Annotated in this window: 34 protein-coding genes; 17 read left to right on the forward strand and 17 right to left on the reverse strand. The window is 61.0% G+C overall.

Annotated features, from left to right (window positions below):
* On the forward strand, positions 1-657 hold a 657-nt coding region (locus ACTFPK_RS01100; protein WP_274778575.1), incomplete at its 5' end, for a hypothetical protein.
* A gap of 855 nt (positions 658-1,512) precedes the next feature.
* Here ACTFPK_RS01100 and ACTFPK_RS01105 read toward each other — a convergent pair.
* The gene (locus tag ACTFPK_RS01105) at positions 1,513-3,876 is read right to left on the reverse strand and encodes a glycogen/starch/alpha-glucan phosphorylase (RefSeq protein WP_274734137.1); all 2,364 of its coding nucleotides are present in this window, start codon (positions 3,874-3,876) and stop codon (positions 1,513-1,515) included.
* Between the two features lie 233 nt (positions 3,877-4,109).
* Between ACTFPK_RS01105 and ACTFPK_RS01110 the strand changes: the two genes are divergently transcribed.
* The 4 genes from ACTFPK_RS01110 (at position 4,110) to ACTFPK_RS01125 (ending at position 8,694) form a co-directional block, all read left to right on the forward strand.
* The gene (locus tag ACTFPK_RS01110) at positions 4,110-5,393 is read left to right on the forward strand and encodes an adenylosuccinate synthase (protein ID WP_274734136.1); all 1,284 of its coding nucleotides are present in this window, start codon (positions 4,110-4,112) and stop codon (positions 5,391-5,393) included.
* A 257-nt stretch (positions 5,394-5,650) separates the two neighbouring features.
* Positions 5,651-6,601, forward strand: a complete 951-nt coding sequence (locus ACTFPK_RS01115; RefSeq protein ID WP_274734134.1) for a phosphoribosylaminoimidazolesuccinocarboxamide synthase — start codon at positions 5,651-5,653, stop codon at positions 6,599-6,601.
* A 189-nt stretch (positions 6,602-6,790) separates the two neighbouring features.
* Entirely contained in the window at positions 6,791-8,140 is a 1,350-nt protein-coding gene (gdhA, locus tag ACTFPK_RS01120) for an NADP-specific glutamate dehydrogenase (RefSeq protein WP_274734133.1), read from the forward strand.
* Between the two features lie 179 nt (positions 8,141-8,319).
* The gene (locus ACTFPK_RS01125) at positions 8,320-8,694 is read left to right on the forward strand and encodes a sterol carrier family protein (protein WP_274734132.1); all 375 of its coding nucleotides are present in this window, start codon (positions 8,320-8,322) and stop codon (positions 8,692-8,694) included.
* A 637-nt stretch (positions 8,695-9,331) separates the two neighbouring features.
* On the opposite strand, the gene ACTFPK_RS01130 is transcribed toward ACTFPK_RS01125, so the two are convergent.
* The 4 genes from ACTFPK_RS01130 to ACTFPK_RS01145 all read right to left on the reverse strand — a co-directional run bounded on the left by ACTFPK_RS01130 (position 9,332) and on the right by ACTFPK_RS01145 (position 12,556).
* Positions 9,332-9,607: a DUF3073 domain-containing protein gene (locus ACTFPK_RS01130; protein ID WP_375712906.1), complete on the reverse strand. Its 276-nt coding sequence runs from the start codon at positions 9,605-9,607 to the stop codon at positions 9,332-9,334.
* 157 nt (positions 9,608-9,764) lie between these two features.
* On the reverse strand, positions 9,765-10,481 hold the full coding sequence (locus ACTFPK_RS01135; protein ID WP_274734131.1) for a DUF3618 domain-containing protein: 717 nt from the start codon (positions 10,479-10,481) through the stop codon (positions 9,765-9,767).
* A complete protein-coding gene (locus ACTFPK_RS01140) occupies positions 10,478-10,978 on the reverse strand; it encodes a phage holin family protein (RefSeq protein ID WP_274734129.1) in 501 nt (166 codons plus the stop codon). The genes ACTFPK_RS01135 and ACTFPK_RS01140 overlap by 4 nt, the downstream gene beginning before the upstream one ends.
* Positions 10,979-11,122: 144 nt before the next feature.
* Positions 11,123-12,556, reverse strand: a complete 1,434-nt coding sequence (locus ACTFPK_RS01145) for a sodium/glutamate symporter (RefSeq protein WP_274734128.1) — start codon at positions 12,554-12,556, stop codon at positions 11,123-11,125.
* Between the two features lie 330 nt (positions 12,557-12,886).
* Between ACTFPK_RS01145 and ACTFPK_RS01150 the strand changes: the two genes are divergently transcribed.
* Positions 12,887-13,825, forward strand: coding sequence for a sugar kinase (locus tag ACTFPK_RS01150; protein WP_274734127.1), 939 nt, complete (start codon positions 12,887-12,889; stop codon positions 13,823-13,825).
* Here the strand turns inward: ACTFPK_RS01150 and ACTFPK_RS01155 are convergent, their stop codons facing one another.
* The 8 genes from ACTFPK_RS01155 to ACTFPK_RS01190 form a co-directional block, all read right to left on the reverse strand.
* Positions 13,826-16,042 carry a hypothetical protein gene (locus tag ACTFPK_RS01155; protein ID WP_439910908.1) on the reverse strand — a complete coding sequence of 739 codons (2,217 nt, stop codon included), beginning with the start codon at positions 16,040-16,042 and terminating at the stop codon, positions 13,826-13,828.
* Positions 15,975-16,640, reverse strand: a complete 666-nt coding sequence (locus ACTFPK_RS01160; protein ID WP_274734123.1) for an ATP-binding cassette domain-containing protein — start codon at positions 16,638-16,640, stop codon at positions 15,975-15,977. Before ACTFPK_RS01160 ends, ACTFPK_RS01155 begins: the two co-directional genes overlap by 68 nt.
* A gap of 727 nt (positions 16,641-17,367) precedes the next feature.
* Positions 17,368-19,602, reverse strand: coding sequence for a CAP domain-containing protein (locus ACTFPK_RS01165; protein ID WP_274734122.1), 2,235 nt, complete (start codon positions 19,600-19,602; stop codon positions 17,368-17,370).
* Between the two features lie 265 nt (positions 19,603-19,867).
* Positions 19,868-21,058, reverse strand: coding sequence for an NAD-dependent formate dehydrogenase (locus ACTFPK_RS01170; protein WP_126135954.1), 1,191 nt, complete (start codon positions 21,056-21,058; stop codon positions 19,868-19,870).
* A 471-nt stretch (positions 21,059-21,529) separates the two neighbouring features.
* Entirely contained in the window at positions 21,530-22,633 is a 1,104-nt protein-coding gene (locus ACTFPK_RS01175; RefSeq protein ID WP_439910909.1) for a DNA cytosine methyltransferase, read from the reverse strand.
* Complete coding sequence (locus tag ACTFPK_RS01180; protein WP_439910910.1) at positions 22,626-22,994, reverse strand: DNA-methyltransferase; 369 nt, start codon at positions 22,992-22,994, stop codon at positions 22,626-22,628. The genes ACTFPK_RS01175 and ACTFPK_RS01180 overlap by 8 nt, the downstream gene beginning before the upstream one ends.
* A gap of 15 nt (positions 22,995-23,009) precedes the next feature.
* Positions 23,010-23,534, reverse strand: a complete 525-nt coding sequence (locus tag ACTFPK_RS01185; protein ID WP_439910926.1) for a DNA methyltransferase — start codon at positions 23,532-23,534, stop codon at positions 23,010-23,012.
* Between the two features lie 22 nt (positions 23,535-23,556).
* Positions 23,557-24,084, reverse strand: a complete 528-nt coding sequence (locus tag ACTFPK_RS01190; protein WP_439910911.1) for a hypothetical protein — start codon at positions 24,082-24,084, stop codon at positions 23,557-23,559.
* Positions 24,085-24,126: 42 nt separating this feature from the next.
* Between ACTFPK_RS01190 and ACTFPK_RS01195 the strand changes: the two genes are divergently transcribed.
* A complete protein-coding gene (locus ACTFPK_RS01195; RefSeq protein WP_439910912.1) occupies positions 24,127-24,537 on the forward strand; it encodes a hypothetical protein in 411 nt (136 codons plus the stop codon).
* Here the strand turns inward: ACTFPK_RS01195 and ACTFPK_RS01200 are convergent.
* From ACTFPK_RS01200 to ACTFPK_RS01210, 3 genes are all read right to left on the reverse strand, one after another.
* Positions 24,534-25,100: a hypothetical protein gene (locus ACTFPK_RS01200; protein ID WP_439910914.1), complete on the reverse strand. Its 567-nt coding sequence runs from the start codon at positions 25,098-25,100 to the stop codon at positions 24,534-24,536. The genes ACTFPK_RS01195 and ACTFPK_RS01200 overlap by 4 nt on opposite strands.
* 158 nt (positions 25,101-25,258) lie before the next feature.
* On the reverse strand, positions 25,259-27,100 hold the full coding sequence (locus ACTFPK_RS01205; RefSeq protein ID WP_439910916.1) for a hypothetical protein: 1,842 nt from the start codon (positions 27,098-27,100) through the stop codon (positions 25,259-25,261).
* 4 nt (positions 27,101-27,104) lie between these two features.
* The gene (locus ACTFPK_RS01210; protein WP_439910918.1) at positions 27,105-27,944 is read right to left on the reverse strand and encodes a Sir2 family NAD-dependent protein deacetylase; all 840 of its coding nucleotides are present in this window, start codon (positions 27,942-27,944) and stop codon (positions 27,105-27,107) included.
* Between the two features lie 246 nt (positions 27,945-28,190).
* Here ACTFPK_RS01210 and fbaA point away from each other — a divergent pair, with 246 nt between their 5' ends.
* Complete coding sequence (gene fbaA, locus ACTFPK_RS01215; protein WP_269208114.1) at positions 28,191-29,219, forward strand: class II fructose-bisphosphate aldolase; 1,029 nt, start codon at positions 28,191-28,193, stop codon at positions 29,217-29,219.
* A 618-nt stretch (positions 29,220-29,837) separates the two neighbouring features.
* On the opposite strand, the gene ACTFPK_RS01220 is transcribed toward fbaA, so the two are convergent.
* On the reverse strand, positions 29,838-30,023 hold the full coding sequence (locus tag ACTFPK_RS01220) for a hypothetical protein (RefSeq protein ID WP_439910919.1): 186 nt from the start codon (positions 30,021-30,023) through the stop codon (positions 29,838-29,840).
* Between the two features lie 174 nt (positions 30,024-30,197).
* Between ACTFPK_RS01220 and ACTFPK_RS01225 the strand changes: the two genes are divergently transcribed.
* From ACTFPK_RS01225 to ACTFPK_RS01265, 9 genes are all read left to right on the forward strand, one after another.
* Positions 30,198-31,415, forward strand: a complete 1,218-nt coding sequence (locus ACTFPK_RS01225; RefSeq protein WP_320753143.1) for a hypothetical protein — start codon at positions 30,198-30,200, stop codon at positions 31,413-31,415.
* 27 nt (positions 31,416-31,442) lie between these two features.
* On the forward strand, positions 31,443-34,619 hold the full coding sequence (locus ACTFPK_RS01230; RefSeq protein ID WP_439910920.1) for an SdrD B-like domain-containing protein: 3,177 nt from the start codon (positions 31,443-31,445) through the stop codon (positions 34,617-34,619).
* Between the two features lie 269 nt (positions 34,620-34,888).
* Positions 34,889-35,371, forward strand: a complete 483-nt coding sequence (locus ACTFPK_RS01235; RefSeq protein ID WP_016442182.1) for a tetratricopeptide repeat protein — start codon at positions 34,889-34,891, stop codon at positions 35,369-35,371.
* A 21-nt stretch (positions 35,372-35,392) separates the two neighbouring features.
* Complete coding sequence (locus tag ACTFPK_RS01240) at positions 35,393-36,571, forward strand: hypothetical protein (protein ID WP_439910921.1); 1,179 nt, start codon at positions 35,393-35,395, stop codon at positions 36,569-36,571.
* Positions 36,572-36,665: 94 nt separating this feature from the next.
* Entirely contained in the window at positions 36,666-38,459 is a 1,794-nt protein-coding gene (locus ACTFPK_RS01245; RefSeq protein WP_439910923.1) for a glycoside hydrolase family 13 protein, read from the forward strand.
* A complete protein-coding gene (locus ACTFPK_RS01250; protein ID WP_320753082.1) occupies positions 38,459-38,593 on the forward strand; it encodes a hypothetical protein in 135 nt (44 codons plus the stop codon). The genes ACTFPK_RS01245 and ACTFPK_RS01250 overlap by 1 nt, the downstream gene beginning before the upstream one ends.
* Before the next feature lie 124 nt (positions 38,594-38,717).
* On the forward strand, positions 38,718-40,067 hold the full coding sequence (locus tag ACTFPK_RS01255) for an ABC transporter substrate-binding protein (RefSeq protein ID WP_274736490.1): 1,350 nt from the start codon (positions 38,718-38,720) through the stop codon (positions 40,065-40,067).
* 194 nt (positions 40,068-40,261) lie between these two features.
* A complete protein-coding gene (locus tag ACTFPK_RS01260; RefSeq protein ID WP_126135161.1) occupies positions 40,262-41,104 on the forward strand; it encodes a carbohydrate ABC transporter permease in 843 nt (280 codons plus the stop codon).
* 146 nt (positions 41,105-41,250) lie between these two features.
* Positions 41,251-42,081, forward strand: coding sequence for a carbohydrate ABC transporter permease (locus ACTFPK_RS01265; protein WP_241227368.1), 831 nt, complete (start codon positions 41,251-41,253; stop codon positions 42,079-42,081).
* Positions 42,082-42,326: the final 245 nt, after the last annotated feature.

Here is a 42,326-nt window from a genome sequence, read left to right on the forward strand (position 1 = left end):
ATGCGCCGGATATTCGATCCTGATTCGCCCTTCCAGCGCGGACTTTCCGATGCCGTCATCCTGGTGGAGCTTAATATCATGACGCTGCTCGGGTTGCTCCCGGTGGTGAGCGGGGGAGCCAGCCTGGTGGCCTCCGCGCGAGTGAGCGCCCAGCTGCTCCGCGGCGAGGCACCCCGCCCGTGGCGCCTCTGGTGGCAGCACGTGCGCGCGGCTTTCCTGCCGTCGCTGGCCTGGTGGCTGCCCACGCTCGGCCTGCTCGGATTGGCTTGGTGGGAAAACCGCGGGCTCTCTGGCCTGGCCGGCCCGACTCTCGCCGCGGATCCGCGCTTGGCCGGCATCCTCTCCGGCCTCATTATCGTGGCGCTGCTGCTCGTGCTTGCCGTGCTGGTCTGGCTGGTGACGCTCCAGGCATTCTTCTCCAACGCCTTCCTGGAGCACCTAGGTAACGCGGTGCTCCTCGCCATCACCCGGCCGCTACGCACGGCCGCGTGCGTAGCGGCCGCGGTGGCGCTCCCGCTGGCCTGGCTTTATGCGCCGGTTTCGCGCCTGGCCATCTTCTGGGCATTGGCGCTGGCCGGGCTGAGTGTGCCGCTCTACCTCACGGCCTGGCTGCAACGCCCTGTACTCGATGATCTCCTCACCGAAGCCGAAGGCTAATCCAAACGAAAGCCTCAGGCCGCCGCCCATCATCACGCCGGGCCAGCTCACAAAGTGGTACTGGAGCTACAATCAATACCCGGTTTCCTGTTGTGTGGTACCACTTTGCGCAGCCTGGTGTTCTCCAGTACCACTTTACGCAGCCTGGTGTTCTCCAGTACCACTTTACGCAGCCTGGTGTTCTCCAGTACCACTTTGTGTGGGCCGGGGTTCCCCGATACCACTCTGCGCAGTTCATACACGTGAACGCCGCTCGCAGCTCTCCGGTACCACTCCGATGCCCACCTGCTGAGCCTTACTCGCAGCTCCGGTGGGGAGGGGCAGGGGGTAGGGGGTAGAGGGTACTTTTTCTGGGGTGTACTTCGCATGTATGACAGATGCAGTACAGCTCTGAAAACACATACTGCCCCGGCGGGGGCTCGTGTGAATGTCGAGTTTCATGCGGCTATTGAAATTTGTGAGGTCCGTGAGGTCTGGGGAGCCTCGCGAGCCGGCAGCGTGCCACCCATCATCACGTAGTGCAAGTTGAGGCACGGTTGCGGCGGTTTTTCTGTTCTGGGCTTGCACTATGCACCCTAGGGGCGGGAAAGAGGCACGGCGTCGTCGTTCTTAAACATAAGAAGTCTCCCGCGTATGAACATTGATAGCGGGCATCCTGATGTGCCCGAAGTAGATAAGTACCTACATAGGTGCGTATACACATGCGGGCGGCGGGTGTGCCAGAATCAGCACACCCGCCGCCCGTATGGGTTGCGTAGCCATTCGCGGTTCGCGCAGCGCTTGCGTACAGTCCACGCAGCCGTGCGATTCACGTGCAGCTCACGTAACCGCGCCGCAGCTCACGCAGCGCCCGCGCTACTTAATCGGCGTCGCCTCCACGTCCCAGATATCGCGGCCGTAATCCGCGATGGTGCGGTCGGAGGAGAAGCGGCCCGAGCGGCAGATATTGATCCACGCCTTGCGGCCCCACTCTTCCTGGTTGGCGTAATCCGCGGCCATCCGATCACGCGTGGCTCGGTAATCAGCGAAATCGCCAAGGACGTAGTACACGTCCGGAGTCTCCCACGAAGAACCGTCCAGCAAAGACCCGAGGAGGTCGTGGAATTCGCCGGTCCCGCCGTCGCTCACGGTGCCGTCCACCAGGGCGTCAAGCACCCGCTTGAGGCCGGGCACGGTTTCGTACTGTTCACGCGGGTTGTAGCGCGCCCGCAATTCCGGCAGCTCCTCTTCGCGAGCCCCGAAAATATAGGCGTTTTCTTCACCCACGGCGTCCACAATTTCCACCGTGGCTCCGTCCATGGTGCCCAGCGTCAGCGCGCCGTTCATCATGAACTTCATATTGCCGGTACCCGAAGCTTCCTTCCCGGCCAGGGAAATCTGCTCGGAAATATCGGTGGCCGGAATAATATGCTCGGCCGGCGAAACATTGTAGTTCTCCACGAAGAGCACGGTGATCTTCCCGCGCGTATCGGCGTCGTTATTCACGAGCTTCGCCACTTCGTTGATGAACTTGATAATCGCCTTGGCGCGCTTGTACCCCGGCGCGGCCTTCGCCCCGAAAATGAAGACCCGCGGCGGGACTTCCATGCTGGGATTGTCCTTAATCCGGAAGTACAGATCGAGGATGTACAGCGCGTTCATAAGCTGGCGCTTGTATTCGTGCAGGCGCTTAATAATCGTGTCGTAAATGGCGTCGGTGGGAATGTCGATGCCGTCGCGGCGCTTAATCCAACGCGCGAAATCACGCTTATTTTCCGCCTTGATCTCCATGAGACGGCGGTAAATATCAGCATTCCCGCGTTCCTCAATGGTGGCCAGCTTATCCAGATCCGTCACCCAGGAATCATCCCCGAGCACTTCGGTGAGCAGCGCGGCCAGGCGCGGATTGCAATTATGCAGCCAGCGGCGCGGAGTCACCCCATTCGTCTTGTTATTGAAACGTTCGGGCCAGATGTCGTACCAGTCGTGGAGAGTATCGCGCTTGAGGATCTCACTGTGGATCGCGGCCACCCCGTTAATAGAGAACGACGCGTAGCACGCGATCCAGGCCATATGAACCAGTCCGCCGGAAAGCGGAGCCATGTACTCGATCTTGCCCGGGTGGAAACCGGCCTCCGCCAGCTCCGCGCGGAAACGGCGATCCATTTCCGCCACGATGTCGTAAATACGCGGGAAAAGCTTGGTGAAAATCGAGGTTTCCCACGTCTCCAGCGCTTCGGCCAGCACCGTGTGGTTGGTGTAGGCAAACGTCTGGGAAACAATCTTCCAGGCATCCTCCCAGCCCAGGCCTTCCTCATCCATGAGCAGACGCATGAGCTCCGGAATGGCGAGCACCGGGTGGGTGTCATTGAGCTGGATAGAGTTGTATTCCCCGAAGGACCGGATATCCCCGTGGGCTTCCTTATGCTCCGCGATCAGGCACTGGAGGGAAGCCGAGCAGAAGAAGTACTGCTGGCGCACCCGCAGCACCTTGCCTTCGTAGGTGGTGTCATTCGGGTAGAGCACCCGGCACAGGTCATTCACGCGCTCGCGTTCCACAATCGCATCGGTGAAACGCTGGGAGTTGAAGGCATCGTAATCGAATTCTTCGAGGGGCTCCGCCTTCCACAGGCGCAGGGTATTGACATTCTCGGTGCCGTAGCCGGTGATCGGCATATCGTAAGGAACCGCGCGCACATCCATATCCGCGAACTTCACGTGCTTGGCTTCCGCCTCCCGGCGCACCACGAACGGAGAACCGTTTTCCATCCACGGATCCGGCTCTTCTTTCTGGAAACCATCCACGAAGCTCTGCTTGAACAGGCCGTAGCGGTAGAGAATCCCGTAGCCGACCACGGGGAAATTGAGGGTAGCGCACGAATCCATGAAACAGGCGGCCAAGCGCCCCAGCCCACCGTTACCGAGCGCGGCATCGGGTTCTTCATCGAGCACATCGGTGAGGTTGAGACCGTAATCTTCCAGGGCCTTACGGGCATCTTCCACCAGGCCAAGATTGACGAGATTATTGAGAAGTGCGCGCCCCATGAGGAATTCCGCGGAGAAGTAGCTGGCGCGCTGACCCTCCCGGTATTTCTTGGTGGTGGCTTCCCAGTTATCGGCCAGCCGGCTCATGGTGAGCTCGGACAGCCCCTCCCAGTAATCGCGTAGGGAGGATCCGGAGGTCGAGACACCGGATACCGAACGGGTAAAAGCCCCGAGTGGTTGAGTCAGTTCAGACATTTTGCTCCTCGAAATATTCGGGCACGTGCCTTCTCTACCTTAGCCGAGAAACCTTGCGAAAATGTGAACAGATGCCCAGGTTGGGCTGTGGCGGTTATTATTGTGTAGTAAAGCGGGACGTTCGCCCGAGGGTCTGGGGCCTGGGTGCCAACGGTGGCGGCACGGTAGCCGCACGATGGCACGGGTGGCGGAGCTCTTTACACCTGTTTGATATAACGAGGAGATTAGATACTATGCCCGCGGTCATTATTCTCGGCGTCCAGTGGGGCGACGAAGGAAAAGGCAAGGCAACTGACCAGCTCGGCCAGCGTGCCGATTATGTTGTGAAATTTAACGGGGGTAATAATGCCGGCCACACGGTCAGCGTGGATGGCCAGAAATTCGCTCTCCACCTCCTCCCGTCCGGCATTCTCAATTCGAATTGCATCTCGGTGATTGGCAACGGCGTCGTCGTTGATCCCGAAGCTCTTTTCGCGGAAATGGCGGAGCTGGAATCGCGCGGCGTCTCCACGAAAAACCTCCGCATCGCCGGAAATGCGCACGTCATCACCTCGTACACGAAAATGTTTGACCGCCTCAACGAGGAAGTCCTCGGCGACGGCAAAATCGGCACCACCGGGCGCGGTATCGGCCCCACCTACGCGGATAAGGCGAACCGGGTGGGGATTCGCATCGTGGACCTCGTGCACCCGCGGCGTTTGCGCGGGCAGGTAGAGACCGCGGTGGCGCAGAAAAACTTGGTGTTGCGGGCCCTGGGGCGTGAGGAGATTAATGTCGACGACGTGCTCACCGAGCTCCTCGCCTACGGGGAACGCCTCGCGCCCATGATGATTAGCGCCTCGCGTGAACTCAACCAGGCCCTTGATGACGGCAAGACGGTCGTTTTTGAAGGTGGGCAATCCACCCTCCTGGATATTGACCACGGCAACTATCCTTACGTGACCTCCTCGAATGCTACGGCCGGCGGGGCGGTCACCGGCAGCGGGGTGGGCCCGACTCGCATTGACCGGGTGGTGGGCATCGTCAAGGCCTATGCCACCCGCGTGGGCGAAGGGCCGTTCCCCACCGAGCTGCACGGAGATACCGGCGATTGGCTGCGCGAAGCGGGCGGCGAATACGGCGTGACTACCGGGCGCCCGCGCCGCTGCGGCTGGTATGACGCCCCGGTAACCCGCTACGCGGTGCGGGTCAATGGCCTGACGGATCTGGTTCTCACCAAGCTGGATGTGCTCACCGGGGTGGAACAGATCCCGGTGTGCGTGGGTTATGAGATTGACGGCCAGCGCGTCCACGAATTCCCCATCGACACCTGGGATTTCGCTAACGCTAAGCCTGTTTACGAGTACCACCCCGGCTGGACCGAGGACATCTCCACGGTGCGCGAATTCGCGGACCTGCCCGCCAATGCGCAAAGCTACGTGCGCTGGCTGGAGGAGATGGCCGGCTGCCGCTTCTCGCTCATCGGAGTGGGGCCGGATCGCGAACAGACGATCGTGCTCCACGATCTGCTTGGCTGAGCTTCGTTGAGCTTGGCTGAGCTTGGCTGAGCTTAGCGCCGTCGTACTTTACCCGGTTTGACCTGCGTAAATGTGCTATAGGTGACTTAGCTCCCAGGACAGGTGGTAAAGATTCCTTTACTATAAGGAAAGAACGTTGTGTGGGGAGGATCACCGTCGGGCTGCGATGTGCTACGCGGAGCCCGCGGTGGCCTCTCATACAGCACCGGAGCGGGAACGCGAAGGAGCCTCCCGCGTGAAGAGATTGAGGGGCGGGAATGTCTACATACACCACAGGTAGCCTTGTCCCCATTCGGGGATGGCAACGCACCTATTCCGGGAAGGTGCACGATTTATACCGGCCCGTGCCCGGGGGTGCGATGGCCGGGATGGATACCTATCTCATTGTGGCCTCGGATCGTATCGCTGCTTTCGACCACGTTGTTCCCACATTCATTCCAGACAAGGGCGAAATCCTCACCCGGATTGCCCGCTGGTGGTTCGACCGCACCGGGGACATCGCAGAAAGCCACTACCTACCCGGCGGCGTCCCGCGGGATATCGCCGCGCGCGGGATCCTGGTGCGGGCCCTGCGCATGCTCCCCTACGAAGTGATGGTGCGCGGCTATTTGACCGCGGGCGCGGTGCGCTCGCTCGGGACCCTCGGCACGCTCGATGCCATGCCGTACGACGGCGCCATCGAAGTGGGCGCCAAACTGGAACTACCGTGGGTCGGAATTGCGGAAAAGCGCCGGCCGGGCTGCCCGGATATCCCCATTCCGTGGGAGGAATTTATGCGGCGCGTGGGGGAGGGCACCGCGGAGCGGGTGCGCGTTCTGGCTCTCAACCTTTACCGACACGCCCACGCCATCGCGCTGGCCCGCGGGCTGGTGCTTGCCGATGCCAAGCTGGAATTCGGTACGGATATGGATGCCGGCTCCAGTCGGCTCATCCTGGCCGACGAAGCCTTCACGCCGGATACCGCCCACTACTGGCTGTCCACCGAATACCGCGCGGTGAAATCCGGGGAGGTACTGCCCACCCCGGAAGCGCTGCGTTCCTTCGATAAGGACGCGGCCCAGGTCTGGCTCATGTCTCCGCAATCCGGGTGGAATGCGGAGCAGGGCACCCAGCCGCCGGCTCTCCCCGCCGGCGTTGTGGCTGATATCCGCGACCGCTACCTGCGTGTTTGTGAAATGCTCACCGGGGAGCGCTGGCCCGGGCGCTAGGTGCGGCTGCCGCGCGCGGGGCGCACCCCGCGTTCGCTGCGCTCGCCAGGGTTCCGGCTGCCCGGGAGCGGCGTCGTCGTGCTTCACGAACCACACGCACACCGCACCTAAATGTGACGTGCACCGCGGAGTAGTGTTCGCGGTTCGAAATCATACCGCGAAAGCGCCCGGACGTTTTACCATTTTGATATGCATTACGCGAATAAAGTTTACGATCAGGTCGTCGCCGCGAACCCGGGCGAACCCGAATTCCATCAGGCCGTACGCGAAGTTTTCGATTCCATTGCGCCGGTTCTCGATGCTCACCCCGAGTACGCCGACCAGGCCATCCTGGAACGGCTGGTCGAACCCGAACGCATTATCGCCTTCCGGGTGCCGTGGGTGGATGACGCCGGCAAAATTCGCGTCAATAAAGGCTACCGGGTGCAATTCAACTCCGCGCTCGGGCCCTACAAGGGCGGCTTGCGCTTCCATCCCACCGTCTACCTGGGCATGCTCAAATTCCTGGGCTTCGAGCAGATCTTCAAGAACGCGCTGACCCGCCAGCACATTGGCGGCGCCAAAGGCGGCGCGAACTTCGACCCCAAGGGCAAAAGCGATAACGAAGTCATGCGTTTCTGCCAGTCCTTCATGACCGAGCTGCAGCGCCACATCGGCCCGGATGTCGATGTTCCCGCGGGCGACATCGGCGTGGGCGGGCGCGAAATCGGCTATCTTTTCGGCCAGTACCGTCGCATCCGCGATAGCTTCGACGCCGGCGTGCTCACCGGCAAAGGGCTCGGCTTCGGCGGATCGCTCGCGCGCACCGAAGCCACCGGTTACGGCGCCGTCTATTTCGCCGACGCCATGCTCGCCGCGCGCGGGGAAAGCTTGGACGGGCGCACCGCGGTGGTATCCGGTTCCGGGAACGTCGCGCTGTACGCGATCGCGAAGGCGCAGCAGCTGGGCGCGCGTGTGGTCACCGCCTCGGATTCCTCCGGGATGGTGTACGACGACGCCGGCATCGACGTTGAGCTTCTCCGCCATATTAAGGAAGATCTGCGCGGGCGGGTCTCTGATTACGCGGCGCAGCGCCCCGGGGCCCGGTACCAGGCCGGGGCGAAGGTGTGGAACCTGGCTGAGCTGGGGATTCACGCGGATATTGCTTTCCCGTGTGCCACCCAGAACGAGCTCAATGAGGTTGATGCGCGCCAGCTCCTCAACGGGGGAGTGCGTGCGGTAGTGGAAGGCGCGAATATGCCGACCACCCTGGAAGCCACCCACCTCCTCCAGGAGAACGGCGTGCTCTTCGCCCCCGGCAAGGCCGCGAACGCCGGCGGGGTAGCCACCTCCGCCCTGGAAATGCAGCAGAATTCCGCACGGCAAAGCTGGGGCTTCGAGAAAGTGGATGCCAAACTGCACGACATCATGCGCGATATCCACGACACCGCCCTGGATGCCGCCGCCCGCTACGGCCACGAAGGTGACTACGTGGTAGGTGCCAATGCCGCGGGCTTCGAGATGGTCGCGGAGGCGATGATCGCGCAAGGTGTGATCTAAGAGCGCCGTGCGTAGCGCAGTGCGCTCGCGGTGGCGGGATGCCGGTTGTGGCGTGTGGCGGGGCGGCCTGCGCGCAGTTCGGCGCGCTCGCAGCATCTGCCCGGCGCATGTCCGGCGCGCTCGCGGTGGCGCCGTCGTACCTTGCATCGTCGTCCTCCCGGGCGTCGTACAGTAGAGACGTGACACGAAAAATCGATAGCGCGGACGCGCTGCCCCTCCTCGCCCGTTTTCGTGCAGGTGAGGAGCTGAGTGCGGGCGAATCACGCACAGCTGTGCGGTTCCTTCTTGAGGAGCTTGCCGCCCGGCATCCCGGGCACGCGGTAGAAATCCGGGTTCCCTATGTTGGGGCGGTGCAGGCGGTTGCCGGGGTGCGCCACCGGCGCGGTACCCCGCCCAATGTGGTCGAATGCGATGCTGCTACGTTCCTGGGACTGTGCGTGGGTACCCTGAGCTGGGATGATGCCGTGGCTTCCGGGCGGGTGGACGCATCGGGAACCCGCGCGAACCTCTCCGAGTTTCTCCCGCTGGTGCATGTGGCAGGCTCGGCTCGCTGAGCTGAGGGCGTGGAGCGCTGAGCTGAGGGCGCGTAAGGCAATTTCCCGGACCGCGAGGGCCGTCAAGTGTAAATCCTGGACTGTGCCGGCCTCGTAGTGCAACCTGGCGACAGAAAAACCTCCAAAACCGTGCGCCAATTTGCACTACGTTTTTCGGGCCGGCGTGGGAGCTGATCGCGGGAATCCCATAAGTCACACAAGTCTCCGGAGCCTCAATAGTCATACGCGTCCCGGCGAGGGTGGTAGGTGTTTTCCGAGCTGTAGTGCAGATGTCGTACATGCGAAGTACAGCTCGGAAAAACACCCCGTCTCCTGCCGGGGCGGGGTAGGCGGAGTGGGTCATTCTCAAGCGTCAAGGCTGTAAAAGGTGCATTTTGGACTGTTAGGGCCGCAGAGTGTACGCCACGGACATTAAATCGCGGAAAAACTGTCACCCATGTACATTTTGTTAGCCGGCCTGGTCTCTCTCCTCCTCAAAGTGCGAGTCTTGGACATTGACTCCTGTCAAGTGCGCGTAAGGAACACGAAATCGCTCTGAAACGGTGTTCTCCCGCGCACTTTGTTTTCGAGCTTGGCTTGGAAACAACTGTGCCGGCAGCCCCGAGGCTGCCGGCACGTCCGTTAAAGGAATGAGTACCTATTTGGTGGCTGGTGGAATATTGTTCGGATCGTAATCGTCCGCCCAGTCATCGTCATTGTCATCTGACTCGTTGTAATCTGCGTAGTCTGCGTAACGAGCGTACGGATCATCCGAGGAATCGTAGTGGGATTCCTGGCGCGCATCACGATTAATACCCAGCTCACGTTCGAGAGCGGCGTAATCAGTATCCGGTGTAAAGTACTTGAGATTCCGGGCTACCTTACGCTGCTTAGCCTTCTGACGGCCGCGCCCCATGAGCTCGACCCCCTTCATCTCATCTGGGCTCTTCTAGCCCGGTTTACTATTTCGTGACCTATATTAGCCGCTGTAGCCCATAGATGGCTATGTGACATACGCGGAAATAGTACGGCGCTCCTCACCTTTCCCAGGTAGATGGCCTGTAAATATCAGGCGAGCCGCGCGACAGGTGTCACGCGCCACGCTTGAAGAGAACACTGCCCAGCAGCGTGGCCGCACCCAAGGCGGCAAGCCCGAGGCCAGCTACCACGGCGAGGCCGGTTTGTTCCCCGCGCCGAGCATCGTCAATGACATCTTGAGCTACCTGGCGGGGGGAGAGATGGGCCGCGGAACAATGGCCCGAGCACCCGTGGCCAGCTGCGGCGTCGTCGTAATGATGCGCGCCACCGCACGCACCGCCACCGCATGCACCGCCGCCGCACTCACACGCGCCATCGCCGCCGCAAGCTCCGCCGCATTCGCATTCCGCAACCGCTGCGTCAGAATCGGTACAACCGCAACCGCACGGGCCGCAGTCATCAACGCCCCCGGCACTGGCACCCGCGCCGGCGAAGTGCTCCTTCGCGGAATCGGCCAGGTCGCTTACCTTCGCCTTCGCGGTGTGCGCGAAATCGGAGGCCTTGGCCGAGGCGTCGGCCGCGGTGCTCTTGGCGCTCTCGGTGAAAGCAGCAGTTTTATCCTTCGCGGCCTCAGCAAACGCGGCAGCCTTATCTTTCAGGGTGGCCGTGGTGGAAGCCATCTTGTCCTTCGCGGCGTCTGTAGCGTTTTTGATATTCGTGCGCGGATCGAGGCGGTCAACCAGCTCATTCACCGTGGCGGTGAGCTCCGCGCGAGTGCGCTCGATATCGCGCTGGATATCTTCGGGTTTACGGTTATCGGAAGCGCTCACTTTGACAGGCCTTTCTTCACGGCGTCGACGTCCTTGCTCAGGCCGCCAACAAGATTAGTTGGATACTTTCCGGATTTCTTGAGCTTGAGGAGGCCCAGCAGCACGAGCACCGCAATAATAAGGAGCAGAATTCCCGCGACCGTCAGGTAGCCGGCCCACCAGCGCCCACCAAAGACCATCGCGAAGAAAGCGGCCGCCGCGTGCAGCAGGAAACCGAACATAAACAAGGCCAGCACGCCGGCCACGGCGAGGAGTACCCCGCCCATCCCGAGGTTGAGGACTTTGTGCTTGAGGCTGGCCTGGGTGTACTGAATTTCATCACGAACCAGGGTGGAGAATTGCGCCGTGGCGGAGGAGAACAATTCGCCCACGGTGCGGCGGTTCGGCTCGCGCGCCGCCGCGGCCCGTGCTTCTTCGGAGGAGGACGCCACGTAGCCGGAGCCCGGAAGCGGCCCGGTGGTGCTTGCCCGTGCGTTCTCAACATCTTTTTGCGCCATCACATCCCCTTTGCGTCGGCCAATAACGTGGCGATAGATACATTCTAGTGTGCCCGAGAAAGCTTTAAATAGATAACGGACGGCGGAAAATTTCTTCCTGAGCGAGGGCGCGGCGGTTTTGCGCCCCGCATCGGCGCGGGCCGCCTAGCCGGTAAACCCGGTACCCAGGGTACCCACCGGGCCGGGTTCGCCGTGGGTATTCGCGTGCCCGGAACGCACCACCCACCAGCCGCCCAGCAGCCCGAGCACCGCGATGGCGCCCCAGACGCCCACCACGGCCCATCCCATACCGGCCAGCGCCATCACCGGCACGAAGGATACCGCGGAAATCTCCACCGGCACCACGGGTAGGTAGGCGTAACCGAATTGTTCGATGGTGCCCGATTCCAGCTTGGGGTCCACGATGCGTAGCAGCGCCAGGCCGGTGGAGACCGAGCCGGTGGCCCAGCCCCAGGTGAAGAGCTGGCGTTCGAACCAGCCCTCACCCATGAGCCGCGGGGCCACCACCAGCCCTAAGAACGTGCACAGGATAAGGCCGAAGAGGAAGAGGAGCCCGAGAGCGAGGACATGATCAGATACAAATTCCGGCTGAATCGACGCGATACCGCACACGATAAGAATGTCCGTGCACAGCCCGGATACCGAGCGTAGGGTGCCCGCGTCGAGCAGGTGGGATGCCCCAACCCCGTTCATAACGATGCGCACCACAATGCCCACCAGGAAGGCGATGGCGAAAAGCGGGAAGGAAATGCCGGGGAAAAGATGCTTGAGGAGCTGGCCGATGCCGTAGCCTGCCACCGCCACCAGGCTCACAATCCCAACCTCGAAGGAAAGCGTTTCAATCGAGCCGCCGGAGAAGGTGTGGTAGCCCAGCGCCGGGCGGCGTTTATTGGCGTCGAGCACCCCGGTGCGGAGTTCATCGGGTAGGGACTCCATGCCGCGGAAGGCCTTGGCCTGCCCGCGCCGCGCCCCGAATTTCGCGAGGATAATCCCGCCGATCACCCCGACCAGCAGCCCGACCGTGGCCGAGGTGAAGGCCAGCGACGCCACTTCCGGCTGCCCGTTTTCCGCGTAAATATTGCCCACGGCCGCGGCGGTTCCGAAGCCGCCGGCCCAGCCGGTGAAAAGCATAATTCCCAGTACGTCCGGCGAACCGAGCACGGGGGTGAGGAACAGCAGCGCGAAGGCCATGCCGAGTGCCACCTGCGCCCCGTACATAAGCACCCCGTAGGACGCGAAGCCGCCTACCGCTTTATTGACTTTGCGGATATCGAAATCATCGGTGAGAGCCATGCAGGCGAACACAATGACGATAAGAATCGAGGCGTAGGTGCCCATGTGTTCGGAGAAGGGGATCCCGGTCACCTGCCAGGAGCCGATATGCCAGCCGCGGCTTTCCGCTACCGCCCCGAGCACATTCGGGCCGAGCAGCAGCCCCAGCGCGCCGGCGATCACCGAGGCGGGAACCAGCATATTCTGCAGCCACTTCACCCGGGCGCGCAGGAACACCCCAATGGCAAGCAGCAGGCCAATCATTCCGGCGTCGACCAGCATGGTCCACGGCGTATATGCGTTCATCGTCCCTCCTACGGTTGCGATAGTTGCGCGAAGCTGACGGGAGAGGTGCGTGGAACCTCCTCCCATTGGTAAAGATACAGTAAAACTCCTGTGATGTTTTAGTTACGTGAGGCGCCGGGGGTTGCGATGTGCTGAGTTTCACGCGGGCGGTTGCGTCTCGTGGCGGCGTTCTCCGCGTGCTTTTCCCTTTATTAACGACGACGCCGGGCCTCTCCTCCCGCGCGTGCTCCCCCTCGATATGATGGCTATGGTGACCGCCACGTGAGCTGCGCCGGCGCACAAGGCCGGGGCGGCGGGGCGCGGGCGGCGTCGTCGTCAAGGAGGGAAAATATGACGGATCTGGTGACTTTTGGCGAATCGATGGGGGCTCTCACCTTCACGGAATCTCCGCAGATCGGAGCGCGGCCGCGCGCGTCGTTCGGCGGTGCGGAAACGAATGTTGCCATCGGGATGGCGCGGCTGGGGCATTCCACCGCCTGGGTCGGGAGCGTCGGCAAGGATCTGTTTGGCTACATGATTATGCGTACCCTGCGCGGCGAGGGCGTGCGCTGGGATCACGCCCGCCAGATCACCACCGCGCCCACCGGGGTGCTAGTTTCGCGCCACGCGGGGTTGGGGACTTTTGCGGTGGATTACCACCGTAAGTTCTCCGCCGGGCGCCTCATTACCGCCGACCAGATTCGCGCCATGTTTGATCTGGAACCGAAAATTGTGCACCTGACGGGTATCACTCCGGCGCTCGGGGAGGAGGCGCGCGCTGCCACGATGCTCGCGGTGGAACTGGCCGGGGAGCGCGGGGTACCGGTCTCCTTTGACGTCAATTTCCGTTCCCGGCTCTGGGATGCCACGGACGCAGCCCCGGTGCTAGCGCAGATCGCGCGCGGGGCACATGTGGTTTTCGGCGGCACGGAGGAACTAGAGCTGCTCACCGGTGAATCCGGGGTGGCCGCGGCAACTCAGCGTCTGCTGGACTGGGGCGTTGCAGAAGTGGTGTGGAAAGATTCGACGACGGCGCGCGTGACCACCCCCACCGAGTCGGTGGAACGACCGGGGCGGCGGGTCACCGTGGTGGATACCATCGGAGCTGGCGATGCTTTCGTGGCTGGTTATCTTTCCGGGTGGCTCGAGGGGCTCTCCTTCGCGGAACGCCTGGATCGCGGGCACCTGCTGGGAGCCTTCGCAGTGGGAACTATCGGGGACTGGGAAGGCGGGCCCACCCGCGAAGAACTCACCATCGCGGAGATCTCCGGCGGCGAAGTGGCGCGCTAGCTAAAGCTCACCTTGGCTCCGGCCGGGAGTCCAGGCGTCCGCGGTATTCGCGGACGCCTTAGCCACGTAGTGACCGATGATCCAGGCGCATAGCACCACGCATGCCGCACTTGCTAAGAGTGCCGGCCAGGGGATAGTTACGCCGAAAAGCGGGTCAATGTGGATGTAGCCAAAAACGTAGGTCATGGGGAAGGAAAGCGCGATGGCGATCCACACCGGAACCATAAATCTGGACATCGTTAGTCTGCGAGCGGCAGAGCGAGGAACATTGCTTATGGCAAGCGGGCCGCATTCTTCTGGCTTCAGCCGCGCTTGAGAAGCTGTCCAGATGAGAGTGGCTAAGGTGAGGAGAATACATCCTCCTACCGTGGCGAATGTCAGCCAGTGCCCCTGGTGAATGAGACGTTGTGATCCGATCACCGAGGAAGAAGCGGGAGTGTCAAACCTATAGAAAGGTGCAACGCTCCGGCCGAGGTCAATGACTTGTTTCGCGTCAAAACGGTGGATCCCGTCCGAATAAAGAGCTAAGCGACTTTCCGGATGAGCTTCCGTGAGGGAGGTGTAATACACTCGCTCCACCCGTAACAGGCTCGCGCGCTGTTCCAGAATTGAGTCGGAAGGGGAAGAATTGGCGTTGAGTTCATGAACGGTGCCGGCAGCAACCCCCAGTTTCCGAAGATTCTCATCTGTTGCGGAGACCGTCAGTTCACGATCACCGCTCTCGGCTCGATCCATATACATGAGAACCCAGGTGGCTTCTGGAATCTGATCCAGACCCGTGCGGAAGTGCTCGAGGACGGCTGGTGCGTTGTCGTCCCCCTCAAGAATATGGCCGAATTGAGCCTGGTATATCTCGATTCCCCGCGAATCGCGGCCCAGAGTCCCCTGCCACAACTGAAGTTGGGATACGAAGAATAGGGCAAAGGCGAGAATTGTTGCAGTTTTACCAGCCATGCGTGGTGCGCTGCGCAGGGCCGTTCCGACCAGGAGGAGTGCGCCGGCGTGGCGGCGTTTTCCGAGCGCGGCGGTGAGCCTGCCCGTGAGCGCTGAGATAAGCGTGATAGTTCCGGGGAGAACGATGCACGCCACAATCGTGCATGCCGCGTAGATGATCGTTGTTAGCTCAATGATGGGAATATCGGATAGGAGAGAAACCAGGGGGATTAACCCGCATAGTATCGTGAGGAAAACCAGGGCGCACACATAGTGATACCAGCGTAATTCTGAGCCGCGGTGAGCTGTTCCTGATGTTTTATTCAGATGCGTAGCGATGGCGCTCACGGTCAGGAATGTGGCGCAGACCAGCCCGAGGGTTGCGAGGAGAAGAAGCAAGATTAACGCGGATCTGTAATCGGAGGGCGTGGTGACGAAGCCGGTGAACGGCAGGCGGATCGGCAGCGTGCAGAAGAGGGCCAGCATAATGACCGCTCCGGCAGCCCCATAGAGTAGGCTGGGCATCACGTATCGAAGAATCAGAGCGCGTAAATCGCGGTGGGGAAGCGCGAGGACGCGGAAAATGCGGGATAGGTCCTTCCAGCGCTGGTGGTCAATACGGGCAACGGTGAAAATACCCAGAGCGGCGGCAGGGATAAACATGAGGGCGAAGACGGCCTGCAACATCCACATATTCTGGTAATTAAGCATTTCGCTCACCGATGCCAGATTGCCGCCGTAGGCCGAAATCGGAATGAACTTATCAAGCTGAGCTTGGTTGCGGGACGGGAAAACATAGGCCAGTTTTTCAGTGGGCTGTGTCAAAAACTGCGGCGCAATAACAGCAATATTTTGGATGGCAGAAGGTCCACGCTCGTTACTGAGGGCATCGTAAAGTGAGGGAGAAACCGCGGTTGAGCCAGGAGCTGGCCACGAATCCAAGCCCGGCGGTGGCGGAGCAGCATCATTTGTGCGGATGTAGTAGTAAACACCGTATTGTTCAGTTTCCAGAGAATCCCAGCCGTAACTGAAAAGCGCGATGGTATCCGCGTCGGTCTGCGCTGGCACTCCCGCGGGGATGGGGCTGCGCTGGGCGGCACCGCTATAACCTGCGCTAACCATGCCAATGCTGGTTATTGCCAGAATAAAAGCGCTAACAAAAAACGCGAGGCAGAGGCGCCTCCAGGTGGGCATCCGAATAATTGCGGAAAGCGGGTCACTCATGGCCATCACCGTTTCCGGACGGCTGGGAATCGCGGAGCCCTTGGTGAGTGAGGAACGCATGGGCATCGGCCTGGCGGGCCAGCTCGTTATCGTGAGTAACGAAAAGAATACCGAAGCCGTGGAGCCGTTGTTTCTCGAAGAGCAAGTCCGCAACGCGATTTTTGGTGAGATCATCAAGACTTCCGGTTGGTTCATCCGCAAGAATGAACTTCGGTTCGGTGATGAGTGCACGGGCCAAAGATGTACGTTGCCGTTCCCCTCCGGAAAGCTGGGAAGCGGGGACGTTAATAGATTCGACTTCGAGTTCTTCTAGTAATGTTCGAGCGCGGTCAATGGCGTACTTTCGTTTTTCCTTATCCTCGGAAAATAGGAGTGGAAGAGCAACGTTTTCCACCGCACTCATGGGGCCGTAAAGCTCAGCATTTTGATAGACCACCCCAAAGAATTTCCGGCGGAATGCACGCTGTTTTTCTTTATCGCCGAATTCGATAGGTACGCCGTCAATCTCAACACTCCCGAATGCGAGAGGGAGAAACCCCAGGATCCCGTTAAGTAACGTAGTTTTACCAATCCCGGTTTTCCCAAGGAGTGCGAGGCTTTCGCCGGAGGCTAGTGAGAAAGAAACCCCGCTGAATAGCTGGCGGTCTCCTACCTGCATTGCGAGGCTAGTGACTGTGAGTTTGCTTCCCATGGGGGGCCCTCTCTTGTGTGGCGGGGGATAACTGCATGAGCTTCCCCCACCACCCGCTAGATCTAGATTTACTTCCACTCACCGCATTGCATGGGTGCTAATCCGGCACCGGATTGGCAGGCTCGTACGGATGAAACCGTTCCGCCCGCGCTACGGGTGACAACTGCTCCGTAACCAGAACGGTTGATAACCTGGCGGACGTTGTCTCCATGTCCCATGCGGGTGTAATTACCAAGTACCCAGCGATTATCAGGCGCTTCGTCTTCGACGTTAACGGTCTGTTCGTTGTTCGTCGTCCAGATGGAGGCTGAAACAACACCGTTGTCTTTGACGAAATATGCGGTTCGTGCGTTAGCCGCGGGGAGAAGGGCAACCGAACACCCGAAGAGGGCAAGAGTTGCGGTAATTTTGTATCTCTTTTTCGCTCCTTCGCTATCGACGTCTCAACGTTGAGACATAAATAGTCTATGGAGAAATAGAACTCGCGGTCAATACGTTAATGAAAGTGTTACATCAAGCCTGTTTGTGGCGCCCGTGATGGTGAAACTATGAGTGACTTCACGCTTACCGAAGTATTGGGCGGCGGGTAAAAAATTCCGCCCTCATCGCTATACGGGATGAGGGCGGAAACTGTATTGCGGTACGGATTCCTCGAGGGGAGTCCAGTACTGAGCTATTCTCGAGGCTAGTGAGACTAGCGGCGGACGGCGGGGGTGTCGGTGCCGTTGCCGTCCCAATCTCCCACGAAGAGCTGGTCGGAGGCCCGCCCGTAGGTGAGGACCTGATCCGCTTCACCAGCGGCCAGCGAATTCTTCACGTAAACGGTATTGCCGCGGCGTACCGCCAGCGTATCGACGCCGTCGCCGTTAAAATCGCCCAGGATCGTGGCGTCACTCGCACGGCCGTAAGAGAAAACGGTATCCGCAGCGCCACCCGCAATGACGTTCTTGACGTAATACACGTTGCCGCGGCGCACCGCGAACGTATCCTTCCCATCCCCATCGAAATCGCCGGTGAGGACGGTATCACCCGCGCGGCCGTAGTGGACCACGCCGTCGGCCTCCCCGCCGTGGAGAGAATTCAGAACATAGAAAGTGTTGCCGCGGCGCACCGCGAACGTATCCTTCCCATCCCCGTCGAAATCACCCACGAGGATCTCATCACCGGTGCGACCGTAGGAGAATTCCACATCGGCAGCCCCGCCGTCAACGCTGTTCTTCACGTAAATCTTATTGCCGCGGCGCACCGCGAACGTATCCACGCCGTCGCCGTCCCAGTCACCGACGAGCACTTCATCGCCCGCACGGCCGTAGGAGAACACACTGGTGGCCTGGCGTGAGGTCCAATCATTAGAAACATAGAAAACATTACCGGTGGCGGGCAGATCCGTACCGGGGCCGCCGGGAGCGGGCGTGGGCTGCGCGGGGGAGAGCCGATCTACATCGGCCTGAGCGCGCGCCACATCAGCTTCCGCGGCGGCAAGCTTCTCACCAAATTCCCCGAGCTGGGCGGCACGGGCGGCGCTCCGATCACGCTCCGCGGTTGCGGTGGCGAGCTGCTCGGCTAGTTTCTGGACGTTTGCCTTAGCCGCCTTGGCGGTTTCGTACGCCTGGGTGGCGGCCGCGAGCTTCGTTTGCGCGCTTTCGAGCGCTGCCTTGGCCTCCTCATATTCGCGGGTGGCTGTTTCTAATTTCGTTGCCGCGACCTGGGCTTCGAAGGACTCCGTAGTTCCTCGGGTGGCTGCCTCAAGGTCGGCTGTGGCATCGGCTAGATCCGCGCGAGCCACGGAGGACCCGCGTGCCATCTCATCTTTGAGACCGTCCATGTAACGTTGCAATTCAGCCGTGTACTCGGCAACTGTTTGCGGCTGCGACCTATCTCCGTAAGCGGGTGCGATATCAAAAGTATTGGCCTGGATATTCGGCGCGTAGGACATCCCGGTGACCGTGTAATCACGGTTGACAATATTGAGGTAATGCCCGACCTTCGCGAAATCTGTGACGCCCTGATCGTGGAGAGCCTTTTCGTCGTCATACCAGAGCTTGAGGGAGAGCTCATCTCCGGCATAGCGAGCGGAAGCAAGGTTTTCCGCAACGGTAAAGGCATTGATGTGCGCCATTTTATTAGTGCGGGACTGCGCGTTCACCTGCAGCTGCGCGACCGCCATGAGGTAGTCCGTGACCTTGAGCGGTTTGAGCTGGTGCTTTGCGCGCAGGTCATTGATCTTATTAATGAGGTCGAGGGATTTCTTCATCGACTCGAGGCTGGTTGCATCATCCGCAGCCCCCGGATGGGTATAGGAAGTAAGGGGCTGCCCCTGGTACTCCTTATCGGTGCGGAAAACTTCCAGGGCTTTCTGAGAGTTTCGAGCTTCGTAGAACCCGAGAGCGCCCCTATCCAACTGCTTTTTCGCGGCAGCCTTGGATTCTTCAATGCGGGCGCGGGCGGCATCCACTTTCTGCTGGGCTTCCTTGGCCGCTTCGGGATTAGGCGCGATGGCCTGATCGTAAGCGGCCTGCGCGGCATCGCGAGTGGCCTTAGTCGATTGCGCATTCTTTTCTAGTTGGGGGAGGGCGGCAGCTGCGTCGTCGTACCCCTTCTTCGCGGAATCGAAACCGGAAGCTTGCTGGACCGCGGCATCATAAGCACGCTGAGCAGCCTCCGCCTGGGCGTTTGCCCGCGCGTACGCCTGCGCAGCACCCTGGATATCCGCGAGGCTCGTACCGCTCGCCTTTATCTCAGCGAGGATAGCGTCGCGGGCCTCGATGGCGGCGGCGAGCCGGGCACGGGCCTCAGCGAGTTGGGCTGCCGAGTTAGCGCCGGGCGCGGATTCGCTGGCGGCGGCGGGAACGGGGCTGATGACCGGCAGTGCCTGGGCGGTGAGCGGGACCAGCAGAGCCCCCGTCATGAGGAGTGCCGATGTGCGCATAAGAGTTCTCTTTCTGTTTCGACCGTGAAAGTGAAAGGGATAATTCCCGGTGCGCAGGTTAGTGACCGTTTCTGGACGTAAGCCGGACGTAGATTGGGAAGAGGCTGGCATGCGTGGAGAGCAGCTAGTTCGCGCAGCAGGGCGGCTAACCCGCATGCACGACACCGACGCCGCGTAGCGAAACGGATTCCCACCGGAGGGGAGATCACGGTTCGCCACGCGGCGCCAATGGAGAGTTCAGGACTTGCGAGAGCTAGATAATTTTTTACTTACCGGTGGATCCGGGGCTGGCCTTACCGTCGGTGGTGTAGGACTTCGCGCCGGTTCCGGCGAGAGCCCCACCCTGGACGATAATGTAAGAATCGCGCAGCTGGCGGCCAGCGAAGAAATCTTCGAGGATTTCGCGGGTGCCGGCAGCGTAGCGAGTCTGTGCGGACAGCGAGGAACCGGAGGTGTGAGGGGTCATCGCGTTACGCGGCATCGTGCGCCACGGGTGATCCTCGGCCGGAGGCTGCGGGTACCACACGTCCCCACCGTAACCACCGAGCTGACCGGATTCGAGAGCCTTGACAATGTCGTCGCGCACCACAATTTCAGCGCGGGCGGTATTGACAATGTAGGAGCCGCGGCGCATCGAATTGATCATCTTCTCGTCCACCATATGATAGGTATCCGAGGTGAGCGGGGAATGGATGGAAACCACGTCCACGCTGCGCATGAGATCCTCGACGGTTTCATGATAGGTGGCACCGAGTTCCTTTTCCGTCTGCGGATCGAGACGGTACAGATCGTAGTAGTGCAGGTTGACATCGAAGGGCTTCATGCGCTTGAGCAGAGCCCGGCCGATACGCCCGGCGGCGATAACACCGACGTCCATGCCCTCCAGGTCATAGGACCACTTGACGGCATCGGCAATGTTCCAGCCCTTTTCGTCGGTGACGATGCGATGGGCGGGAACGAAATTACGCACCAGGTTGAGGATGGTCATGGCCGCATGTTCAGCCACTGAAATCGAGTTCGAGTAGGTCACCTCAGCAACCGTAATATTGCGCTTCATCGCTTCGGTGAGGTCCACGTGATCAGAGCCCACGCCGGCGGTGATAGCAAGCTTGAGGTTCTTGGCCTTCTCCAGGCGATCCTTACCCAGGTAAGCGGGCCAGAACGGTTGAGAAATAACCACGTCCGCTTCCGGCAGGTGCTTCTCAAATTCCGAATTCTCGCCTTCCTTATCGGAGGTGACGATGAGTTCGTGCCCGTTCTCCGCAGCCCACTTCTTCAGGCCCAGGGCGCCGGATACACATGCCACCATCTCACCCGGAGTGAAATCGATGCCCGACGGCGTAGGGGTGCTGGAGCCACCCGGGTAGGAATCAATCGTGGGGATGGAATCACGAATGTACTTGGGCGGGAAGCCGTCCACGGGATCCGGGTACAGCACCATGAGAATTTTCGCCATTAAAAATCACCTCTTTTAGTAGTGAGACGCCAGCCACTTCGCCGGCTCGGTTAGTACTTTAGTCCCAGGTGGTGTGTGCGTGTCAAGCCTTTTTCTTTAGTGTCGCTAAGGTTCGTGATCTGTCGCAAAAAAGTGCGGAATAGAGCGGCTATGTAACGGTTTTACGACAATAATTACCTTATCTATTATTGCAATTGCGAATATTTCCGATAGTGGAGGTGGTACTAACGTCCCGGATTTGTGGGCGCGGGTTCGCTGTTGTTGGGCGGGCTCGGCTGTGGTGTGGTCATTGCGCGGAGGTGCTGAGATGCGCCGAAGGCCCAATTGTACGTTGCTAGTGGGGATGATGCAGCGCACAGGGTTGGGGATGTTTTTGGTGGCCTATAGGACACTTGGTGTTGGTTTTATCCGGACTTTTCGGCTTGCTAGCAGGCTCGAATCGGGTTCGAACTCAGTTCGATGGTTTAACAATTATGGAACAGCGTCAAGCGGTTTTAAGCAATAATGTCCAATAAACAGTCCGCAGCCCCCATCGTCCGTTAAAGTAGTCGCGATAGCGTTAGCTAGAGGCACTGGAACTGCATTTCCTACTTGTCTCATTTGAGATGCCTTTTTTCCAACAAAGACAAAGGTATCGGGAAATCCCTGAAGTCGGGCGGCCTCGCGAACTGTAATAGCGCGATCAAGGTAGGGGTGGGTGAACTGCCCAGACGACGGTGTGTCAAACCTCGTAGTTACCGTCGGGGCTAATCCTCTTGCGTCAAGTCTAGTCCAGGTGCCGCTGTATATTGATTTCGTTTGATGTTCTTCTGGTAGGACCTTTTGCGTGCAATTCGGGGGGATCATTGACAGCCGTTCCAGTGTTAATTTCGAATGGCTCGTGGCGACGTGATTGTGTAGTTTTCTACTCCCGATACGCAATTGTTTCTGGTAGTTGCTAACCGCTTTAAATCTGTAATCTGATACCTCTGAACCTTGACCTGATGCGAGGAAATTAAGGTCGCCGATAGCATCCCAAACGGTGGGATTGTCAGAACTGTTAGGCGTGAGCTTGGGGGCTGCGCCCGATAGTTTTCCGATAATGATCGCTCGGCGCCTGTTTTGAGGGACACCAAAATCCGCGGCGTTAACTACCTGTGCGGAAACCGAATATCCCAACTTGTCAAAAAGTTCGCGTAGTTCTTCTTGAAAAACTCCCCCTTCGGCAGTGAGTAAATTGGGGACGTTCTCCATGACAAAGTACTGTGGCGCAACCAGTGTTACGACTTTAACAAAGTAGCGAAATAGGTAGTTACGCTCATCGTTAATTGTTTTTCGGGCTCCCTTTTGCGAGAACCCTTGGCATGGAGGTCCGCCGATTACGGCGAATACGGAATCTTTCAACGGACCGAAAGTGTCCGAAAAATCTAGGTGAGTGATGTCCTCGATCAGCATTCGAGTTGTGCGATTGTTGAATGTATAGGATTGTGCTATGGAGTGGTCATATTCATTGGCGAGTGCGACTTCGTATCCAGCTTGACTGAAACCTAGTGATAGTCCACCGACCCCCGAGAAGAGATCAATAATTTTACGCATCAAGCATGACCTCTAAAATTCTTTCGTGTGCGAGTTTTGCGTACGAAGCGTCGCTATCTATGCCAATGAAATTGCGGCCATGATTAAGGGCTGCTACCCCCGTTGACCCGCTACCCATGAATGGGTCAAGGATGAGATCTTGGGGTTTGGATACTGTTTGTATTAAATATGTCATTAGAGATAAAGGTTTTTGAGTTGGATGTCTTCCGAATTTTTTTTCAGCCATTCCGGCTGCGGGTGACTCGTAGAAGTCGTGTAGGGCGTGTCCGTTATTGTTGAATACACCGGTACGTGTTTTATATGTGAAATATATCCAGGCTTCTGTTGAATTGATAAAGTGTAAGTTCATATTTCTCGGCATGGGGTTGGTTTTGTGTCAAATTCCGGTAGTTTTATAATAAAGTCCATAGTTTGTGGCGAGCTTGACAACGGTCTCCACTTTCAGTATAGACATGAAAACAATAAGCGCTCCGCCTGGCTTTAAAACTCTCACGGTCTCGCGGAGAAACGAATCTATAAGAGCTAGCCAGTCATCTTCCGAATCGTTATCCCATCCTGCTGCGCCGAAGTAGTTCTCGCGCATGCGAGCTAAGTTGGTAGCTCGGTCTTTCATGAAAAGCCCCAAATTGTACGGAGGGTCTGTAACAATCAAGTCGATTGAATCTGTCTGAATTTTAGGGAGCTCTTCTGTGCAATTTCCTGTAATGAGTGTTGCTTGGAGACTTGTTCGGTTCGAGTGTAGGTGTTTGATGTTCAAGTGATCAAAAGTGACTACACTTTGGCTCTGCCCCACTCGATGTCTCCTGCTCTGGACTCCGCTCGTTGGCATCCAGTGTTCGGTTCTGAATACTCTAGAGTGCTGTAGATCTTTGGTGATGCCTACTGTCATGCACGTCAACATGATACCCCTATACGTTCTAATGTCACCTTGAGACACTCATAGGATGCCGCTGGGCTAGGTAGGTGCTGAAGAAGACTGCGAAGGCGAGGATCCAGAGCCAGGCCAGGGCGGAGTACCAGTTGAGGCCGCCGAAGAGCGTGATGCGGGGCAACTCGGTCGCGATGATGAAAGAGATGCCAAAGAAAGCGCCGTAGACGGCATCCAAGGCATAGCCCCACGGGCTCCGCACGCCACGCGCCCGGCGCAGCGCTGCAGCGGCCTTGGTGAGAAGCGCGCTCGCTGCCAGGTAAACGAGGGTGGAAGTCCAGAACATCCACATCTCCACTTTCGGATCACCGGTGGCCCAGAATAAGAGTATGGCCGCGGCCAGCCCGGCAACGACCACGATGAGCAGAGTAGCGCCCTTGCGGTAGTGGTACGCCCTCTCGGTAGATTTCTCACGGTTCTCGGGTGCGTGTGTGGAATCTGCGGATGCGTGCGCAGAATCGGCGGGTGCTTGCGTGGTGTCTGTGGGCTGCTCCTTAGGTTCTTGTGTGGCATGCTCGTTCATAGGATAATTATTGCCGATATTCAACGGCGAAGGGAACGGTCTATGGCAGACGCACCGCAGCATCGGCAGTTGAGCAGGAAAGTCCCCATCGGCAAGATCGTTAGCTTTCTGATTATCCTCCTGGTCGGCTTCGGATTTGCCCTCGCGGTGGTTTTCCTTGCTGGCCGGCATTCCTTCCCGCTATGGAGCTTCGTCGTCGTACTTATTCTTTTTAGCATCGCCAGTTTCTACATGACGCGCGCGGTGAGGCGGACGCCGCGGCGCTTCGGGTACCTCCTCGACGCCGGCTACGGAATCATTGCCGGGCTATCCTTCCTGGTGTTTCAGTACGCGTACGAATCGATTCGGTGGCCGTCGTTCCTGCTGGTGGTGTGGATGCTGGTGACCTCGATGGGGTGCAGCGCGTATATCGACAAGCGGCACCCGGCGCCGCGGGTTGGCGCAGAGGATTAGCGCGCGTTGCGAGCGGCGGTAAGCGCCGCAAGGCGTGCCTGAAGTTGCGCGATGTGGTCCAGGCTGGAGACGGGAACGGTACCCACGTACTCGTGGGCCCACCGATAAAATTGGTTGGCGCCGCGCAGAATACCGTGTAGGAGAGATAGTGGCTCGGCGGGGTAGCGCTGGCCGCGGAGCTCGAATATGAGCACCTGCCTGCTGCGGGTGAGTGAAAAGCCCGCGGTTTCCTCGCTGAAATCGCCGCGCCCGGTGCCGGTATCGAGATAGCTTTCTACCGCGTCCAGCATGCTCTGCCAGAATAGAGCGAGATGCGTCCAGGCTTCGCGGGGCATGATTTGCTGGCCGTTGAGTTCCAGGGAAATCCAGCCTTCGCCAGCGAACTTGCTGGTGCGCTGCTGGTGGTGCCAGCAGCGGGCGGCTTCATGTGGCTCGCTCGCGATGGACACCAGGTGGGTGGCTGGGTGGGCGGTTAGTTCGCCCGGATCCACGATGGTGGTTTCGCGCAGCACGAAAGTTTCGACGTTGATCTGGCTTGGGACTGGCCACTTTGTTTCGGTCACGCGCCCTCGCTGAACCTTGGTATATGAAGCCCGGCCCTGACCCATTCGCGAGGCGGATGGGCGGGCCGGTTCTGGTGAATGAACTCTAGCAATGCCGCCGCAAAGGCTCAATGCAGCGGCCAAAGTTCATGAGCGCAAAAGCGCAAGAGCTCTGGATGCTACTTCACCCGCAGCGCGTAATAGGCCGGCTCCGAATCGGGGGTGGAAAAATCGGTGCCGATGAAGCCAAATCCGGGCACGGCATCGGTGAGGGTGGCTCGAACCGACCAGACTGGCTCCTCGCCCTGGTTCCAGTCGAAAGCGAAAGTAACATCGCGCGAGTCCGCCCGGTAGCCGGACACCACGATGCCGTTGCCCAGCGGAAGGAAATCTAAACTGGCGCTCGCCACTGGCAGCTCACGCGCCTGCCCGCCAGCCACAAGCGCCGTGGTAGTCCCGGACATTGCGGATAGATACCCCAGGCCACTCGGGGTGCAGGCAGACATCCCCACGTGATAGTTCCCGGAGGTCATCGCCGCGCTCTGGCCCAGCAACGTTTCCAGAACCTCACGTAGCTGCACGGTGCTCGCCTGCGGAGCCGCGCAATGAGCTGCCCGCACCCGCACGTTCGAGGGCAAGGCAGACCCGGAGTTCATCTTCCCATCCAGGGTGAATGCCGCATCAGCTTCCGGGAAGAACCAGCCGTCCGTCGCTGTGATAGCAGGGGTGAAACTGAGCCGGGTATCCGTCGCAACTCCGGAACCGCGCGTACGGCCCGCGGCGTCGAAAACCATCCACTCAATATTTTTGTCGTTGCGCGCAAGATAGAGAACTTCCCCGTTCGGGGTGACATGGAATTCTCCGTAACTCGCCGGAAGGGTTACCTCCGTGAGTACCGTGCCATCCGTGGGAGACAACCACGAAAAACGCTGCTCCCCGACATTAGCATCGGAAAGCAGCACCCCCGGCGCGAAGCCCTGCGCCTCCGTTCCGCTTTCCCAGATCACGCTGCCATCCGCAGCCGCGCGCAGGGTGGCGGGCACCTCTGAAATATACGAGCTGGCGTAGGGGCTCGTCCACGTATTCGGCGCGCACCACATATTCGCGGTATCCCCCGCCGGGGAACACATGACCGCTCCGGGCAGGGTGTAGCGCAGCTGCCCGGTTTCCGTGTCATAAAAACCGGTGGAATCTGCCTCCGCATCGTAGGTCCCGAAGACGTGCCCCGCCGGAATAACGAAAGTTGAACTAGCGGTTGTAGGAATAACACCTTCCGTGCGCACCGCCTGCGCTTCGGCAAGATTCCGCGGGACGGGGGCGTAAGTGGCCAGCGGCTGCGCGCCCGCCTCGGGAGCCGCGGCATTCGCAGCGCCCCCGGCATCGCCGGAATCTTCAGCACTCTGCGCGCTCCCCACCTCGGCCGGCGGGTCACTCACCTCATCTTCCATATCGGCAAGGAAAAACCCGGCCGGGAAACACACGAAAACAATGATGAGCCACCAGAAGAGGCCGCGGTCTTTCTTTTTCTTCGGCTCCTCGGGTGGCGGCGCGGTATTGACCCGCGTTGCGCCGGTGGTATGCGTTGCGCCGCCGGACTGCTGCGCACTCGCGCTCGCGGGATAGGGGAGTGGTGGGACGGTGGGCAGCAATTGCGCCGAGCTTGCGTGGGCCCGGCCGGCTTCCCGTTGGACGCGCGCTCGCTCCTCCGCGTGCGCGCGTTCCTGGGCTTGCCGGCGTTGGTCGCGTTTGATGCGCTTCTCATAATCTGCGCGCGCTGCCCGCTCATCACGCGGATGCGGCTTCGCGCGCGAACCGGAATGCGCCCGCACCACTACCGGCCGTCGTTCACCCTCCGGCTCCCCGAAGGCCGACCCGGCACCGGCGCGCGACGGGCTTTCCGAAAATGCCGAGCGGTGCGTGCGGGTCTGCCACTCGGCCAGGTCCTGGGCGCGTTTACGTTGGCGGCGGCGTTTGAACCAGCCGCGCGCGCCGTCGTCGTCACTAAAAGCTGAACCACGCATGGACTCACGCTCCTAAGAGATCCGCGGCGCCCGCGAGCACCGTCCCCACGTCCCCCTCCACGCGCAGATCGGCGTAACGATCCGCGGTGGTGGGGCCAATATTGACAATCGCGCACGCCGCACCGTGCTGGAGCGCCTCGCCGAGCACCCACGAACCGGTCAGCACCGCGAGCGAGGTACCGACCACCAGAGCAAGATCCGCCTCCCGCGCCCACGCAAAAGACTGCTCCATCGCCGCCCGCGGTAGCGCCTCACCGAAAAATACCACCGCGGGTTTGAGCAAGCCTCCACAACGCGGGCACGGTGCCACCCGGAACGTGGAGGCTTCCGCCCCGGCGCGGTCCGCGGAAGCTAAAATCGCGACGTGCGCGGGATCGGGATCCTCCGGCCACCCCGGGTTGAGCCGGTCCAGCTGCGCCGCAATCTCCGCGCGCGGGAACTCCGCCCCGCACTCCACGCACACGACCCGCAAAAAATTCCCGTGCAGTTCCGCGAGCCTAGTAGAACCGGCCTTTTGGTGGAGATTATCCACATTTTGAGTAGCGACGCCGTTAATGAGGCCCGCTTTTTCGAAACGCGCCAGTGCCGTGTGGGCATTATTGGCGACGACGCCGTCCAGCGCGCGCCACGTTTCCTGATTACGTTGCCACACCCAGCGCTGCCATACCGGATCCGAAACGAAAGCATCGTAATCAATGGAGGGGACATCGGAGGAACCGGTGCCGCGGTAATCGGGAATGCCCGAAGCTGTGGAGACGCCCGCACCCGCGATAACTACGGTGGTGCGCCCCTCCATGAGCTCGGCTAGTTCGCGAGCGGCCTCGGTGGTGTCGCTGGTGATCATGGTGACTCCCTCGTGCTGGCTTCCTCGCTCATCGTAACCCGAATGCCCGGCGGGGTGAATCTTTCGCCTCAGGGCAAAGGTCCGGGCACGGCAGAGCCAAACGTGGGATAATAAAACCTGTTTGAGGAACCCTCAAAGAGTGCCGGTCGCGGCACTCGCACGGAGCCTTCGCCACATCGCGGTGGTTCGCGTGCTCACACAGAAAACCTCTCGGACAGATGGTTCGAGGAACGCCGAATAAAGGAGATCTCAGTGGCTGTTGCAACCCGCGAACAGTACGACGAAATGCTCAACCGCGCCAAGGCGAATAAGTTCGCCTACCCGGCCATCAATGTCACCTCGTCCCAGACGGCCACCGCTGCCCTGCGCGGTTTCGCGGAAGCCGAATCGGACGGCATCATCCAGGTGTCCGTGGGCGGCGCCGAATACCTCTCCGGCTCCACCGTTAAGGATCGCGTGGCCGGTTCCATCGCTCTGGTGGAGTACGTGCGCGCCGTCGCCAAGAACTACGATGTGACCATCGCCCTGCATACGGATCACTGCGCCAAGCAGAACATCGATTCCTGGATCCGCCCGCTCATGGAGCTCGAAGCTGAGCAGCACAAGGCAGGCAAGCAGACCTACTTCAACTCTCATATGTGGGACGGCTCGGCCGTGCCGCTGGAGGAGAACCTGGAAATCGCCAAGGAACTGCTGGCGCTCTCCCAGAAGGCCAATACCATTCTCGAAATTGAGATCGGTGTTGTGGGTGGCGAAGAAGACGGCGTCGTCGGCGAAATCAACGAAAAGCTCTACACCACCGCTGAGGACGGCCTCAAGACCGTTGAAGCGCTGGGCCTGGGCGAAAACGGCCGCTACATCACCGCGCTGACCTTCGGTAACGTGCACGGCGTGTACAAGCCCGGCCACGTCAAGCTGCGTCCCGAAATCCTCGGTGAGATCCAGAAGGAAGTCGGCGCCAAGGTCGGCAAGGAATCGCCCTTCGATCTGGTTATGCACGGTGGCTCCGGCTCCACCGCCGAAGAAATCCGCACCGCGGTGGAAAACGGCGTCATCAAGATGAACGTGGACACGGACACCCAGTACGCCTACACCCGCCCGGTGGCCGACTGGATGCTGACTAACTACTCCGGCGTCCTCAAGATTGACGGCGAAGTGGGTAACAAGAAGCAGTACGACCCGCGCTCGTGGGGCAAGGCCGCCGAAGCCGGCATGGCCGCTCGCGTTGTCGAAGCGTGCGAGCGCCTCGGCTCCACCGGTACCCGCATGAAGTAAGGGTGGCGCTTTCGGGCCGTTCGTGAGGCGGGCGTGCTCGTGTGCCGTTCGCGGTTCGGCACGTTCTGCGTAACAAGGGGCTGGTAGCTTATCTAGGCTACCAGCCCCTTGTGCTGCACTTCGTGCGTCTTTTCCGATGTTTTCTTTGCTCGCTTTGCCCTCTTTCGCGTTGGAAAGCTTCAATTTGCGGGGCTGATGGCGATGCGGGTTGCCCATCATCATGTCGGATCGCAAAGTGGTACTGGAGCTACAGCCAACCCCCGATTTTCTGTTGTGCAGTACCACTTTGCGCGTTCCGCCGTCGTCGAGTACCACTTTGCTGGGCAGTAATAGGTGGATAGTGGTTAGTCCCGGTGGCCCTCGAAACAAAGTGCGCGGGAGAGCACTGTTTCAGAGCGAATTCATGTTCCTTACGCGCACTTGACGGGCACCACGGTTCGAAATGCGCACTTCGCGGGGGGGGGCAATGTCCAGAATGCGCACTTTGCCGAGCCGAGTCGCTGTGCCGGCCCGCCGCGCAGGCGGGAGGCGGTGTGTTTTTCCGAGATGTACTTCGCATGTACGACATATGCACTACAGCTTTGACAACACATGCCGCCTACTCCGGGACGCGTGTGACTACTTAGGTTCGTGAGACTCGTGTGACGTGTGGGATTCCCGCCGCGCCGCCACACCGCCGCCGCGCCGCCGCCGTTCCCCGACATCGACGCCGCCCGCCGTCGCGGCATCACGCCGCCACACCGTCACCACCAGCACCAATGGCCACACTTTGAGACAGTTACCTCGGAAGATAAGATTTACCACATAGTTATTTAAGTCGTGCATGAACACCTTCCAAATGGTTTACAATCACGGGGCGCCAGGAGTGCCTCGAGAAATCAAGGTGTTTCCGCAACTGGGCCACGTGTTTGGGGCGTCTCACCGCGCCACCGGGGCGTGGAATCCGGTACGAACGGGTAACTAATAAGGGATCAAATAATGCAAAAATTGAGAACGGGAGCGGCGCGTTCGCGAGTCGCGGTGCACCGGTTGATCACGGGTGCGGTGGCGGCACTTATTGCTGCCGTCGTCGCGGTGGGTGGAGCGATTCCGCTGACCGCGCCGGCCATGGCCGCGAACGTGCGTGTGGTGGCAGATGATGCCAATTCTGCGAGCGGAACGAACGAATCCGGAACCAACGCGAATGGTGAAAACGCCAACGCGGCCGGCGAGACCGCAGATCGGGCCGTGGATGCGGCCTCTTCTGCGCGCTTGGAAATCGCGGTGGCCGAACCGGCAGAGCAAAAAGCCGCCGGGGTCCAAGCCGGAGCTCTGGCCAGCTATGACGTGCAATGGTCCTGCGCCGGCGTGCAAGGCCAGTGCGAGAACACCGCTCTCAGTGTCACCATCCCCGGCCTGGTTGATTACGTTTCCGATACCGATAAACTCCCACTCACCCACGTGAGCGCAACCAATTCTTCCCATGACCAGGCCGCGCTCCCGGTGCGCGAGGGTGATACCTACACCTGGAATCTGGGCACCGTACCGGTGGGAACCACCGGTGGCATGCGCGTGCAGGTACGCCCGGAGAACCTGCGCTGGCCCGAAGGTGAAGCAATCCGCCCGAAGGCGGCCGGGGAAACCAACGGCCAGGTGGCCGATCCGGTAGTACTCACCACGCCGGTGCATGCCAAGCCCAGCATCGCGGTGCGTAAATTCGCACCCGAATCCCATCCGGCTATCGGCGGTCAGTACACCTACACCATCACCGCTGGTTACGAAGGTGCCTTCAATACCAACGAAAATAAATTTAAGGACCCGGGCACCGGTGTTCCCGGCCTCATGGGCCTGACCGAAATGCGTCTGGTTGACACCCTGCCTGAGGGTGCGGAATTTGTGCGTGCCACCGATGGCGGGACCTACGATCCGGCCACCCGCACCGTCACCTGGGTAGTTCCCGGCTCGCCCATCGTGCGCGCCGTCGCCGATTACCGCGTGACAGTTGTTTTCCCCACCGGTGCTTTCACCGAGGGCGTCAGCGCCACCAACAATGTGGAAGCCACCGGCACCCCGCTCGATCCCAAGCTCGCGCCCGTCACCGCCACCGATTCCGTGACCCGCCAGCTGCAAAACCTGCGTGCCGAAGGTAATTTCCGCAAAACAGCCAATAAGGCCGTAACCCAGCGCGGCGGGGAAGCCGTGTGGAATATCTCGTAGTCGAATACCGGGAATGTTCCGCTGCGCATGCACGTGGCTGATAACCTGCCCTGCCGCTACGTTTCCCCGGAGAATCCCGGCGCCTGCGCCACCCCGGCCCTGCGTAATATCACAGCCGCCCTGGTGCGCCCGCTCCTCAAGAAGGTTCCCGCCAAGGTCACCTACACCACCACGGGTGGGAAGGAGCTCAGCGTCGACGTCGACCCCACCACCACCCGCGATTTCCCGCTCACCGTTCCGGCGGGAGAGGAGATCACCTCCATCGCCCTGGATGCGGACGTGATGAACAGTGAACGTGGCGATATCACGCTGGAAATCCGCGGCACCGTGGTCGATGACTTCCCGGCCGATGTGCATAACGGCACCACCGCACCCGATGGCGCCACCTACAGCTACGCCCCGAACTACGAGGTCCCCACGCTGGAAAATCGCGCCGTCGTCACCGCGCAATCCCTTGACTTTGCTGGCAACCCCACCCCGGAACTGCCCGCGAAAATCACCACGCGGGAAGCTGCGGCGCAGGTCGCGATCGTGGACGGCTACCCCACCTACGGGGTGTCGAAAACCTCGCACCTGGGCGGCCAGATGGTGGGCAACCTCGACACCAAACCCGGTGAGCTCTTCCAAACCGGCCAGACCTACACCTTCGGGCTGGGCTTCTACACCGGCAAGGGCGCCAAGCTCTACCCGGTGATTATGGATCTGCTTGCCCCGGGCATGGAATACGATCCCAAGCAGCAGATCACCACTTCCGCGAACTGGCCGGCCTCCCTCCCGCTGGACAAAATGCGGGTGGAAACCGAGATGAAAAAGGTGGACGGCAAGCAACGCCAGCTGGTGCGTTTCACCTGGCCGGACGACGGTACGGGCGATTATTTTGCCCCGCCCAGCACCGGGGATCAAAGCCGTTCCAACTCGTCGGAAATGGTGCTTTACTTCGGCGCGAAAATCACCGCGGCCACCGAGCCCGGCGAAAACACCAACGACATGATCCTCGCGGATGCCAAGCGCCCCAACCTCGGCACCGCCGTCGCCCCGAACCAGTGCATCCGCAACTGGTGGGCGCGCACCGATAGCCGCAAACTCACCGATAACCTCGACGGCCTCAACCGCCCCGAAGCGAGCGGCTGCACCACCTCCACGAAGTTCAACGTGGCGGGCTTGCCGGCGCTCGCGGGCAAGAATTACGTGAAGGGCGACGTCGATACCGAGTTCCAGGCCAACCCGAATTACGGGACGGTTTCGCCGGCCTCCAATGCTGAATTCAAGCTGGACCTCCTTAATAACGGTAATGCCGGGGCTTCTGGTGTGGTGGTGTACGATGTGCTGCCCTACCCGGGTGATCACGGTGTGAGCGGGGCCAATACCCCCGAGAATAAACGCGAATCCACCTGGCGCCCGCGCCTGAACGGACCGCTGACCTTCGGGGAGGGCACCCCGCAGCCCAGCTCGGTGCTCTACTCCACCTCCGTGAATCCGTGCCGCGGTGAGGTCATCACCCTGGGCGGTGAGCCTAAATCCGGCCCGGAGAATTGCGAATCGGGCACGTGGAAGACCGCCGAACAGCTGGGCGGGGACTTCTCCCAGGTGCGCGCATTCCGGGTGGAATTCCCGGATGATGCCAAACTCACTCGCGCGGATACCTGGACGATCAACGCCAATGTGACGGCTCCTGCGGCCGCGCGCGGTATCGCCTGGAATAGCTACGCGGTCACCGGTAAGAACGCTGAAACTGGCGCGCCGATCATCACGACCGAGCCGGCGAAGGTCGGGCTGACCATGCCCTTCGACCTCGACCTCACCAAGGAGAATATTCACGCGAAGTCCGCTGATCTCAGCGTGCTCAGCGAGAAAACCGCCGCTGATCCCGCGCACGCCGGCCTGGCCGAGGGCGTGACGCTCGCTGACCTGGAGAAAAACAACGAAACTGATCGTTGGGCCACCGGCTCCGTGGTGGAGTACGTGGTGCGCGCGAAGAACGAAGGCCCCGGCTTCGCCACCGGCGTGGAAATTACCGATATGCTCCCCACGGGGGTCACGTACGTGGGCTACTGGAGCACGAATGGCGGGTACGATGCCGCCACCGGAACCTGGCGCATCAATGACACGGTGACCGAGGTGGTCGATCCTCACACCGGCGATCCGGTGGAGGGCGCGGACCCGAATGCCACCGATGATGCCTACCTGCGCTTCACTCACGAACGCGGGATCGCCCCGGGCAGCGAAGAGGTGCTGCACCTGTACGCGGTGGTTGATGAAACCGCGCGCGCCCAGCAGGTCTGCAACGAGGCGCTCACCCCGGCCAAGGAACGCCTCGATTCGAAGGGTCAGAAGTTCGCGGGCAAACAGGCGAATGCTTGCCTGACCGTGGGCGTGGACCTGGGTGATCGCATCTGGGAGGACGTCAATAACAATGGCGCGGACGATCCGGGTGAGCCGGGCCTGGCGGGTGTCACCGTGAAGGTATTCCGCCCCGGCGATACGGAACCATTTATTACGACGACGACGGACGCCAGCGGTAAGTACCTTGTGCGCGGCCTGGAACCTGGCACGTACTCGGTTGTGGTCGACCGCGCTACCCTCCCGAAGCGTGAGGGAACCTGGGAAACTACCCATGTCCGGGAAGGCTCGGGGGATAAGGCGAAGGCCAGCTCCGGGCAGATCACGCTGAGCGATGCGGATGTGCTGGATGCCGATTTCGGCTTCCACTACGTGGCGCCGGTCCCGCCCGTGCCGCCGCAGCCTCCGGTTCCGCCGGAGCCGCCGGTCCCGCCGGCACCCGAGCCGACAACTCCGGAACCGACCACGCCGGCCCCGCAACCCACGACCACGGCGCCCGCGCCGCAACCGACCTCGGATCGTGTGCAGCCGGAGCCTTCGCCTAGCGCGACACCGACGGCACCCGCGCCGCAACCCGAGCCGACCACGCCGGTGCCGAGCACCGCGGTTCCCACGGCGAGTGCCACGGTGCCCGCGCCGCAGCCCAGCGCAAGCACGGACGACGGGCCGGCGGCATCGTCGACCCCGAGTGCGACCCCGGCGTTGAGCCCGAGTGGCACGTCGAGCGAGACTCCGACCTCGCCCGTTAATGCTGGCTCCGGCCCGCGCCTGCCGCGCACCGGCGCTGGCGTGCTGGGTGCCGCGGGAGCGGTCCTCGCGCTGCTGGCCGGTGGGGTGCTGGTGCTGCGTCGTCGTGGAGAATAATCCACCGCGGTAAATCCGCAACCGCGTAGCGATAGGGCGGGAGCCCGAGCGTGAAAGCGCCCGGTCTCCCGCCTTTCGCGTGTGCGCTGGGCCTGGGCACGGCGTGTGGCGCAGGGCCCCGCCATCACGCTTCGCGCGCCCGTGTCAGGTATACCTTCCCCAGGTTTGTGTTTCCGCTCACAAGTAATAGAATAGTCAGTGGTCCAGGCCACGGCCTCGCGCCGGTGGCCGCTCCCACGTAACTGAACAAGTAAGAAAGAAGCCCGCACATGACGCAATCACCAGTCACTCCCGCGTATCCGGAGCCTGCCGCCCGCGATCCGCACGAGGGCAAGCGTGCGGGCCTTGCCTATTTCAACGATGCCCAGCAGGCTTTCAGTGCCGGCAATCTCAAGCAAGCCGCGGAGCTCTACCGGAAGGCCGCGGATACTTTCGAGCGGGATCCGGAGCTCTATCTTGAGCGCGCTGTCGCCAACGGCCAGCTCGGGATTTCACTCAAGGCCATCGGGGAGATGGATGAGGCCGCGGACCGGCTCGGCCGCGCGATCGCGCTCTTCCAACAGTTCCCGGAAAACGGCGATGCCGCGGTCAGCATGGGCAATTGCTTCTGGCATATCGGGGAGATCAACGAGGAAGCCGGCGATTTTGACGCTGCCCGCATCTCCTACAATCAGGCGTATTCGGCCTACCGCACCGCGCCGAATACCCAGGAGCTCCAGATCGAAGTCCTCCAAAAACTCCGGTCCATCTAGGCCGGCTCATCGATCTCAACGATGTCTATGCACGCCACCGTTACCGAGCTGCTGCGCGCCGGGCTCGCCGCACTTGAGCGCCACAATGAAGATGAGGCCCGCGCCCGTTTCGTGGAGGCGCGGGAAACCGAGCGGCGCGCCGCGGGTGCTCGGGGCGCTGGCGGCGTACTTCCCGGCAGTTCCGCGCCTGAGCTTTTTACGCAGGTGAGTGACCCGGATGCCCTGTATTTCGCGGCGCTTGCCACCGGGCAGTTGGGGGAGAATCCGCTCAATCTCGCGCGCCGCGCCGTGGAGGCGTATCGCGTGGCGCCGGCGTCCTTGCGGGCCGCGCGCGCCTGGGAAACGTACGGATATTTTTTGCACGACGGCGCTAACGACGCCGCAGCCGCTCAGGCTATGCGGGAGGCGGCCGGCGTGTACGCAGCCCTGGGTGGGCATGAGGCCCAGCAGGCCAATGCGCTGTATAACGCCGGGATCTCCTACGCGGAAGCCGGCGATTTAGCCGCTGCTATCGCGGCTTTGGAAGCGGCGCTGCTACCCGCGGGTGCGTTGCCGGAGGTGGACCTGGGGCGGGTGGCTATTCGGGCTACCCTCGCCGCGGCACGCTTGGACGCCGGGCAATTCGCGGCGGCCGCGCGCGATTACCGGGTGGTAGAGGAGGCTTTCGCGGCGCTCCCCGGCCAGGAATTTAATGCGATTGATTGTGCTTTCGGGCGGGCTCGCGCGGTGCTCGGAAGCGGGGACTACCCGACCGCGGCGGCGCAGTTTGCGGAAGTCGCGGCACGCGCCACGGCGCTCGCCGGCGGGGAAGTAGCCGGTGCTGCGCCGGCAGCCACCGCCACCGAAGCCGAGCGGGCCGCCTGGGAAGTCGCCGCCATGTCCTGGCATCACGTTGCGGTGGCCCATGCCAAAAACGGCGCGCCCGCGCAGGGCGTGCCCGCTATGCGCACAGCCGCCGCGATCTACGCGGGACTGGGCGAGGAGCTCTCCAGTGCCCACTGCCGCGGGCTGCTCGGCGATTTGCACGCTGAAGCTCGGGATATGACCGCGGCGCGCACCGCCTGGCAGGCTGCCATCGCGGCGCTGGAAGCCGCTGCGGCACAGGCCGCGGCAGACGGCGGTGAACTCCCGGCCGGCCCGGCTCGGGACCTGGAAGAATTCCGCCGCAAACTCAGCGCCGCCGGCGGAGCGCTCGGGTAGCTGTAGCTGTCGGCGTCGTCGTACCTATCACGTAAGCTTGGAAGTGCGGTGCCAACCGGCACCCGCTCCGTTCCCGGCAACGAAGAGGTTGATCGTGACAGCACAACACCCCGGCACTGTTATCCACCCGCCCCAGCAGCGCGACCAGTGGTGGCGCGATGCCGTTATTTACCAGATTTATCCGCGTTCCTACGCGTCGAGCGGCGGGCCGCTCGGCACCCTGCCCGGCATTACCGAAAAATTCGACTATTTGGAGAAGCTCGGGGTGGACGCGGTGTGGCTTTCGCCTTTTTATGTTTCTCCGCAATTCGACGCCGGCTACGACGTGGCCGATTATCGCGACGTCGATCCGCGCTTCGGCACTCTCGCGGATGCCGAGCGGCTCATCGAGACCGCCCACGCGCACGGCATGAAAGTGATTGTGGATATCGTCCCGAATCATACCTCCTGGGATCACAAACTCTTTCGGGAAGCGGTGCTGGCTGGCGCGGGTGCCCCGCAGCGCGATAATTTCTGGTTCCGGCCCGGGCGCGGGGAAGGCGGGAGCGAGCCACCCACGGATTGGCTTTCCTCCTTCGGTGGCCCGGCCTGGTCCCAGGTCAAGGACATCCCCTGGGTGAAAGGCACCCCGCAGGAAACGGAAGAAACCTGGTACCTGCATTTATTTGATCGTTCCCAGCCCGATGTGAACTGGGAAAGCCCGGCTATTCATCATGAGTTTGCCCATACTATTCGTTTCTGGATGGATCGTGGCGTGGACGGGCTGCGGGTGGATGTGGCCCACGGCCTGACCAAAGACCCAGCTCTCCCGGACTGGCCCTACAAAGTGGAGGAGGTGCGCTACAACCCGGACGTGAGCGTGCCGCCCGCGCCCATGGCCAACCAGCCTGCTGTCCATGATATTTACCGCGAATGGCGCGGAATTCTGGATGAATACGGGCGCGACCGCATGATGGTGGCTGAAGCCTGGGTAGACACCGAGGAAGACCTGGCTCGTTACGTGCGCAGCGATGAAATGCAGCAGGCTTTCAACTTTGAGTACCTCTCCGCGCCGTGGCGCGCGGATCGTATTAATGCGCTGATCGAATCCTCGCTGCGCGCCACCGACGCCGTGGGTGCCCCTACCACCTGGGTACTTTCCAATCACGACACCCTGCGGGCCACCTCGCGCCTGGGCCTGGCGGGCGTAACCACCGGTTGGTGCGGGAACGGCCCGAGCGGCATCGGCCCCGATGACCCGCAGCCAGATGCGGCGCTGGGAGCGCGCCGGGCCCGGGCCTGGCACACGCTCACCGCCGCGCTGCCCGGCTCCTACTATCTCTACCAGGGCGAAGAGCTCGAACTGCCCGAAGCCACCCAGCTGCCGCCCGAATCTCGCGAAGATCCCACCTTCGCGCGCACGGGTGGCGCGGAGCTGGGTCGCGACGGCTGCCGGGTGCCCATTCCCTGGCGCGCGGATGCCCCGGCCTTCGGATTCTCTCCCGACGGGGAAAGCTGGCTACCCCAACCTACGGATTGGGGCCGTTTCGCGGTGGATACCCAGGAAGCCGATCCGGAATCCGCGCTCGCCTACTACACGGAGCTGCTGCACCTGCGTGCCCGCTACGACCTGGGCCTGGGCGGATTGCGCCGCGCCCCCGAGTACGCCGGAAGCGGCGTCGCGCTCATTAATTATGCGGGCGGTTCCGGGAAGGGCGATTCCGTGAAGGGCAACGACGGCGCCACCTCCCGCGGGGACCTCTTGATTATGACGGCCTTCGCCGAGCCCCTCCCCCTGCCCGAAGGCTGGGCGGTGCTCCTCAGCTCCGCGCCCTTGGAGGAAGAAGGGGTGCTCCCACCCGATACCACGGTCTACCTGGTGCCTTTCCGCACGGATACCGAGGAGTGATGCTGATGGCGCGCGTGGCGGCGTCGTCGCCGAAAAGGGACGTGCCCACCGACACGGGTGCGCTCACCGGAACGGGCGGCGTCGCCACGATCACCGGACGCACACGCGAAGGTGACATTAAATTAGAACTGTAGAAAGCAAGATAAGTCACACTGTGGTGTAAACTAGTACCACCACACAGGCAAGGGAGCCGGGCGCTACGGTGCTGTCGCGGTTACGGCTTTCTTGCTGGCATTGACGATCATAGGAGACGTAACGATGCATTCAGTGAAGAAAATCGCTGCTCTCGCCGCAGCTGGGTTGGTGGCCATCGCGGGATTGGGTGGCTGTGTATCCAATTCCGATAGTGGCGGTAGTGACGGTGGGGCCGGCAAGGTCTACTACCTCAACTACAAGCCCGAATCTGACCAGGCCTTCCAAGAATTGGCCAAGAAATACCATGAGCAAACCGGGGTGGATATCAAGATCGTATCCGCGACCGGTGGCTCGTATGAACCCACCCTCGCCAATGAGCTCGGCCGCGCGGATGGCCCCACCATTTTCCGCGTGGATGGCCCCATCGGCCTGGCCAAATGGAAGCAGTACGCCAGCGATATTTCCGATGCTCCCTTCATTGAAGCCATGACGGATAAGGACATGGCCCTCAAGGGTGAAGACGGCAAGATTTACGGCGTCCCCCACGCGGTGGAAGGCTTCGGCATCATCTACAACGATGCTATTTTGCAGAAGTACTTTGCGCTGCCGGGTGCCAAGGCTAAGTCCGTGGATGAGATCAAGAACTTTGACAAGCTCAAGGAAGTCGCGGACGATATGCAGGCCAAGAAGGATGAACTTGGCATCAAGGGCGCCTTCGCGGTCACCTCGCTATCCCCGAATGAGGACTGGCGCTGGCAGACCCACCTTATGAACTGGCCGCTCTTCTACGAGCTGCGGGATAAGGGCGTGCAGGACACCGGGAGCATCGAAGGTGCCTACCTGGATAATATGAAGAAGATCTTCGATCTTTACCTCACTGATTCCACGGTGGAACCGTCGCAAACCACCGCGAAGGCGGTTACCGATTCCATGGCGGAGTTCGCGCTGGGCCAGGTGGCTTTCGTGCAGAACGGTAACTGGGCCTGGTCCCAGATTGATGGCGTGGATGGCAATACCGTCAAGTCGGAAGATATTCACTTCCTGCCTATTTACATGGGCGTTAAGGGTGAAGAAAAGGCCGGCATCTCGGTGGGGACCGAAGCCTACCTGACCATCAATAACAAGGCCTCGGATGCCGATAAGAAGGCCTCGATGGACTTCCTCAACTGGATGCTCAACGATCCGACCGGCGCCAAGCTCTGCGCGGAGGACCTCGGCTTCATTGCCCCCTTCAAGGAATACGCGAGCCTCTCGCCCACCGACCCGCTCGGTAAGGAAGTCATCAAGTACATGAAGGATACCGAACACTACAACGTGGCATGGGACTTCCAGGTGGCTCCTTCCATGGACTTCAAGAACGGGCTGGGGCAGCACCTCAGCCAGTATGCAGTCGGTAAGGAAAGTTGGGATCAGGTGAAGGACTACTTCGTCACCCAGTGGAATACTGAGAAGGCAGCTGCCGGGGTGAAGTAGCTAGGCCGCCGCGGGCGCTTATTAGCTGTGCTGCGCGTGCCACGCAGCGCGTGCCGCGCAGCGCCACGCAGCGCCACGCAGCGCCACGCAGCGCCACGCAGCGCCCGCGCCTACTGCTACCACACCTGCCTTGCCTGAGGTGAGGCGCGGGGCTCACCATCGCGGTGGGCCCCGCGTGTCACAGGGGGTTTCTCATGAGAACATTGAAAAAACACGGGCTTGCCTTCGTGGGGCCCACGTACGTGGCGTTCGGGATAGCTTTCCTCGCCCCGTTCTTTATTGGTATTTATCTTTCGTTTACGAATTTCACCACGCTTGATGATGCCACCTGGGTGGGCGTGCAAAATTACGTCAATGCCTTCACAGAGCAACAAAACTACGTCGGGGCTTTGATCTTCACCGCCTCGGTGGCGATTGTGTCTATTATCAGCGTTAATATCATCGCGTTCTTCTTGGCGTATCTGCTCACGCAGAAGCTACCCGCCACGAATTTCTACCGCACGATCTTCTTCATGCCGAATCTCATCGGCGGGATCGTACTGGGCTACACCTGGCAGTCCCTCCTCAACGCGGTCCTCTCCAATTACGGAACCACGCTGGTCAACGACGCGAAATACGGATTCATCGGCCTCATCTTGCTGGTCAACTGGCAGATGATCGGCTACATGATGATCATCTATATCGCCGGATTCCAGAATGTGCCCGCCGAGCTTAACGAAGCCGCGCAGATCGACGGCGCCGGGCGGTGGCGCACCCTCCGCTCGGTCACCATCCCCATGATGATGCCCTCGATTACGATCTGCCTTTTCTTGACTCTGGCGAATACCTTCAAGATTTACGACCAAAACTTGGCGCTCACGAACGGCGCCCCCATGCGGGAAACCGAAATGGCGGCGCTCAATATCGTCAAGAGCATGTATGAGCAGGTCGGGCAGCAAGGAGTATCGCAGGCCAAAGCCGTGATTTTCTTCCTCATTGTGTCCTCGATTGCGCTTATCCAGCTGCGCGCCACCCGCACGAAGGAGGTGGACCTGTGAGTACCGAAACTGGCAAGCGCGCCGTCGCCGCTGAGTCCAAGCGCGCCGTCGTTCCCGCGGATACGCGCACGGAAACACGCACGGACGTACGCGGCGCCGATCCCGTGGCGAAACCGAAGCTCAAGGCCCCGCGCCACCGGGTGCGCATGACGCCCGGGCGCTGGGCGGCGGTGGGATTCCTCGGGATTCTTTCCCTTATTTACGTGGTGCCGCTGCTCTTCATCCTCGTCAATTCTTTCAAGGGGCGTTTCTTCATCTCGGACGACCCCTTTAGCCTCCCGGCCGGTGAAACCTTCGCCGGGATAGATAATTACCAGACCGCGCTGAACCTTTCGGGCTTTATGCGGGCCCTGGGCTGGTCCTTCTTCGTGACGGTGGCCTCGGTGCTCGTTATTGTGTTCTTCTGCGCGATGACGGCCTACTACCTGGCGCGGGTGCGGAGCTGGTGGACGTCGCTGCTGTACTACCTGCTGGTGTTCTCCATGGTGGCGCCATTCCAGATGGTCATGTTCCCGACCGTGAAAATCGCGGACAAGCTAGGGCTATCCTCGCCGTGGGGCCTGATCGTGCTGTACCTCGGTTTTGGGGCGGGGCTCTCGGTATTTATTTTCGCGGGCTTCGTGCGGTCGATTCCCGGCGAAATTGAAGAGGCGGCGTCCATTGACGGCGCCGGGCCGTTCAAGACCTACTTCCAGGTGGTTATGCCCATGCTCAAGCCCACGGCGGTCACGGTCGCGATCCTCAACACCATGTGGATCTGGAACGACTTCCTGCTGCCGAACCTCGTGATCGGGCGCGAGGAGGCCTACCGGACCGTCCCGGTGGTGATCCAATTCCTGGTGGGCTCGAACGGAAATAAGGATTTGGGGGCCCAGATGGCGGTGCTGGTGCTCGCCATTATCCCCATTATTATTTTCTACCTCTTTGCGCAGCGCTATATTGTGGAAGGCGTTGCGGCAGGTTCCGTCAAGGGGTAGGTGCCCGCCGTTCGTGCGGGGCACCATGAAGCACGACGACGACGCGGCGCCGCGCACCCGATACCGGGAGCGCGGCGCCGTAAATCGGCCACGTGGTGCTTTGGGCACGGAGTGCCGGGTGTGGGCTCCACGCGCTTCGCGCCGGGCGCCGAGTGCGTATTCCACGCACGTTGCACCGATCCGCCTTGGCCGATTCGCCCGGCACTCTTTATGCCAGCTGATGTGCCACCAACCGAAGGAGATGC

This window comes from Actinotignum sp. UMB0459, assembly GCF_051905915.1.
In the GTDB taxonomy this organism is placed as follows: Bacteria; Actinomycetota; Actinomycetes; order Actinomycetales; family Actinomycetaceae; genus Actinotignum; species Actinotignum sanguinis.

Bases quoted from the DNA above. Each gene is read 5' to 3' on its own strand.
- ACTFPK_RS01130 (WP_375712906.1), bottom strand. From the start codon at position 9,607: ATGAAGGGGGTCGAGCTCATGGGGCGCGGCCGTCAGAAGGCTAAGCAG.
- ACTFPK_RS01265 (WP_241227368.1), top strand. From the start codon at position 41,251: ATGACGCCCGGGCGCTGGGCGGCGGTGGGATTCCTCGGGATTCTTTCC.
- ACTFPK_RS01175 (WP_439910909.1), bottom strand. From the start codon at position 22,633: ATGCGTAAAATTATTGATCTCTTCTCGGGGGTCGGTGGACTATCACTA.
- ACTFPK_RS01260 (WP_126135161.1), top strand. From the start codon at position 40,262: ATGAGAACATTGAAAAAACACGGGCTTGCCTTCGTGGGGCCCACGTAC.
- ACTFPK_RS01250 (WP_320753082.1), top strand. From the start codon at position 38,459: ATGCTGATGGCGCGCGTGGCGGCGTCGTCGCCGAAAAGGGACGTGCCC.
- ACTFPK_RS01235 (WP_016442182.1), top strand. From the start codon at position 34,889: ATGACGCAATCACCAGTCACTCCCGCGTATCCGGAGCCTGCCGCCCGC.
- ACTFPK_RS01155 (WP_439910908.1), bottom strand. From the start codon at position 16,042: ATGCGTTCCTCACTCACCAAGGGCTCCGCGATTCCCAGCCGTCCGGAA.
- ACTFPK_RS01160 (WP_274734123.1), bottom strand. From the start codon at position 16,640: ATGCAGGTAGGAGACCGCCAGCTATTCAGCGGGGTTTCTTTCTCACTA.
- ACTFPK_RS01225 (WP_320753143.1), top strand. From the start codon at position 30,198: ATGCAAAAATTGAGAACGGGAGCGGCGCGTTCGCGAGTCGCGGTGCAC.
- ACTFPK_RS01150 (WP_274734127.1), top strand. From the start codon at position 12,887: ATGACGGATCTGGTGACTTTTGGCGAATCGATGGGGGCTCTCACCTTC.
- ACTFPK_RS01105 (WP_274734137.1), bottom strand. From the start codon at position 3,876: ATGTCTGAACTGACTCAACCACTCGGGGCTTTTACCCGTTCGGTATCC.
- ACTFPK_RS01165 (WP_274734122.1), bottom strand. From the start codon at position 19,602: ATGCGCACATCGGCACTCCTCATGACGGGGGCTCTGCTGGTCCCGCTC.
- ACTFPK_RS01210 (WP_439910918.1), bottom strand. From the start codon at position 27,944: ATGATCACCAGCGACACCACCGAGGCCGCTCGCGAACTAGCCGAGCTC.
- ACTFPK_RS01180 (WP_439910910.1), bottom strand. From the start codon at position 22,994: ATGCCGAGAAATATGAACTTACACTTTATCAATTCAACAGAAGCCTGG.
- ACTFPK_RS01115 (WP_274734134.1), top strand. From the start codon at position 5,651: ATGTCTACATACACCACAGGTAGCCTTGTCCCCATTCGGGGATGGCAA.
- ACTFPK_RS01170 (WP_126135954.1), bottom strand. From the start codon at position 21,058: ATGGCGAAAATTCTCATGGTGCTGTACCCGGATCCCGTGGACGGCTTC.
- gdhA (WP_274734133.1), top strand. From the start codon at position 6,791: ATGCATTACGCGAATAAAGTTTACGATCAGGTCGTCGCCGCGAACCCG.
- ACTFPK_RS01145 (WP_274734128.1), bottom strand. From the start codon at position 12,556: ATGAACGCATATACGCCGTGGACCATGCTGGTCGACGCCGGAATGATT.
- ACTFPK_RS01140 (WP_274734129.1), bottom strand. From the start codon at position 10,978: ATGGCGCAAAAAGATGTTGAGAACGCACGGGCAAGCACCACCGGGCCG.
- ACTFPK_RS01190 (WP_439910911.1), bottom strand. From the start codon at position 24,084: ATGAACGAGCATGCCACACAAGAACCTAAGGAGCAGCCCACAGACACC.
- ACTFPK_RS01230 (WP_439910920.1), top strand. From the start codon at position 31,443: ATGCACGTGGCTGATAACCTGCCCTGCCGCTACGTTTCCCCGGAGAAT.
- ACTFPK_RS01195 (WP_439910912.1), top strand. From the start codon at position 24,127: ATGGCAGACGCACCGCAGCATCGGCAGTTGAGCAGGAAAGTCCCCATC.
- ACTFPK_RS01240 (WP_439910921.1), top strand. From the start codon at position 35,393: ATGTCTATGCACGCCACCGTTACCGAGCTGCTGCGCGCCGGGCTCGCC.
- ACTFPK_RS01255 (WP_274736490.1), top strand. From the start codon at position 38,718: ATGCATTCAGTGAAGAAAATCGCTGCTCTCGCCGCAGCTGGGTTGGTG.
- ACTFPK_RS01205 (WP_439910916.1), bottom strand. From the start codon at position 27,100: ATGCGTGGTTCAGCTTTTAGTGACGACGACGGCGCGCGCGGCTGGTTC.
- ACTFPK_RS01110 (WP_274734136.1), top strand. From the start codon at position 4,110: ATGCCCGCGGTCATTATTCTCGGCGTCCAGTGGGGCGACGAAGGAAAA.
- ACTFPK_RS01185 (WP_439910926.1), bottom strand. From the start codon at position 23,534: ATGTTGACGTGCATGACAGTAGGCATCACCAAAGATCTACAGCACTCT.